The sequence below is a fragment of the Leekyejoonella antrihumi genome (assembly GCF_007845645.1).
Lineage (GTDB): Bacteria > Actinomycetota > Actinomycetes > Actinomycetales > Dermatophilaceae > Leekyejoonella > Leekyejoonella antrihumi.
The window spans coordinates 18869-72798 of sequence record NZ_VCQV01000026.1 but is presented as its reverse complement, the minus strand read 5'-3'; the positions used below and the strand labels follow the sequence as shown (position 1 = coordinate 72798).

General features: G+C 67.1%; 64 protein-coding genes (1 of these 64 cut by a window edge). 45 read left to right on the top strand and 19 right to left on the bottom strand.

The features are described 5' to 3' along the window. The 7 genes from FGL98_RS17070 to FGL98_RS17035 all read left to right on the top strand — a co-directional run. Positions 1–580, top strand: the 3' portion of a protein-coding gene (locus FGL98_RS17070) for a MerR family transcriptional regulator (RefSeq protein WP_246136606.1). 212 nt of this gene lie to the left of the window's left edge; only the last 580 of its 792 coding nucleotides appear in the window; its start codon lies off the left edge, out of view; the stop codon is at positions 578–580. Between the two features lie 15 nt (positions 581–595). Further along, the gene (locus tag FGL98_RS17065; protein WP_146318670.1) at positions 596–985 is read left to right on the top strand and encodes a VOC family protein; all 390 of its coding nucleotides are present in this window, start codon (positions 596–598) and stop codon (positions 983–985) included. A gap of 87 nt (positions 986–1072) precedes the next feature. Continuing rightward, the gene (locus tag FGL98_RS17060) at positions 1073–1546 is read left to right on the top strand and encodes a hypothetical protein (protein ID WP_146318668.1); all 474 of its coding nucleotides are present in this window, start codon (positions 1073–1075) and stop codon (positions 1544–1546) included. A gap of 350 nt (positions 1547–1896) precedes the next feature. Then, positions 1897–2445: an SRPBCC domain-containing protein gene (locus FGL98_RS17055; RefSeq protein WP_186526220.1), complete on the top strand. Its 549-nt coding sequence runs from the start codon at positions 1897–1899 to the stop codon at positions 2443–2445. 275 nt (positions 2446–2720) lie between these two features. Beyond that, entirely contained in the window at positions 2721–3236 is a 516-nt protein-coding gene (locus FGL98_RS17045; RefSeq protein WP_246136604.1) for a dienelactone hydrolase family protein, read from the top strand. Positions 3237–3280: 44 nt separating this feature from the next. Beyond that, positions 3281–4282: an MDR family NADP-dependent oxidoreductase gene (locus FGL98_RS17040; protein ID WP_146318664.1), complete on the top strand. Its 1002-nt coding sequence runs from the start codon at positions 3281–3283 to the stop codon at positions 4280–4282. 56 nt (positions 4283–4338) lie between these two features. After that, complete coding sequence (locus tag FGL98_RS17035; protein ID WP_146318662.1) at positions 4339–4797, top strand: SRPBCC family protein; 459 nt, start codon at positions 4339–4341, stop codon at positions 4795–4797. Between the two features lie 62 nt (positions 4798–4859). On the opposite strand, the gene FGL98_RS17030 is transcribed toward FGL98_RS17035, so the two are convergent. Continuing rightward, positions 4860–5759, bottom strand: a complete 900-nt coding sequence (locus FGL98_RS17030) for an SDR family oxidoreductase (RefSeq protein ID WP_146318660.1) — start codon at positions 5757–5759, stop codon at positions 4860–4862. 112 nt (positions 5760–5871) lie between these two features. On the opposite strand from FGL98_RS17030, the gene FGL98_RS17025 reads away from it, so the two are divergent. Further along, the gene (locus FGL98_RS17025; protein WP_146318658.1) at positions 5872–6435 is read left to right on the top strand and encodes a TetR family transcriptional regulator; all 564 of its coding nucleotides are present in this window, start codon (positions 5872–5874) and stop codon (positions 6433–6435) included. Positions 6436–6508: 73 nt separating this feature from the next. Here FGL98_RS17025 and FGL98_RS17020 read toward each other — a convergent pair whose 3' ends face one another. After that, positions 6509–7927, bottom strand: a complete 1419-nt coding sequence (locus FGL98_RS17020) for a lipase maturation factor family protein (RefSeq protein ID WP_146318657.1) — start codon at positions 7925–7927, stop codon at positions 6509–6511. Positions 7928–7995: 68 nt separating this feature from the next. After that, the gene (locus tag FGL98_RS17015) at positions 7996–8697 is read right to left on the bottom strand and encodes a DsbA family oxidoreductase (RefSeq protein WP_146318655.1); all 702 of its coding nucleotides are present in this window, start codon (positions 8695–8697) and stop codon (positions 7996–7998) included. 92 nt (positions 8698–8789) lie between these two features. Between FGL98_RS17015 and FGL98_RS17010 the strand changes: the two genes are divergently transcribed. The 7 genes from FGL98_RS17010 to FGL98_RS25510 all read left to right on the top strand — a co-directional run bounded on the left by FGL98_RS17010 (position 8790) and on the right by FGL98_RS25510 (position 13884). Beyond that, positions 8790–9311, top strand: a complete 522-nt coding sequence (locus tag FGL98_RS17010; RefSeq protein WP_246136605.1) for a cysteine hydrolase family protein — start codon at positions 8790–8792, stop codon at positions 9309–9311. 130 nt (positions 9312–9441) lie between these two features. Then, positions 9442–10056 carry a DUF47 domain-containing protein gene (locus FGL98_RS17005; RefSeq protein WP_146318651.1) on the top strand — a complete coding sequence of 205 codons (615 nt, stop codon included), beginning with the start codon at positions 9442–9444 and terminating at the stop codon, positions 10054–10056. Between the two features lie 2 nt (positions 10057–10058). Next, entirely contained in the window at positions 10059–11051 is a 993-nt protein-coding gene (locus tag FGL98_RS17000) for an inorganic phosphate transporter (protein ID WP_281289189.1), read from the top strand. Positions 11052–11129: 78 nt separating this feature from the next. Beyond that, complete coding sequence (locus tag FGL98_RS16995) at positions 11130–11597, top strand: CBS domain-containing protein (protein WP_146318649.1); 468 nt, start codon at positions 11130–11132, stop codon at positions 11595–11597. Then, on the top strand, positions 11594–12883 hold the full coding sequence (locus FGL98_RS16990) for an ArsB/NhaD family transporter (protein WP_146318648.1): 1290 nt from the start codon (positions 11594–11596) through the stop codon (positions 12881–12883). The genes FGL98_RS16995 and FGL98_RS16990 overlap by 4 nt, the downstream gene beginning before the upstream one ends. Positions 12884–12937: 54 nt before the next feature. After that, entirely contained in the window at positions 12938–13345 is a 408-nt protein-coding gene (gene panD / locus FGL98_RS16985; protein WP_146318646.1) for an aspartate 1-decarboxylase, read from the top strand. 365 nt (positions 13346–13710) lie between these two features. Then, complete coding sequence (locus tag FGL98_RS25510; protein WP_186526219.1) at positions 13711–13884, top strand: hypothetical protein; 174 nt, start codon at positions 13711–13713, stop codon at positions 13882–13884. A gap of 1048 nt (positions 13885–14932) precedes the next feature. Here FGL98_RS25510 and FGL98_RS16975 read toward each other — a convergent pair. After that, positions 14933–15223: an IclR family transcriptional regulator gene (locus FGL98_RS16975; RefSeq protein WP_146318643.1), complete on the bottom strand. Its 291-nt coding sequence runs from the start codon at positions 15221–15223 to the stop codon at positions 14933–14935. A gap of 151 nt (positions 15224–15374) precedes the next feature. On the opposite strand from FGL98_RS16975, the gene FGL98_RS16970 reads away from it, so the two are divergent. The 5 genes from FGL98_RS16970 (at position 15375) to FGL98_RS16950 (ending at position 18437) form a co-directional block, all read left to right on the top strand. Continuing rightward, positions 15375–15797, top strand: a complete 423-nt coding sequence (locus FGL98_RS16970) for a hypothetical protein (RefSeq protein ID WP_146318641.1) — start codon at positions 15375–15377, stop codon at positions 15795–15797. Between the two features lie 11 nt (positions 15798–15808). Then, positions 15809–16369 carry an acyl-CoA dehydrogenase family protein gene (locus tag FGL98_RS16965; RefSeq protein WP_186526218.1) on the top strand — a complete coding sequence of 187 codons (561 nt, stop codon included), beginning with the start codon at positions 15809–15811 and terminating at the stop codon, positions 16367–16369. A 4-nt stretch (positions 16370–16373) separates the two neighbouring features. Continuing rightward, complete coding sequence (locus tag FGL98_RS26765) at positions 16374–17147, top strand: CoA transferase (protein WP_281289188.1); 774 nt, start codon at positions 16374–16376, stop codon at positions 17145–17147. Continuing rightward, positions 17120–17500 (top strand): CoA transferase, encoded by a 381-nt coding sequence (locus tag FGL98_RS26760; RefSeq protein WP_146318635.1) that lies wholly within the window; start codon positions 17120–17122, stop codon positions 17498–17500. The genes FGL98_RS26765 and FGL98_RS26760 overlap by 28 nt, the downstream gene beginning before the upstream one ends. Before the next feature lie 91 nt (positions 17501–17591). After that, complete coding sequence (locus FGL98_RS16950) at positions 17592–18437, top strand: siderophore-interacting protein (RefSeq protein ID WP_146318633.1); 846 nt, start codon at positions 17592–17594, stop codon at positions 18435–18437. Positions 18438–18578: 141 nt separating this feature from the next. Here the strand turns inward: FGL98_RS16950 and FGL98_RS16945 are convergent, their stop codons facing one another. Together FGL98_RS16945 and FGL98_RS16940 are read right to left on the bottom strand one after the other, a co-directional pair. Next, positions 18579–19340, bottom strand: a complete 762-nt coding sequence (locus FGL98_RS16945; RefSeq protein ID WP_146318631.1) for a VIT1/CCC1 transporter family protein — start codon at positions 19338–19340, stop codon at positions 18579–18581. Continuing rightward, complete coding sequence (locus FGL98_RS16940) at positions 19333–19653, bottom strand: 4a-hydroxytetrahydrobiopterin dehydratase (protein WP_146318629.1); 321 nt, start codon at positions 19651–19653, stop codon at positions 19333–19335. The genes FGL98_RS16945 and FGL98_RS16940 overlap by 8 nt, the downstream gene beginning before the upstream one ends. A gap of 100 nt (positions 19654–19753) precedes the next feature. Here FGL98_RS16940 and FGL98_RS16935 point away from each other — a divergent pair, with 100 nt between their 5' ends. Next, a complete protein-coding gene (locus FGL98_RS16935) occupies positions 19754–20344 on the top strand; it encodes a PadR family transcriptional regulator (protein WP_186526217.1) in 591 nt (196 codons plus the stop codon). Beyond that, the gene (locus FGL98_RS16930) at positions 20329–21861 is read left to right on the top strand and encodes an MFS transporter (RefSeq protein ID WP_146318625.1); all 1533 of its coding nucleotides are present in this window, start codon (positions 20329–20331) and stop codon (positions 21859–21861) included. The genes FGL98_RS16935 and FGL98_RS16930 overlap by 16 nt, the downstream gene beginning before the upstream one ends. Here FGL98_RS16930 and FGL98_RS16925 read toward each other — a convergent pair. Further along, positions 21851–22495, bottom strand: a complete 645-nt coding sequence (locus FGL98_RS16925; RefSeq protein ID WP_146318623.1) for a response regulator — start codon at positions 22493–22495, stop codon at positions 21851–21853. The two genes, FGL98_RS16930 and FGL98_RS16925, sit on opposite strands and share 11 nt — an antisense overlap. Beyond that, complete coding sequence (locus FGL98_RS16920) at positions 22447–23760, bottom strand: sensor histidine kinase (RefSeq protein ID WP_146318621.1); 1314 nt, start codon at positions 23758–23760, stop codon at positions 22447–22449. Before FGL98_RS16920 ends, FGL98_RS16925 begins: the two co-directional genes overlap by 49 nt. A 180-nt stretch (positions 23761–23940) precedes the next feature. Between FGL98_RS16920 and FGL98_RS16915 the strand changes: the two genes are divergently transcribed. Together FGL98_RS16915 and FGL98_RS16910 are read left to right on the top strand one after the other, a co-directional pair. Beyond that, a complete protein-coding gene (locus FGL98_RS16915) occupies positions 23941–26121 on the top strand; it encodes an MMPL family transporter (RefSeq protein ID WP_146318619.1) in 2181 nt (726 codons plus the stop codon). A 29-nt stretch (positions 26122–26150) separates the two neighbouring features. After that, the gene (locus tag FGL98_RS16910; protein ID WP_146318617.1) at positions 26151–26582 is read left to right on the top strand and encodes a (deoxy)nucleoside triphosphate pyrophosphohydrolase; all 432 of its coding nucleotides are present in this window, start codon (positions 26151–26153) and stop codon (positions 26580–26582) included. A 12-nt stretch (positions 26583–26594) separates the two neighbouring features. Here FGL98_RS16910 and FGL98_RS16905 read toward each other — a convergent pair whose 3' ends face one another. From FGL98_RS16905 to FGL98_RS16895, 3 genes are all read right to left on the bottom strand, one after another. Beyond that, the gene (locus tag FGL98_RS16905; RefSeq protein WP_146318615.1) at positions 26595–27140 is read right to left on the bottom strand and encodes a copper resistance CopC family protein; all 546 of its coding nucleotides are present in this window, start codon (positions 27138–27140) and stop codon (positions 26595–26597) included. Continuing rightward, entirely contained in the window at positions 27137–27817 is a 681-nt protein-coding gene (locus FGL98_RS16900) for a YcnI family copper-binding membrane protein (RefSeq protein ID WP_146318613.1), read from the bottom strand. The genes FGL98_RS16905 and FGL98_RS16900 overlap by 4 nt, the downstream gene beginning before the upstream one ends. Before the next feature lie 73 nt (positions 27818–27890). Next, positions 27891–28490: a hypothetical protein gene (locus tag FGL98_RS16895; protein WP_146318612.1), complete on the bottom strand. Its 600-nt coding sequence runs from the start codon at positions 28488–28490 to the stop codon at positions 27891–27893. A 200-nt stretch (positions 28491–28690) separates the two neighbouring features. Between FGL98_RS16895 and FGL98_RS16890 the strand changes: the two genes are divergently transcribed. Both FGL98_RS16890 and FGL98_RS16885 read left to right on the top strand, forming a co-directional pair. After that, a complete protein-coding gene (locus FGL98_RS16890) occupies positions 28691–29821 on the top strand; it encodes a GH25 family lysozyme (protein ID WP_146318611.1) in 1131 nt (376 codons plus the stop codon). Positions 29822–29885: 64 nt separating this feature from the next. Next, a complete protein-coding gene (locus FGL98_RS16885; RefSeq protein ID WP_146318610.1) occupies positions 29886–30473 on the top strand; it encodes a methyltransferase family protein in 588 nt (195 codons plus the stop codon). A 24-nt stretch (positions 30474–30497) separates the two neighbouring features. On the opposite strand, the gene FGL98_RS25845 is transcribed toward FGL98_RS16885, so the two are convergent. Together FGL98_RS25845 and soxR are read right to left on the bottom strand one after the other, a co-directional pair. Beyond that, the gene (locus FGL98_RS25845; protein ID WP_222432227.1) at positions 30498–30827 is read right to left on the bottom strand and encodes a GNAT family N-acetyltransferase; all 330 of its coding nucleotides are present in this window, start codon (positions 30825–30827) and stop codon (positions 30498–30500) included. Positions 30828–30990: 163 nt separating this feature from the next. Then, positions 30991–31461 (bottom strand): redox-sensitive transcriptional activator SoxR, encoded by a 471-nt coding sequence (gene soxR, locus FGL98_RS16875; RefSeq protein WP_146318608.1) that lies wholly within the window; start codon positions 31459–31461, stop codon positions 30991–30993. A 75-nt stretch (positions 31462–31536) separates the two neighbouring features. On the opposite strand from soxR, the gene FGL98_RS16870 reads away from it, so the two are divergent. The 7 genes from FGL98_RS16870 (at position 31537) to FGL98_RS16840 (ending at position 41444) form a co-directional block, all read left to right on the top strand. Further along, a complete protein-coding gene (locus tag FGL98_RS16870) occupies positions 31537–32265 on the top strand; it encodes an SDR family oxidoreductase (RefSeq protein ID WP_146318606.1) in 729 nt (242 codons plus the stop codon). Beyond that, positions 32262–33380 carry an S-adenosylmethionine:tRNA ribosyltransferase-isomerase gene (locus tag FGL98_RS16865; RefSeq protein WP_146318604.1) on the top strand — a complete coding sequence of 373 codons (1119 nt, stop codon included), beginning with the start codon at positions 32262–32264 and terminating at the stop codon, positions 33378–33380. Before FGL98_RS16870 ends, FGL98_RS16865 begins: the two co-directional genes overlap by 4 nt. A gap of 53 nt (positions 33381–33433) precedes the next feature. Next, positions 33434–35335: a translational GTPase TypA gene (typA, locus tag FGL98_RS16860; protein ID WP_146318601.1), complete on the top strand. Its 1902-nt coding sequence runs from the start codon at positions 33434–33436 to the stop codon at positions 35333–35335. A gap of 139 nt (positions 35336–35474) precedes the next feature. Beyond that, positions 35475–36368, top strand: a complete 894-nt coding sequence (locus FGL98_RS16855) for a PIG-L family deacetylase (RefSeq protein ID WP_146318599.1) — start codon at positions 35475–35477, stop codon at positions 36366–36368. After that, the gene (locus FGL98_RS16850; protein ID WP_146318597.1) at positions 36361–36870 is read left to right on the top strand and encodes a flavin reductase family protein; all 510 of its coding nucleotides are present in this window, start codon (positions 36361–36363) and stop codon (positions 36868–36870) included. Before FGL98_RS16855 ends, FGL98_RS16850 begins: the two co-directional genes overlap by 8 nt. Further along, on the top strand, positions 36867–38573 hold the full coding sequence (locus FGL98_RS16845; RefSeq protein ID WP_146318595.1) for a VanW family protein: 1707 nt from the start codon (positions 36867–36869) through the stop codon (positions 38571–38573). Before FGL98_RS16850 ends, FGL98_RS16845 begins: the two co-directional genes overlap by 4 nt. A gap of 30 nt (positions 38574–38603) precedes the next feature. Next, positions 38604–41444: an FAD-binding and (Fe-S)-binding domain-containing protein gene (locus tag FGL98_RS16840; RefSeq protein ID WP_342779985.1), complete on the top strand. Its 2841-nt coding sequence runs from the start codon at positions 38604–38606 to the stop codon at positions 41442–41444. Positions 41445–41595: 151 nt separating this feature from the next. Here the strand turns inward: FGL98_RS16840 and FGL98_RS16835 are convergent, their stop codons facing one another. Next, positions 41596–42633 (bottom strand): GNAT family N-acetyltransferase, encoded by a 1038-nt coding sequence (locus FGL98_RS16835; RefSeq protein WP_146318591.1) that lies wholly within the window; start codon positions 42631–42633, stop codon positions 41596–41598. 90 nt (positions 42634–42723) lie between these two features. Between FGL98_RS16835 and fdxA the strand changes: the two genes are divergently transcribed. The 3 genes from fdxA (at position 42724) to FGL98_RS16820 (ending at position 45581) form a co-directional block, all read left to right on the top strand. Then, complete coding sequence (gene fdxA / locus FGL98_RS16830) at positions 42724–43050, top strand: ferredoxin (protein WP_146318589.1); 327 nt, start codon at positions 42724–42726, stop codon at positions 43048–43050. Further along, positions 43040–44161: a succinyldiaminopimelate transaminase gene (dapC, locus tag FGL98_RS16825; protein WP_146318587.1), complete on the top strand. Its 1122-nt coding sequence runs from the start codon at positions 43040–43042 to the stop codon at positions 44159–44161. The genes fdxA and dapC overlap by 11 nt, the downstream gene beginning before the upstream one ends. Before the next feature lie 127 nt (positions 44162–44288). Continuing rightward, a complete protein-coding gene (locus FGL98_RS16820) occupies positions 44289–45581 on the top strand; it encodes a citrate synthase (RefSeq protein WP_146318585.1) in 1293 nt (430 codons plus the stop codon). Between the two features lie 111 nt (positions 45582–45692). Here the strand turns inward: FGL98_RS16820 and FGL98_RS16815 are convergent, their stop codons facing one another. Continuing rightward, complete coding sequence (locus tag FGL98_RS16815; protein ID WP_146318583.1) at positions 45693–45890, bottom strand: hypothetical protein; 198 nt, start codon at positions 45888–45890, stop codon at positions 45693–45695. A gap of 97 nt (positions 45891–45987) precedes the next feature. On the opposite strand from FGL98_RS16815, the gene FGL98_RS16810 reads away from it, so the two are divergent. Beyond that, positions 45988–46572 (top strand): GNAT family N-acetyltransferase, encoded by a 585-nt coding sequence (locus FGL98_RS16810; RefSeq protein WP_146318581.1) that lies wholly within the window; start codon positions 45988–45990, stop codon positions 46570–46572. Positions 46573–46627: 55 nt separating this feature from the next. On the opposite strand, the gene FGL98_RS16805 is transcribed toward FGL98_RS16810, so the two are convergent. Next, a complete protein-coding gene (locus FGL98_RS16805; RefSeq protein ID WP_246136603.1) occupies positions 46628–47164 on the bottom strand; it encodes a P-loop nucleotide/nucleoside kinase family protein in 537 nt (178 codons plus the stop codon). Positions 47165–47265: 101 nt separating this feature from the next. On the opposite strand from FGL98_RS16805, the gene FGL98_RS27160 reads away from it, so the two are divergent. The 3 genes from FGL98_RS27160 (at position 47266) to FGL98_RS16795 (ending at position 48493) form a co-directional block, all read left to right on the top strand. Further along, positions 47266–47601, top strand: a complete 336-nt coding sequence (locus FGL98_RS27160) for a methyltransferase domain-containing protein (protein ID WP_425461005.1) — start codon at positions 47266–47268, stop codon at positions 47599–47601. After that, positions 47598–47855, top strand: coding sequence for a hypothetical protein (locus FGL98_RS25835; RefSeq protein ID WP_222432225.1), 258 nt, complete (start codon positions 47598–47600; stop codon positions 47853–47855). Before FGL98_RS27160 ends, FGL98_RS25835 begins: the two co-directional genes overlap by 4 nt. A gap of 143 nt (positions 47856–47998) precedes the next feature. Then, the gene (locus FGL98_RS16795; protein WP_146318577.1) at positions 47999–48493 is read left to right on the top strand and encodes a GNAT family N-acetyltransferase; all 495 of its coding nucleotides are present in this window, start codon (positions 47999–48001) and stop codon (positions 48491–48493) included. 71 nt (positions 48494–48564) lie between these two features. Here FGL98_RS16795 and FGL98_RS16790 read toward each other — a convergent pair whose 3' ends face one another. Beyond that, positions 48565–49392 (bottom strand): dienelactone hydrolase family protein, encoded by an 828-nt coding sequence (locus FGL98_RS16790; RefSeq protein ID WP_146318575.1) that lies wholly within the window; start codon positions 49390–49392, stop codon positions 48565–48567. A gap of 41 nt (positions 49393–49433) precedes the next feature. Here FGL98_RS16790 and FGL98_RS16785 point away from each other — a divergent pair, with 41 nt between their 5' ends. The 3 genes from FGL98_RS16785 (at position 49434) to FGL98_RS16780 (ending at position 50661) form a co-directional block, all read left to right on the top strand. Further along, positions 49434–49829, top strand: coding sequence for a VOC family protein (locus FGL98_RS16785; RefSeq protein WP_146318573.1), 396 nt, complete (start codon positions 49434–49436; stop codon positions 49827–49829). 305 nt (positions 49830–50134) lie between these two features. Next, positions 50135–50260: a hypothetical protein gene (locus FGL98_RS26755; protein WP_281289186.1), complete on the top strand. Its 126-nt coding sequence runs from the start codon at positions 50135–50137 to the stop codon at positions 50258–50260. Between the two features lie 29 nt (positions 50261–50289). Then, on the top strand, positions 50290–50661 hold the full coding sequence (locus tag FGL98_RS16780; protein ID WP_146318571.1) for a hypothetical protein: 372 nt from the start codon (positions 50290–50292) through the stop codon (positions 50659–50661). Between the two features lie 154 nt (positions 50662–50815). On the opposite strand, the gene FGL98_RS16775 is transcribed toward FGL98_RS16780, so the two are convergent. Next, positions 50816–51361 carry a GNAT family N-acetyltransferase gene (locus tag FGL98_RS16775; protein ID WP_146318569.1) on the bottom strand — a complete coding sequence of 182 codons (546 nt, stop codon included), beginning with the start codon at positions 51359–51361 and terminating at the stop codon, positions 50816–50818. 57 nt (positions 51362–51418) lie between these two features. Beyond that, positions 51419–52012, bottom strand: a complete 594-nt coding sequence (locus FGL98_RS16770) for a DUF998 domain-containing protein (RefSeq protein ID WP_146318567.1) — start codon at positions 52010–52012, stop codon at positions 51419–51421. Between the two features lie 130 nt (positions 52013–52142). Between FGL98_RS16770 and FGL98_RS16765 the strand changes: the two genes are divergently transcribed. Beyond that, positions 52143–52643, top strand: a complete 501-nt coding sequence (locus FGL98_RS16765) for a MarR family winged helix-turn-helix transcriptional regulator (RefSeq protein WP_146318565.1) — start codon at positions 52143–52145, stop codon at positions 52641–52643. 224 nt (positions 52644–52867) lie between these two features. Continuing rightward, on the top strand, positions 52868–53743 hold the full coding sequence (locus FGL98_RS16760; protein ID WP_146318563.1) for an FAD binding domain-containing protein: 876 nt from the start codon (positions 52868–52870) through the stop codon (positions 53741–53743). The last annotated feature ends 187 nt before the right edge of the window (positions 53744–53930 follow it).

The following is a 53930-nucleotide window of genomic DNA, read 5'->3' as shown; positions in this document are numbered from 1 at the left end:
CCCCGACGCGGACGACCTGCGAGCACTGACCCGCCGCCACCTGGCCGATCTCGATGCTCGACTGGTCGACCTGGCCCGGCAGCGAGAACGGGTCCGCGCGGTGGAGGATCGACTCTTGGACGGCGACCGTCCCAGCGATGAGGCCCTGCTCGACCTGCTCTTGGGCCTGCATACCGAGGAGCCTGCGCTGACACGACGGGTGACGTTGCTCGTTTATCGCGACATCGCCGCCGGGCATACCTACTTGGTCGACGTGTTGGGCCTGGCTCCCGGACCGATCAGCCACGACGGCGACCGGGCAGTCCACGCCGAGGTGCACGCCGGTGACGGGGTGGTCTGGCTGCACAGGGAGGCCCCCGAGCACCGGATGGTCTCGCCGCTGACCACCGGCACGGTCACCGCCTCGCTCGCTGTGCTGGTCGACGACGTCGATGCTCACCACGCCCGCGTGGCCGCGTCCGGCGCCGCGATCGACTACGGGCCGACCGACATGCCCTACGGAATGCGTGAGTACAGCGTCCGCGACCCGGAAGGCCATCTCTGGTCCTTTCAGACCCCGTTGACCGAGTCGACATTTTGAAGAACAGGAGCCCCCATGAACCAGCTGACCCCCTACCTGTGCGTCCCTGACGCACGATCAGCCATCGAGTGGTACGCCACCGCGCTGGGCGCCGAGGTGACGTACCCGCCCGTCGTCATGGACGACGGGCGGGTCGGGCACTGCGAGCTGGCCATCGGTCAGGCTCACTGGATGATGTCCGACCCGTTCGACTCGGCCGGGGTCGCCGCTCCTGACCCAAACCGCGGTTCGGCGGTGTCACTGCATCTGACGGTGACCGACGTCGACGCGGTCGCTGCCCGCGTCAGTGCAGCGGGGATCTCGATGACACGCGGGCCCGAGGACAGCCCGCCTGCCGGAAGAGTCGCGGTCTTCACCGACCCATTCGGACACCGTTGGTTCCTGAACCAACCCGCCGAAGACTGACCCGCACGCCGATCCTCTGCGGAGCAATTAGCGATCGGTCATTTACGCCGCAGGCGAGACGTGACCATCTCGTGGAACCATGTTCCTATGGGTGAGTCTCTGATCTCGAAGGTCCGCGAAGAGTACAAGAGGGCTGGAGAAGGCGCCACCAGGAACGTCAGGTGGAAGCTCGATGACTGTCTGATCCCGATGGAGACGGGCACGATGGGGATGGGCCGCTGCCTCGCCACGACGCTTGATGGCGGATCCAGATTTCGTCAGGGGGTAGAAACCTTCGGTTGTCCTCCCGACGGCAGCACCCTCATGACGTCAATGTTTTCCGTGCCGGACGGTCTTGGAGTGGGCCTCTTGCTGGTGACTGTCGATGAGGTGGTTCGTGCCGTCGAAGTGGATTTGATGAATGGTGCCGTTGCCCCAGCATCATCCCCAGCGATGGAGCGAAGCACAGTGACGGGCTACCAGTTCGCGCTCTTCGATATCCCAGTGGATGTACGTAGGGTCACCGTTCGTCTTTTCGGCGAGCAATCGCGAGAGCTCGCGGCCGAGACTCTGGCCCTGTAGAGGTCCGACGCGAGGGACGCGCTACAGGTAATGCATGCTGCTTCTCTTCCAGACTCTTCGCTCCGATTCTTCGCCACCGTAGGCCGATCGTCACGCGGTGCGTGACCGTACACCGATCGTCTTGTGGCATGCTCCGGGCGGTTCGCCATGCGTTGACCGTGCGACCTCATCGGCCGATTTGCACCACGACGAGCCTGCTGCGTCCGGCCCGGGCGTCCGGTGCGGCTGAATGCGGGCCAGGACAGGGCTTGCAGTGGCCGCCGGGTTCCCACCGGGCGCTGAGGGAGCAGAGACTGGACGCGTCGCATACCGCGACGTCTCCAGGAAAGCCACACGCGAAGGAGTTCCAGATGACCGGTAACGAGCATTCCGCCACCCGCATCCTTGGCAGCCTGCGATCGGCTGACGGTGCCGGCGCCGTGCGCATCGAGAACCGCTACGACACAACTGTCGACGACCTTTGGGACGCGCTCACCGATCCGATCCGCCTTGGCCGCTGGTACGGCCAGGTAGCAGGCGACCTCCACCAGGGGGGAGAGTTCCGCACCTACATCCCGGCCGACGAGGTCGAGGCGGCCGGGCGGGTGGAGGCCTGCGAGGCCCCGGTGCGGCTGCTGGTGTCGACCCGAGAGACCGAGAGGTCCTACCGGCGCGGGCAGGGCGCGCCGCCCTTCGACGCGGTCATCGAGGTCACGCTGACCGCGGACGGCGGTGGGGCCATCCTGGTGATCGACGTGAAGGGCATGCCACTGGACGTGATCGCCTTCTACGGGGTCGGATGGCAGATTCATGCCGAGAATCTGTCCGACTACCTTGCCGGCCGTGACCGCGGCCACACCGAGCCGCGGTGGGACGAGCTCATTCCGCCGTACCAGGAGCTGGCCGCCGCCATCACGTAGCAGAGCCAACGGAAGACCACTCACGTCGCATCCCGCGTGACTCACGATGGCCTCCTGGACGCCGATCGGTCTGTGGGACGCCACGAGCACTCTGACGTGGTGGGCGATCGTGCTCTTCGGACGGCCGACCGCTGTGCTGAGTTCCGTGACGATGGCGGCCGATGACAGGACGTACTAGCGTTCTGGAACGTTCGAGATTGTTGGACCAGGAGATGGAGCGCCCGTGTCCGAGGTCATCCTGTTCCACCACGCCCAGGGGCTCACGAAGGGCGTGCGTGCATTCGCCGACGAGTTGGGCCCTGCGGGACACACCGTGCGCGTTCCGACCTGTTCGACGCCGCACGTTCGACGAAGTCGAATCCGGCGTCGCGCACGCTCGGGGGATCGGGTTCGACAACGTTCTTGCCCGGGGTGTCGCTGCCGCGGAGGCGTTGTCCACCGAGACTGTCTACGCCGGTTTCTCGATGGGGGTGATGCCGGCCCAGAAACTCGTTCAGACCCGTGCGGGTGCCAAGGGCGCTCTCTTCTTCGAGTCCTGCCTCCCGGTCTCGGAGTTCGGCCAGTGGCCCGAAGGCGTGCCGGTCCAGATCCATGGCGGCGTGGACGACGAGTGGTTTGCCGAATACCTGGAGTTCGCTCGCGACCTGGCCGACTCGTCGCCGACGGCCGAGCTCTTCCTCTACTCCGGCACGGCGCACCTGTTCGCGGACTCGTCCCTCGACGCGTACAACCGGGAAGCGGCCGGCGTCCTGCTCGAGCGCACCCTGTCATTTCTTGCTGCGCTCTCCTGAGTTGGCGGCGCGCGGCATGCGGACTGCGGACATAGGGTCGGGTCATGCGATGCCACGAGGTGCGACTGACCGCGATTCCTGATGGGGCGGTCACGCCGGCCAGCTTCGGCGTATTCGACGCCGACCTCACGTCGCCGGGTCCTGGGCAGGTGCTGGTCGGCGTGCGCCGGCTCGGCCTGAACGCCGGACTGGCGCATCGGATCGGCGGCAAGGGCACGGCATACGGCCCGGGTATCGGTATCGGCGACGTGCCCGCGAGCGACGCGGTGGTCCAGGTGCTCGAGTCCACCGACGCTCGCTTTCAGCCCGGTGACCTCGCCGTGGGCAAGGTGCCCTGGAGCACGGCTGCCGTCGTCGACGCGAGCGAGCTGCGCCGCATCGACCGGCCGACGTCGGGCGACGACCTCGACGCGCACCTCACGGTCCTGGGGCATGTCGGCTTCACCGCCTACACGGGCATGATCGGCATCGGCCAGGTTCAACCGGGCGAGGTCGTGTACGTCTCGGGCGCCGCAGGCGGGGTAGGGAGCTGTGCGGTGCAGTTTGCGAAGGCTCGTGGTGCGAGCGTCATCGGCGTCGCCGGATCCGCAGAGAAGGTCGCGCTGCTGACCGAGGTGCTGGGCGCAGACCGTGCCATCAACAGGCACGACGGCGCCGCGGTCGATCTGCTGCGTGCGGCGGCGCCGGACGGGATCGATCTCTACTACGACAACGTCGGCGGCGAGCAGCTCGAGGCCGCGCTGGAGGTGCTCAACTTTGGCGGGCGGGTGGTCATCTGTGGAGCCGTGAGAGGATCCGGAGCGCCGGCCAACTACCGCAACGCCATCTACCAGGAGCTCACGTTGCGCGGCTTCGCGGTGACGGCCCACGAAGACCTTCGACCGAAGTTCGAGTCACAGGTCCGGATGTGGCTGAGAGACAAGAAAGTTCGCAGTGTGCACACCGTATTTGAGGGTATCGAGAGTGTCTCAGAGGCATTCGAGTCGTTGCTCACCGGCGGGAGCCGCGGTCGAGTCATCGTGTCGATGTCGGCGCGGCGAAGCTGACGGGTGCGACCTGCGGCGGCGGCCACAAGCGGCCGCGCTGATGGAATGATGGGCGCATGACCAGCATCGCGGGAGAATCGCACATCGTGCGTGCCAGTGACACGATCAACGCCTCGGCGCAGGCCGTCTTCGAGCTGATCGCGGACCCGGCGATACAGCCGCGGTGGGACGGTAATGACAACCTGCGAGAGGCCGAATCCGGCCAGCGCGTGCGCGCGGTCGGTGACGTCTTCCGGACGACCCTCCACAGCGGCGCCGTGCGGGAGAACCACGTCGTGGAGTTCACAGAAGGTCGCGCCATCGCCTGGCGTCCCGCCGAGCCGGGTGCGCAGCCGCCGGGACACCTGTGGCGGTGGGAGGTCGAACCTCTCGACGAGGACCATGCCCGGGTGACGCACACCTACGACTGGTCGCAGCTGACCGACCCGGGGCGCCTGGAGCGCGCTCGAGACACCACGTCCGGCAAGCTCCAGGCCTCGATCGACCGCCTGGGACGACTCGCAGAGAGTGACTGAGGTGGTCGACCCCCCCGGTGCTGCGCTAACGCCTTCTCCCGCGACCGTAGAGCGGGCGGGTGTCAGCTGGTCGGGACCTCGAAGTAGGAACCGCCCTTGAGGTCGGTGATCAGTCCGGGTTGCGTCGGGTCCCAGTCGAGCAGCTCACGGGTCTGCGTGCTCGATGCCGGGTAGTCACCGCCGAAGAACTGACCCAGCCAGCCGAAGTGCTCCTCCGCCTGGTCCGGGCGAACCGAGGCCACCGGCAGGCCAAGCCCCTGACCGATCGCCTCGGCGATGGCCCGGGTAGGCACGCCCTCCTCGGCGACGGCGTGCCACACCGAGCCCGAAGGGGCATCGTCCACTGCTCGCCGGACGAGGTTGCCGGCGTCGAGCCGGTGCACCGCCGGCCAGCGGCCGTCGCCGTCGCCGAGGTAGGCGGAGACGCCCTTTTCGCGGGCGATGGCGACCAGCACGGCGACGAAGCCGTGATCGCCGGGGCCGTGCACGGTCGACGCGAATCGCACGGCCGAGGACCGCACGCCCCGGTCCGCCAGCGCCAGCGCTGCCGCAGCATTGGCAACCCTGGGGTGGGAGCTCGGGTCGGGTCGGTCTTGCTCGGTCGACGGTCGTCCGGTCGCCAGGCCGGCGACGCCCGAGGCGATGACCAGCGGTCGGTCGGTGCCCGCGAGGACGTCGCCGAAGGCCTCGATCGCCCGGAGGTCGGTCTGGGCCGCGTCCTGCATCCGCGAGAAGTCGTGGTTGTAGCCCAGGTGGACGACTCCGTCGGATGCTGCGGCTCCGGCACGCAGACTGTCGAGGTCGTCGAGGCTGCCGCGGTGGACCTGTGCGCCGAGGGCGGTGACTCGTGCCGCGGAGGTGTCCGAGCGGGCGAGGCCGAGGACCTGATGGTCGGTGTAGAGCAGTTCGGTCACGGTGGCCGAACCGATCCAGCCCGATGCTCCGGTGACGAAGATGCGCATGAGTTCCTCCAAGGGTTCGTCGCTCCTGTGAGCGGCGAGATGAGTGATGACACTTGATGACATCACGATAGCACGGGCATGTCACTGTGTGACATCACGTATGCTGCACGGTATGGGTCGATGGGAACCGAACGCCGCCGGGCGTCTTCGCGAGGCGGCGATGGACCTATACGTCGAGCGGGGATTCGAGCAGACGACCGTCGCCGAGATCGCCGAACGGGCGGGACTGACGGCCAGGACGTTCTTCCGCTACTTCAGCGACAAGCGGGAAGTGCTGTTCGGCGGATCGGTCGAGCTGCAGGAGCACCTGGTCCAGGCCCTTGCCGCCGCTCCGGACGGAGCGCCACCGATGGAGGCCGTCGCGGCCGCACTCGACGCCGCCGCAGTACTGCTCGGCGACAATCGGAAATTCTCACAGCGACGGCAGTCGGTCATCGCCGCCAATGTCGAGCTGCAAGAGCGCGAGTTGATGAAGATGGCGTCGCTGTCCGTCGCCTTCGCCGACGGACTGCGTCGTCGCGGCGCGTCCGATGTCGATGCGAGACTGACGGCAGAGGCCGGGGTGGCGATCTTCCGGGTGGCGTTCGAGCGCTGGGTGAGTGAGCCGGGGGTGAAGGCCCTCTTGCAGGTCGTGCGGGATTCAGTCGACCAGCTGAAGGCCCTCACCGCTGAATGATGAGCATCTGCGACAGAGTCATCCTCTGTGCACAGGGGGTCTGATCGGAGTGGGCCGGCGGGCGGCATACGACTCAGTCGTGCATGGGAGGCACCATCTGGCCGATCAGCTCTCGGTGCCACCACTGACCGGTCTCGCGGCGCTCGGCCCAGGTCGTGAACCGGTATCGGTAGATCAAGGCACGGACCTGGCGAGGTGGGCTGTCGGGGAACGGGTTCAGACGAATGAGCTTGAGAGTGGCGCGGTCACTGCACAGCAGCCGCCGCATGAAGGGGATGAACCAGACCTGCCCGCGGTAGGGGTCGAGCGCCAGGAACCACATCATCCAGTCCAGGCGCAGATGGTACGGAGCGAACTGTCTCGGCAGCCGGCGCGGATCGCCTGGCTTCCCCCTGAACTCATACTCCAGCCAGGTGGCAGAAAGACCGGCACCCGCATCCCTGGTGCCCTCGATGACCACCTCCTGTCGGGTGCGCGTGATGCTGCCGAACGCGCCGTACGCATTCACCAGGTGCAGGCGGTTGAAGCTGAAGTTCATCAGCTGACGTCTGGCGATCAGGTTGCGGGCCGGCCAGTAGCTGAGCGCGAGAACAACTGCGGCAAAGGCGATTACGATGCCCTGGAACCAGGACGTCGAACCTGACTGGGCCGGGACCGGCAGGCCTAGGTCGCCGTGCCAGACAGAGTCAGGGAGTGCGGACACTGCGATGGTGATCGTCAGCCAGTTCAACCAGGAGAAGTTGCCACTGCACACGAGCCAGAGCTGAGTCACGATCATGACTGCCGCCGAGATGGTCGAGACCGGAGCTGGGGCAAAGAGCAGGAAGGGGACGACCAGCTGCGTCACGTGATTGGCGGCGACCTCCAGTCGGTGCACCGGCCGTGGCAGCCGGTGAAAGAACCAGCTGAGCGGACCCGGCATCGGCTGCGTCTCGTGGTGGTAGTAGAGGGCGGTCAGGTCTCGCCAGCACGAGTCGCCGCGGATCTTGATGAGGCCGGCGCCGAACTCGAGACGGAAGAGCAGCCACCGCAAGGCGATCAGCATCAACCACGGAGGCGCCGTGTGAGTTGATCCCAGAAAGATGGCGTAGCAGCCGGTTTCGCACAGGAGTGACTCCCAACCGAAGCCATACCAGACCTGGCCCACGTTGAGGATCGACACGTAGAGCGCCCATGGGACCAGCCAGAGCAGCATCGATGCCCAGAGCGGGATCGCGTCGCCGGCGCCCACGAGCAGTGCGGCCGAGATGGCCGCGCCGAGCCAGGTCAGCAGGGCAAAGACGCGGTCGGAGTAGTGCAGGTGGAACACGCTCGGTGAGCGCCGAAACGGCACGCGCCGCAGCCATGCAGGTATTGGTGTGAGTCCGTCGCTGCCGATGAGTGCACGGAACTGGAAGGCAGTCCCGACGAACGCCAGCAGGTAGATCAGCGCGAGCATCCGCTGGAAGACCAATCGGCCAATCCAGTAGTCGTCCGTCGCGAACCAGTTCATCGGCGACCGCTCCTCCGGGCAAGTGGCACGACGACGACCCCGTCTCGGACGACCTGGTCTCGGAGCGGCTAGATCGCGCAGCCGTCCGGGCCGCAGGCCGCTTCGCCGCTGGAGGAATCGACCATGACCACGGGATTCGTCTCGGTCCAAGCCTTTTCGAGGGCCTGCCGGATAAGCTCGGGCGGTTGTGCGCCGGAAACGCCATACCGTTCGCCGACGACGAAGAACGGGACGCCCTGGATGCCGATCGCTCGAGCCTGCTCGATGTCCGCCTCGATCGCGCCCTGGAACCGCTCGGTGCGCAGCACGTCGCCGATCTCGTCTGCATCGAGCCCGGCCGCGGTGCCGATGCCGGTCAAGACCTGCTGGTCGCCGATGTCCTGACCGTGCTCGAAGTGGGCGGACAGCAGCGCCTCCTTCACCAGGTCGGCCACGCCGTGCTCCTTGGACAGGTGCAGCAGCTGATGACCGCGCAGGCTGTTGGCGACGACGAGATGGTCGAAGTCGTAGGACAGACCCTCGCCCTTGGCTTGCGCGGCCACGTGAGTGAACATCTCCCGGACCTGGCCGGTTGGCATACCCTTGCGCTCGCTCAGGTATTCGATCGCGGTGCCGTCGTAGTGCTCCGGCAGGCTCGGGTCGAGCTGGAAGCTGTGCCAGGTGACGGTGACCTCGTCGCGGTGCGGGAAGTCGGCGAGCGCCTTCTCGAAGCGGCGCTTGCCGATGTAGCACCACGGGCAGGCAATATCCGACCAGATGTCGACATTCATGCCACTTTCAACCATCGCGGGGGCCGGTTCGTTCCCTGCCGCGGGAGCCATCCTGGGCGGCGACTCCTTAGACGTGGCCGCGTCGACCCTTGGTGACCCGGAGGTGCCCATGCCCGACCACACGTCGCCGCCCTGGGACCGCGCCGGCCGGCGAGGACATCGACCTGCTGCGCCGTGCGGCGGTCGCGTCCGGCGCGCGCATCGTGACTCCCGGGTCGCCGGGTTCACAGATCATCGGCGGCCTGCTGTCCGGCCCCGTCGAGCTGGATGCGCAGCGGCTGCTTGCCGGTGAGCTGCAGGAGGTGGGGGAGCGCGAGATGGTGCTCTTCAAACCTCGGTGGAGCGCGTTCTATCGCACCGGTCTGGACGAGTGGTTGCGTGATCAGGGCTGCGACACGGTTGTGGTCGGCGGCTGCAACCTGCCCAACTGCCCACGGGCGACGCTCTTCGACGCCAGCGAGCGAGACTTCCGGGCGGTGGTGCTCCGCGACGCGGTGTCCAGGGCGTCGATCGAGCGGATCACCGATCTCGAGGAGATCGGCGTGCAGCCTCTGTCCGCGAGTGACGTGGTGGCGGCGCTGGGGCAACGGGGGACGCCGGCGCCCGTGGCGTGAAGGTGGATCCTGGGTGAACAGGAGGTAAACGGGCAACTCCGGGAGGTCACCCTCTCGAAACCTCCCATATCCTGGTCCGCGGCCACCTCGACCGTCGGCGGCCGACATCTAGAGAATCGAAAGTCGAACGATGCGCCTCAAGCCACGCGACAACCGCTTCTACGACCTTTTCACCACAGCTGCCGGCAACACCCTCGACGGCGCCGTACTTATGGAGGAGTTCCTCAGCGTCCCACAGGCGGACCGGGAACGTGTCGCGGATCGAATCAAGGAGGTGGAGCACGCCGGCGATGACACGACACACGAGATCATGCAGGCGCTCAACACCTCATTCATCACGCCATTCGACCGCGAGGACATCGCGCACCTCGCCGGGCAGCTCGACGATGTGCTGGACGCCCTGGACGACGCTGCCGAGCTCACGGTGCTCTACCGCGTGGACGAGCTGCCGGAGGCAGTGAAGAAGCAGGCCAGCATCCTCAAGGAGGCCGCGGCCCTGACCGTCGAGGTGATGCCGCGGCTGCGCACGCTGAAGGATCTCGAGGAGTACTGGATCAGCATCAACGATCTGGAGAACCAGGCCGACACGGTCTACCGATCGTTGCTCGCGGAGCTCTTCAACGACGGGGGTGACGCGGTGCGGATCATCAAACTGAAAGAAGTGATCGACCAGCTCGAGGCCGCCGCGGACGCCTTCGAGCACGTTGCCGACGTGGTCCAGACCATCGCGCTGAAGGAGTCCTAGGGGTGACCGCTGCTCTGGTGGTCGTGATTGCCATGGCCCTGGTCTTCAACTACACCAACGGCTTCCACGACTCGTCCAACGCAATTGCGATCGCGATCTCGACGCGGGCACTAACACCCCGTGTCGCGCTGGCGGTGGCCGCAGTCATGAACGTGGTCGGTGCACTGCTGTCGACCGGGGTGGCAGTGACCGTCGCCAAGGGAATCATCGACACGCCGCTGGGCGGCGCCGGCCTCCGGGTTCTCTTCGCATCGCTCGTGGGAGCAGTGCTCTGGAATGTCACGACCTGGTACTTCGGTCTGCCGTCCTCGTCCTCGCAGGCGCTGATCGGCGGAATGGTCGGCGCCGGGCTGGCCGCCGGCATCCCGGTCTACTGGGTCAGCGGAGTGGTCGGCAAGGTCGTCCTGCCGATGGTGTTGTCGCCGGTGGTCGGTTTCATCGGTGCGTATGTCGTGATGATCGCCGTCTACTGGGTGTTGCGAAGGGCCAACCCGCACAAGGTCGAGCGCGGGTTCCGTGCCGCGCAGATCGTGTCGTCGGCCAGCCTGGCGCTCGGTCACGGACTGCAGGACGCGCAGAAGAGCATGGGCGTCATCCTGATCGCCCTGATCGTTGCGGGACGACACCACGGTGACGCGGTGCCGCTGTGGGTGATCCTGGTGTGCGCCGCTGCCATGGCTGCCGGTACCTACGCGGGTGGATGGCGCATCATGCGCACGCTGGGCCGCCGGATCTTCCCGGTGCGGCCACCGCACGGTTTCGTGGCGGAGGCCACCAGCTCGATCGTGCTCTACCTGACCACGTTCCTGATCGCCGCACCGATCTCGACGACCCACGTCATCACGTCCTCCGTGATGGGGGTGGGCAGCACCGAGCGGGTGTCGGCGGTCCGCTGGGGCGTGGCCCGGGAGATCGTGGTGGCCTGGGTCATGACGCTGCCGGCCGCGGCGGTCGTCGCCGCGTTGGCCTACGGCGCGACCAACTTGGTGGCCTGAGGCGGCGTGCACGGCGGCCGGCGTGGTCGTCGGCCGGTCGACCCACCTGAACGCGCCGGGGCCGCTACCGTGCTGGGGGTGAGAGCCCGTGACCTTGCCCAACCGTTTCCGATCGTCGATCTCGACACAGACGCGCTCCAGGCCGCTGCCACGATGGGCCGGCACGACCTGCCCGGGCTGGTGGTGCGCGGCGCAGACGGGCTGCCACTGACCGTCATACCGGCGTCCCAGGTGCTGCGCTTCGTGATCCCGGCATATGTGCAGGAGGACCCGCACCTGGCGCGGGTGTATGACGAGCGGGCTGCTGACGAGGTGATGCACAAGCTGGCGGCGGCGACGGTCGCGGACGTGCTGCCCAAGAAGCACCCCGACACGGACGAGCTGCCCGTCGTGGACGGTGACGCGACCGGCATCGAGGTGGCGGCGCTGATGGCACGGACCCGCAGCCCGATCGTCGTGGTCGTGGAGGACAAGCAGATCATCGGCGCCATCCGCATCGGGGCTCTGCTCGGACAGATGCTTCCGTCCGACCCGCCCACCGCATGACCGCGACCCTGGTCGTCATCGCCTTCGTCGCGGCCTACGTGCTGATCGCGACCGAGCGGATCCACCGTGTGGCCGCGGCGCTCTGGGGAGCGGCTGCCATGGTCGTGCTCGGCGTCGCAGACGTGCAGACGGCATTCTTCAGCGAGCGGACCGGCATCGACTGGAACGTCATCTTTCTGCTGTTGGGGATGATGATCCTGGTCGGCGTGATCCGGCAGACGGGCGCCTTCGAGTTCGTCGCCATCTGGGCGGCGAAACGTGCCGGGGGCAGGCCCTTCGCGATCATGGTCAGCCTGATCGTCTTCACCGCGGTCGCCTCGGCGCTGCTCGACAATGTCACGACGGTGCTTCTCGTGGCGCCGGTGACCCTGCTGGTGTGCGATCGGATCGGTGCCCCGCCCATCCCGTTCCTCATCAGCGAGGCGTTGGCGTCGAACATCGGCGGTACTGCCACCCTCATCGGTGACCCGCCAAACATCATCATCGGCAGCCGAGCGGGCTTGACCTTCAACGACTTCTTGGTCAACCTGGCACCCTTGATCGTCGTGCTGCTCGTGGTCTTCATCGGGCTGGCACGGCTTGTGTTCCAGAAGGAGCTCACCTATGACCCCAACCGGGTCGAAGAGCTGATGCGCTTGGACGAGCGCGAGGCGATCCATGACAGGACCCTGCTCTGGCGTTCGGGCATCGTGCTGGCGCTGGTCATCGTCGGATTCCTGACCCACTCGATCACTCACCTCGAGCCGTCGCTGGTGGCCCTGCTCGGCGCGGGTGCCGCGGTGGCCGTGTCTCGTCTGGACCCGCACGACTACCTGCGGGATGTCGAGTGGTCGACGCTGGTCTTCTTCGCCGGCCTGTTCGTCATGGTCGGCGGGATGGTGCAGGCCGGTGTGATCGGCGACCTCGGCAAGGAGCTCACGACGCTCATCGATGGCAGGTGGCTGCTCGGGTCGTCCGTCCTGCTGTGGGTCTCCGGCCTGCTGTCCGGCATCATCGACAACATCCCGTATGTCGCCACCATGGCTCCGCTCGTGAGCGACCTGACCGGGGGATCCCACGATCCGCACAGCGGCCCCCTGTGGTGGGCGTTGGCGCTGGGCGCGGACCTGGGCGGCAACGCGACCGCGGTCGGCGCGAGCGCCAACGTGGTGGTGCTCGGGATCGCGGCTCGCAACGGGCACAAGATCAGCTTCTGGCGGTTCACCCGCTACGGCGCGATTGTGGCGTTCGTCACGATTGCGATCTCCTGGGCCTACATCTGGCTGCGCTACTTCGCCTTCGCGTGATGGCGGCGCGAGTCCGAATGTGACATTTGCAGGTCAGGGGTCGAAACTGTGCGCATGCAGAGGACGATGATGAAGTCCAAGATCCACCGCGCGACCGTGACGCGGGCCGACCTGCACTACGTCGGGTCCATCACGATCAGCAGCGACCTGATGGCGGCCGCCGACCTGATCGAGGGCGAGAAGGTCGACGTCGTCGACATCAACAACGGCAACCGGTTGTCGACCTACGTGATCGAAGGGCCGGCAGGTGAGGGCACCATCGGGATCAACGGCGCCGCCGCGCGACTGATCGGCACCGGTGACCTGGTCATCGTCATCGCGTATGCGCAGGTCGAGGACGCCGAGGCGCGTTCCCTGAGGCCCAGCGTGGTCTTCGTCGACGAGGCGAACGCGATCATCGAGAAGGGCACCGACCCCGCACGGGTGCCGGCGATGAGCGGGCTGCGCGACCCACGGGTGTAAGCCGGGCGCCCGGTGCGGGCGAAGTTGACTATCCCCTCGGTGGACGTATGGCGCCCACGACCGTTCCGATTGCGCAGCGGCCGGGGTGTCCTCGCTGGTTTTGTCGGTGCAGAACACGCTCCATCGGGCAGTTCCGCACCTCGCAGGTGGCTGGGTAGACGGTGCCTGCTGGGCAGGGCAGGATCTTTGAGCCGTGTCGCGGCGAGGGGATCGGGAGTGGGTCGTCGAGCGGCAGCTCGGTGGCAGAGTCGGGTGCGGGACGCGAGCCAGCATCGGGTGACGGACCTGCTGTCGGGTAGTGCGCTTCTCGCATCCTCGGTCAGGACCGCGAGGAGATCCTGCTGAGACGGCCTTACATTCGGTCGATGAGCGAAGACATCGAGAACTGTGACGTCTACGCAGCGAGTTCGTACCCGGTGTCCATCTCTCACGGGCATCGCATCCGGCAAAAGGTGGACCTCAAGGCGAGGGTGGATGCCGACACCGGCGAAGTCACCTCCTACGTTCCGATGGAGCAGATCGTCAAGCTCCGCGATTGACGATCCGCTGCGGGACGATGTCATCTGCCGGTCGCCGCCGATCGTCCGTCTTGTCGGCGGTGACCGTTCCACCATCGGGAGCCGCGACAGTTTACCCTCGCGCATGCAGAGGACACTGGCCATGTGGCAGGTGGTCGCGCCGACCATGGCTCGACAGTGAATCCTGAATGGTCCGTGGGGCTCGGCTGGTATATCTACTTCCACCACATCACCCCAAACGATCAGCGATGGTTCATGGAGGTCGGCGTGACGGCCGTCGCGACGCAATCTGTGCGGCATCCGGCTTCGACCCCGCGGTCTGTGGCTACGGCGCGGGAATTGCTGCCATCCTCGTAATCACGATCGATCACTACTACGCACCGCACCGGTGCCTTGAGATTCAGATAAACTACTGGATCACACTTCACAAGGAGTACAGCACCAAGTGCTGAGGTGATTTGAATGCGTGCCTTCCTTCATCCGCGACTTCTGCTCATGCAGGCATTTCTCGGCGTCGTGATCGTCGGTACCAACCGGCCGTGGTCAACGGGGTGGGTGGTTTTCTACGTGGTGTTCTCGCTAGCGCTGAACGTCATCTTGACTGTGTTATTCGACCGGAACCGACGGCGGCATCGCGGCTCGTCCGCCAGTTGACCTCGTCGGGGCCCCGAAGCGTTGACTTCAGGAGAGAATGGGGGCTGCCGCTTTGAAGCAGCACTTTGGAGGCCGCAGTCTCAACCGAGGGGTGGCAAAGGACTGGCTGGCGACCTCGCTGGATACTGGCGGTGTCGGGTGGGCGACTGACGAGTGCTTGTCGAGATCCGTGACGAAGAAGTGGTAATCATCGCCATCGGCCTCGGACATCGTTCCGAAATCTACCGAGAGCGGTAGTGCCGAGCTCCGCACGAGGATGGTTCATCGACAGGCTTCGAAGTCCCTTGCTGCATCCCGATACCGACGGCTGCTTGCATCGCCGACCGAAATCCGACCCTCTTTGCCGATTGAACAGGTCGTGATTCGTTCAATCTTCGCTGCATCTCGACAGCTCGAGCCGTTCCCGAGCGCCGCCTCAGGTGAAGCGGTCGTCGAAAGTGCGTCGGGACCAGTCCAGGACGCGTGTGCGCAACGTCTGGCCGAGCGAGTCCAGGCGGTCCTCCATCTCGTCCCGAAAACCGATGAGACCGATTGCGGCGACCGCGGTTCCGCGTTCGATCACCGGTGTCGCGACGCCGGACAGCTCCGAGCGGATGTAGCCGTGGCTCGTGGCCAGTCCGGTCGTGCGAATTGCGTCCACCTCGTTGAGGAAACCCTCGACAAACGGCTCCTCGTCGGGCGACGCGGACTTGAGGTAGGCATACATGTCCCGCTTGTCGATGCCGGCAAGCAGGCCTGGCGACCGGCGAGGCCGAGTCCACCTTCAGCCAAGCGCAACTGGCAGCGCCAGTGTTCACCATCCGCGGCGGTGCCCTGGAAGTTCTGCTGGGTCTCATCGCCAAGAGTGAGGAGAGAGCATGAGTGACATAGCCGACGACCTTCGGGCTGTGGTCCGCACGATCGTGCAGAGTGCCGAGCGAGGGTCGTCCTCAGGGCCGCAGTGGAAGCGAGTCTGGAGCGAGCTGCAGACCGCTGGAATCACCCAGATCGCAGGGCGGGACGCCGGTTCCGAGGGAGGAGACCTCGACGATTTGGTCGCGTGTGTGCAGGAGCTGGCGGCCGCGGCCGTGAGCACTCCGCTGATCGAGCACGCGACCGCCGGCTGGGCCGCGCCGAATTCACTTGAGACCGATGCGGTTCTGGACACCGTGGCCGTAGGCACGACGCACCTGTCAGTGTCCGACCAGCTGATGAGCGGCAGCGTCAGAGCGCGATGGGCGGCTGAGGCGAAACACCTCGTGCTGGTCCTGCCGGACGGTCTGGTGTTCGGGTCGGGCTGACTTCCCCGGACGTGGAGGTGCACTCTGCGGCGGACGTCGCGGGGGAGCCCGCTGCGACCGTGCGCCCGACGAACGCGTCGTGCGAGTCCATCGAGGACGTCTCGGGCAGCCAGGTACTGGGCCGGATCCGGTTGCTACGTGCCGCTGCCCTGCTCGGAGCCGCGCACGCGGCATACGACCTGACCAAGGCCTACGTCTCGACGCGAGAGCAGTTCGGCGCACCACTGCTGAAGATCCCGGCGGTCGGGGCCAATCTCGCCGTGATGCAGACCGAGCTCATCCAGGCCGATGCCGGCCTTCGGCGAGCCCTTGTCACCGGTGACAACCTCGACGCGGCATCCGCGCAGGTGGCGCGGCTCATGGCGGGGCGGTGCGCAGACCGGGTCGCCACCCTGGCGCATCAGCTGCACGGCGCCATGGGGGTGACCGAAGAATACCCACTCCACCGGCTCACCCGCCGGATCTGGGCCTGGCTCGATGCCGACCTCCCGGATCGATATGAGGCCATTTCACCTGGCACGCAAGCTGTTTCGGGCGGGGAAGCGAACTTCTGGGAGGTGCTGACCGGATGAGCAGGTGGAAGGCCACTGCGGCCGGCCCCCTCGCACGGCTCAAGGTGGTCGACCTGTCCACGACGTTGATGGGCCCTACTGCTCGCTTCTGCTCGCTCAGATGGGAGCCGATGTCGTGAAGATCGAGGCCCCGGGCGGGGACATCGTCCGGTCGATAGGCGATCGGGACGGCCGCGGACTGGGCCACGTGTTCATGAATGCCAACAGGGGCAAGAGAAGCGTCGTGCTCGACCTCAAAACCGATGATGGTCACGCCGCTCTGCTTGATCTGCTGGCCGACGCGGACGTCTTCTGTCACAACCTGAGGCCCGCAGCGGCGCGTCGGCTGGGCGTCGCGGGCGACCAGTTGGCCACGGCCTACCCGCAACTGGTGTTCTGCAGCATGTATGGATTTGGCCAGAGCGGCCGATATGCGGACAAGGCCGCCTACGACGATGTGGTCCAGGGTGCTTGTGGTGTCGCTGCGCTGCAGGCGGACCCGGCTCCGCACTGCATCCGCAGCGCGCACGTGGACAAGACCGTCGGCTCGATGGCTGCTACCGCGATTCTCGCTGCCCTGTATGAGCGTTCGCACAGTGGGCTGGGTCAAAGTGTGGACATCCCGATGTACGAGTCGATGGTGGCGATGAACGCGATCGAGCAGATGGGGGGTTTGGTCTACGACCCGCAGGACGGGCCGGCCGGTTACAGCAGGACCGCTTCCCCCCCCATCGCAAGCCGTGTGCGACCAAGGACGGCTACCTCTCGGTCGTGGTCTACACCGATCGCCAATGGCTGACGTTCTTCGATCTCATCGGTCGGTCGGACCTTGCGGGCGATCCACACTTCCAGACGATCCGCGACCGAACCGAGCACATCGACGAGCTCTACCAGCTCCTTGAAAGTGTCCTCACCACCCGAAGCACCGAGCAGTGGCTGGACCAGTTCGACAAGGCGGACATCCCGGCCGTGGCGGTCAAGAGTCTGGCCGAGCTCGTGGACGATCCGCAGATCGTGGCCAGTGAGCTCTTCGAGACGGTGGACCATCCCACCGAAGGGTGTTTGCGTCAGCCCGGTCTCGCCTGGAAGTTCTCCCGCACGCCATCGGCCCCCGGCCGGTCCAGCGGCCCGGCTGGGAGAGCACACGGATGAGGTGCTGGGCGGTGCGCACCGCGCAGCCGGACTTTCGACCGACCGGATAATAGGTTAGGTTACCCTCACTGATCTCAAGTGAAGGACGGTTATGAGCACAAAGACGTCGCGCGGTAGATCTCAGGCGATGCTGACTGTGCAGCGAGTCGAGTGGTTGACCGACCACATGGTCCGCGTCGTCGCCGGCGGGCCGGGGTTCGATGACTTCCACAACAACGAGTTCACCGACCGCTACGTCAAGATCTACTTCGCCCGGCCGGGACTGGACCTGAGGCCACCGTTTGACGTGAAGGCCCTTCGCAAGACGATGGATCCAGGTGGCCTACCGGTCACCCGCACCTACACGGTGCGTTGGGTCGATGAAGCATCGAAGACCCTGGCGATCGACTTCGTGGTCCACGGTGACGAGGGGCTCGCCGGTCCCTGGGCGGCTTCCGCGCAGCCGGGCGACACCTTCGTGGTGGGCGGGCCGGGCGGGAAGTACGCCCCGACCGAGGACGTCGACTGGCACTTGTTTGCCGGCGACGAGTCCGCGATCCCGGCGATCGGCGCGGCCCTGGAGGCTCTCCCGGCCGACGCCGTCGGCATGGCATACCTCGAGGTTGACAGCCTCGAGCTCGCGCCCGAGGTGAAGGCCCCACGCGGTGTGGAGATTCGGCTCGTATGCCGCGCGGGCGAGGGCCAGAACCCGGAGCGCCTGCGTGACGCCGTGGCGGCCGGTCCGTGGCCGGACGCTGAGATGGAGGTCTTCGCGCACGGTGAGCGTGCGGCGATGAAGGCTCTGCGCAAGCTCCTTAAGGGGCGTGGCGTCGACCGGCATCGGATCTCGCTGTCGGGCTACTGGGCGGAGGGGCGCACCGAGGACCGCTTCTCCCCTGCAAGCGGGAGGTACCCCCAGGTGGAGAAGCGCGAGCCGATCGGACAGATCGCGGACTGAGCCACCGTTCCTGACGCACACGCGCGAGTTGCCGCTCACTTCCGACGATCGAGTAGCTCGCGCTGCGCGCTCGGCTACTCGAGGGCGAACCTATTGGTGCGAGCTCCTGGACTAGTTCAATCACGTTGTTGGTCAAGGAGACTAGATGCTGAGGCCGACGAGGTGGCCGATGCCGAAGGTCACGGCCATGGCGATGACGCCACCGAGCACGTTGCGGGCGATGGCCCTGCCCTCGGGTGCACCACCGACGCGGGCGCTGATCGAGCCGGTGATGATCAGAGCTATGACGACCGCTCCGACGGTGACGGGCACTCGCCATGGGCTGCTCGGGAGCAGCACGGCAAGCAGGGGAAGCAGCGCGCCGATCGTGAAGGCCAGCAATGAGGCCCACGCTGCGTGCCAGGGGTTGGTCAGCTCGTTCGGGTCGATGCCGAGCTCCGCTTCGGCGTGGGCGCCGAGCGCGTCGTGCTCCGTCAGCTGTTCGGCGACCTTCTCTGCCAGCGGGCGGGACAGGCCCTTCGCCTGATAGATCTGGGTGAGCTCCTCCAACTCCTCGTGCGGCATGGACCGCAGCTCATGGCGTTCCTTGCGCAGTAGGGCCCGTTCGGTGTCCCGCTGAGTGCTGACCGAGACGTACTCGCCGGTCGCCATCGACAGTGCGCCGGCCACGAGGCCCGCCACGCCCGCAATGCCGATGGTCGAGCGAGCCGCGCCGGACCCGGCGACACCCATCACGATGCCTGCGACGCTGACGATGCCGTCGTTGGCGCCGAGCACCCCGGCACGCAGCCAGTTGAGCCGCCCGGAGACACCGGCGCTCTGCAGCTCGCCCTCGTGCGGCTGCTGGCGCGACGGACCCGACTCCAGCGCGTCGATGGACCGTGCTTCTGGATTGCTATCCATGTGCGCCCTCGTGGACGGTTGCGGCCATTCGGCTTGCCGCCTGCGCGATGCGGTGAGCTAGCTCGAAGTCCAGCTGCGTCAAGCCACCCTCGCTGTGCGTCGACAGCGTCCAGGTGGTCGTCACCCACGACAGGTGGAGGTCCGGGTGGTGGTCCATCTGTTCCGCCTCGTCGGCGACCTCCACGACCAGTCGCACGGCGTCGGCGAAGGATTGTGCGTCATATGCCGCCCGGATGGCGTCGTCATCCTGCTCCCAGCCCGGTAGATCCCGCAGCTGGCGGTCGATCTCCTCCTGTGCGAGTAAGCGGCTCATTGCTTCAATCTGCCCCTTCTCGGCCGTGATTTCCAGCAAGGACAGGCTGTCCAGACACCATAGTCCTTGCGAAATATTCCACGTGGAGTATATTGTTCTGGTGCCCGCACAGACCACCGCTTCACCGACCACCGACGTCACCCCGCTGTCCGTCGCGCTTCTCGCGCTCCTCCATGAGCGCGACATGCACCCCTACGAGATGCTGCACACTCTGCGCGACCGGCGCGAGGACCACCTGGTGAAGGTTCGTCCCGGGTCCCTCTACCACTGCATCGAGCGGCTGGAACGAGACGGACTTGCCCAGGTCTGCGGCACCGAGTGCGTGGGCAACCGGCCCGAGCGCACGACCTATCGACTGACCGACCGGGGGCGCCTCGCGCTGCGGGAGTGGGTCCACGAGCACCTCGCGACGGTGGAGAACACCTATCCGCCGCTGCCGCTCGCGCTTGCCGAGGCGCATTCGCTGAGCCCGCAGGAGGTCCGCGAGCGCCTCACGATCCGGCTCAACGGACTCGAGGTCCAGATCGACGAGCTGGAGGCGGGCCTTACCCAGATGCGGGAGCGGGACGTCCTGGACGCCTACGGTCTCGCCTGGACCCACTCGCTCGCAATGAGTCGTGCCGAGCACGACTACATCACCGACCTCATCACCAGGATCGACTCGAAGGACCTGACATGGCCGATGCACTGACGAGCGGCACCGAATACGCCAAGCCGTGGCCCGCGCTCTGGGCGTTGTGCGTGGGCTTCTTCATGATTCTGGTCGACTCGACAATCGTGTCGGTGGCGACGCCGGCAATGATGAACGGGTTGCACGCCGACATCAATGCAGTGGTCTGGGTGACCAGTGCCTACCTGCTGGCGTATGCCGTGCCGCTGCTGATCACCGGACGGCTGGGTGACCGGTTCGGACCGAAGAACGTCTACCTCGTCGGCCTGACGATCTTTACCCTCGCCTCCTTCTGGTGCGGCTTCACCAACTCCGTGGGCGCCCTGGTGGTCGCCCGGGTGGTCCAGGGTCTCGGCGCGTCTCTGCTTGCGCCGCAGACGATGTCGGTGATCACCCGAATCTTCCCGGCGGAGCGGCGCGGCCAGGCGATGGGCTTCTGGGGCGCGGTCGCCGGTGTGGCGACCCTCGTCGGCCCGATCCTCGGTGGCTTCCTGGTCGACCGGTGGGGCTGGGAGTGGATCTTCTACATCAACGTGCCGGTCGGTGTGATCGGGTTCGTGCTCGCCTGGATCCTGGTGCCCAAGCTGCCGGTCCACTCGCACCAGTTCGACGGTCTCGGCGTGCTCCTGTCGGCAATCGGCATGTTCCTGCTGGTCTTCGGGATCCAGGAGGGGCAGTCCTACAAGTGGGGGCAGATCTCTGGACTCGTCTCCGTCCCCCTCCTCATCGCCGTCGGCGTCGTCGTGCTCGGCCTCTTCGTCATCTGGCAGCGCAAGAACAGGCGAGAGCCGCTGGTGCCGCTCATCCTCTTCAAGGACCGCAACTTCAGCCTGGCCAACGTATCGATCACGACGGTCGGATTCGCCATCACCGCAATGGCTTTCCCACTGATGCTCTACGCCCAGGCGGTGCGTGGGATGAGCCCGCTGCATGCCGCGATGCTGCTGATCCCGATGGCCGTGCTGAGCGGAGTGCTCGCCCCTGGTGTCGGTCGCCTCGTCGACCGGATGCACCCCGCATTCCTGTCCGGCATCGGGCTGCTGTCCTTCGCCGTCTCGATGGTCTGGCTCGGCTTGGTGCTGCGCCCAGGCACCGCGGTGTGGCAGCTGGAGCTGCCCATCGTCCTGCTCGGGGTGGCCAACGCGTTCATGTGGTCTCCGCTGTCAGTCGCGGCGACACGGACCCTGCCGCCACAGAATGCCGGTGCCGGAGCGGGTGTCTACAACACGACTCGGCAGGTCGGCGCGGTGCTCGGCAGCGCGGCCATCGCGGCGCTGATGGAGTCGCGGCTGACGGCGCATCTTGGCGCGGCCGGAGCCGGCATGTCTGGGGGCGTCGGCGGCCGGTTGCCCGCGCCGGTTCGCGATGGTTTCGCGCGAGCCATGGGGGAGTCGCTCTACCTGCCGGCCGCGGTGATCTTCCTTGGCTTCATTGCCGCACTGTTCTTCACGAACCCGCACGTGAAGGCACGGCTGGCAAAGCACAGCGCCTCGACGCACTCCGGCAAGGACCAGCCGCGCCACCTGGTCAGCGACTGAGGTAGGCCAGCACCGCCAGGACCCGCCGGTTGTCGTCCGATGACACCGGCAGGTCCAGTTTGGTGAAGATCGAGCTGGTGTGCTTGCTGATCGCCTTCTCGGTCACGAACAGGGCTCCGGCGATCGCCGCGTTGGACCGGCCTTCGGCCATGAGCCCGAGCACCTCGCGCTCCCGGTCGGTGAGCTGGTCCACGGCGGACCCGGCGGTCTGCCGGGCCAGCAGGTGGCGCACGACGTCGGGGTCGAGCACGGTGCCGCCGTTGGCGACCTGCCGCGCGGAGGTGACAAATCCGGATACGTCCGAGACCCGGTCCTTGAGGAGGTAGCCCACGCCGCCATCGCCGCTGTCGAGCAGCTCGCGGGCATAGAGCTGCTCGACATACTGCGACAGCACCATGACCGGCAGCCCGGGCTGTTCGTGCCGGGCGTCGATCGCGACTCGGAGACCCTCGTCGGTGAAGGTGGGCGGCATCCGCACATCGACGATGGCGAGGTCCGGCGTGTGCTCCCGCAGTGCCTTCATCAAGGACGGCGCGTTGGCGACCGCCTCGACGACCTCGATGTCGTAGGCCTGCAGGATCCGGGTCAGGCCGTCCCGGAGGAGGGCGTGGTCTTCGCCGATGACGACGCGCACGGGACCTCCATCGTGATCACGGTCGGACCACCTTGCGGGCTGGACAGTGACATCTTGCCGTCCAGGGCGGCCAGCCGTCGAGTCACCCCGTGCAGCCCCGAACCGGTGATGACCGCCCCACCACGTCCGTCGTCCCCGACCTCGACCAGAACCCGACCGCCATCTCGGGCGGTACAGATCCATCCGCGCCTCGCGCCCGAGTGCTTCGACATGTTGGCCAGGCACTCGGCCACCGCGAAGTAGAGCGCGGACTCCGTTGCCGCGGGAATGCGCTCACCGATGCCCAGCCGGACTGTGATCGGCACGGACATGTCGACGGACAGGGCACGGACCGCCTCCTCCAGCCCGCGATCCGCAAGGACCGGTGGATGGATGCCCCGCACGACGGAGCGGATGTCACCGAGGGCACCAGACGCATTCGCGCGGGCTTCGGCGATCAGCGCGCGCACCGCGGCCGGGTCCTTGTCGACCAGCTCCTCGGCGAGTCCGAGGCTCATGGCCAGGGCGGCCAGCCTGGCCTGCGCGCCGTCGTGCAGGTCGCGTTCGACGCGGCGCAGCTCGGATGCCGAGGCGTCGACGCTCTCGTCTCGTGCGGTCGTCACCTCGGCCACCCGACGTCGCAGCGCCTCCTCGCGGGTAGCCCCGAGCAGCAGCGCGTCCAGGCGAAGCCGGAGGTGGCACAACGGCCGGGTCAGCAGGAGGAAGAGGATGACCGCAACGGTGAAGTCGACCGCGGTGAAGGCCAGCGCCTGCCCGATCTCGGTGATGTGCAAGAACCCGTACGGCCTATCGAAGACGTCGGGAAGCCCGAGCCACAGGAAGAACCAGACGATGGTCCACAGCGGGTAGATCAGAAGGCCGACGACGCAAGCGGACAGGATGAATCCCACACTGGAGCTGTAGAGCGTCCAGCCGTAGTCACGCCACCGCGCCGCCTCGGAGCCCCACAACCGGACACGACCGATTATGGAGCGCCCGGAACCATCCGCGTAGGTTTGCCGGACCGGCTCGGGCAGGCCACTCCCGGCAAGTGCACGTTGCCGGTTGCAGGCCCACCTCGTCGCCGGCACCGTGCACAGCAGTATCGGCACTCCCACCCCACCGAGGGGCACGAGGGCGAGGGCAACCGTGCTCAGGACGAAGAGGATCAGAGCGGGCACGGCCAGGAGCATCGACGCAAGGCTGATCACGGTGAGCCTCAGTCGACCCGGACGTCTCGGCGGGCCGGCCGGGTCGGCCGTGAGGGTCGCCGCAGAGGAGGTCATGGGTCCATCCTGCCCTGTGCCCGACGAGGTGGCAGTAGGCGCAAGCCCCACCAGACCGGCGTGCGGGGTGGGCCTGGGCCTACCCCCGTCCGGGTCCTGGCACCCGTGACCGGAGAGGTCTGAGAGGGAAGTCTGAATGCGTCGGCCACTTGCCGATCGGACTCTCCAGGAGGAGCTCTCATGCGACGTAGGAACATCACCGGGCGGCTGGCGCGCTGGAGCGCACGGCACCCATGGCGGGCAGTCGGTGTCTGGTTGGTGCTCGTGGTGCTCGCCGTCGGCGCCGGATCCGCGATGGCTATGAAGACACCGACGGCTGTGGATCAGCGCGTCGGCCAGTCGGGTCGAGCGGCCGCCATGCTTGAGGCCGCGGGTCTGCAGACGCCGGACACCGAGTATGTCCTGATCGGCGGGTCGGCCGGGCGAGCCGACAGGCACTCCGCGGAAGGCGTCGCACACGTGATAGCGACCCAGGTGTCGGGTGATCACGTTGTCGCCGGCACCCAGCACCCGGTGTGGTCAACGGACGGGGGCACGCTGATGCTTCCGATTACGTTGAAGGAGCGGGCGAATGGCGCGGACCCGGATGTGTCCGGGATTCAGCACGTTGTGACCGAAGCTGCCCACGACCATCCGGGGATGAAGATCGCCGAGGCCGGCACCGCCTCCCTGAACGCCGCGGTCAACGACAGGGTCGGTTCGGACCTGGGATCGGCCGAGTCGATCAGCCTGCCGATCACGCTGCTGATCATGCTCGTGGTCTTCGCAGCACTGATCGCCGCAGGCATCCCGGTGCTGCTCGCCCTGACCAGTGTGCTCGCCACGATGGGACTGATGGGCCCGATCTCGCACCTCATCCCGATGGAGTCGACCGTCACCAGCATGATCCTGCTGATCGGGATGGCGGTCGGGGTGGACTACTCCCTCTTCTACCTCAAGCGGGAGCGTCAGGAGCGCGCCAAGGGCGCCACGAAGCTGGACGCGGTGGAGATTGCCACCCAGACGTCAGGGCACTCGATCGTGGTCTCCGGGTCGGCCGTGATCGCCTGCATGGCCGGCCTGTATGCCGTGGGCAGCGTGACGTTCAACAGCCTTGCCGCCGGCGCGATCCTCGTTGTGGCAATTGCCGTATTCGGTTCCCTTACCGTGCTGCCCGCGCTCCTGGTGATCTTCGGGCACTGGGTGGACCGCCCGCGCGTGCCGCTCTTGTGGCGCCTGGTTGCTCGAATACGACCCGGCGGCGCAAGCCGAGTGATCTTCGCTCCGGTGCTTCGGCACCCGAAGACCGCGTTCCTCGCAGCGCTCGTCGTGCTGGTGGCGCTGGCCGGGCCCGCGCTGGGGATGAAGACCCAGCAGGGCAGCCTCGACACCCTGCCACAGAACATCCCGCAGGTGCAGACGATGCAGCGGATCAGCACCCAGTTCCCCTCGGCCAGGGAGGGAGTGCAGGTCGTCCTGACAACGACCTCGGATCGGGCGCAGGCGGTCGCCGCTCTGGGCCGAGTCGCCGCTGCAGCCCGGGCCACGGGTCGCTGGGCTGAGGGTCGGGCTGGGATCAGGGTCGGGCCGGACACCGCTGTCCTGTCGCTGGGCAGCACCGCCGGCGCAGGAAGCAGCACAGCGGACTCGGCCCTGAACGACCTACGGGATCAGCTGGTGCCCAACGCAGTTCGCGGCGTACCGGATGCACGCTGGGCGGTCGGCGGCAGCATGGCCGAGGAATACGACGTCGCGCAGCAGCTGTCCGGCGGGCTACCCAAGGTGCTGGTCATCGTGCTGGGGCTGATGCTGGTCATGATGGCTCTGACCTTCCGCAGCGTCGTTGTCGCGGTGCTGTCCACCCTGCTCAATCTGCTCTCGGTGGGCGCGACCTTCGGGGTGGTGTCGCTGGTCTTCGAGCACACCTGGGCCCAGGGACTATTGGACTTCCACTCGACGGGCGCGCTCATCTCGTGGATCCCAATCTTCCTGTTTGTCGTGCTGATGGGCCTGTCGATGGACTATCACGTGTTTGTGCTCAGCCGGGTTCGTGAGCACGTGCGGCGCGGCCTGCCCCCGCGGGTTGCGGTCGCCTCGGCACTGGACGAGACGGCCGGAGTGGTCACGAGTGCCGCGGTCGTCATGGTCTCCGTGTTTGCGCTGTTTGCGACCCTGAGCATGGTCGAGATGAAGGAGATCGGCGTCGGTCTGTCGGTGGCTGTGCTGCTGGACGCGACCCTGGTGCGCCTCGTCCTGCTTCCGTCCGCGCTGGTGATTCTGGGCAAGGTCGCATGGTGGCCGATGCGAGTTCGCGGGGACCGACCCGAGCCGGTTGCCGACGAGGCGCGGCTCCAGCCGGTTGCAGCGCTACCTCAGCCGTGACCGCGGCTCCGGTGCGGCAGACTGGTGGTATGCCAGCCACCGCACCGGAGCGCCGCGTCGTCGTCGGGGCCGCCCTCGTCGACGACATGTCGCGCCCGCACGTTCTGCTCGGTGCTCGCCGGACCGCGCCGGCTGCGCACGCGGGCGGGTGGGAGCTGCCTGGTGGCAAGGTCGAGCCCGGCGAGGGCCTGCACGCCGCGCTGCACCGTGAGCTGCTGGAGGAGCTTGGCGTCGAGATCCGGGTGGGCGATCAGATCCTGGGACCGCTCGACGGCGCGTGGCCGCTCGGCGAGACCTACGTCATGCACGTGTGGATCACCCGAGTTGCGGGCAGCCACGCACCAGAGCCGCTCGAGGACCATGACCAGCTGCGCTGGCTGACCAGGGCGCAGCTCTTCGACGTGCCCTGGCTGCCCGACGATCTGCCCGTGGTCGAGGCGGTCAGCAGATGGATGACCTGACCGCACGTGGCCTCAGCGCCTGACCCGCCGTCGGCCGACGAGCAGCCCGCCGGCGAGGGCAAGCACAACCGCGACGACCCCGACATACACCCACGGGCTCGTGCTGCCGGATCCACCGGCCGTCGCACTGGCGGTTTTGCTCGCCGCGACCGAGGCTGTGGACGCGCGAGGGGACGGCGCCCCGATGCCTGCGGCCCTGCTGGTGAAGGTGAACTTTCCACTGACTGGATGGCCGTCGACCGACGTGATGCGCCAATCGACGGTGTACGTTCCCGCCGCCGATCCCGGTCGAATGGCCTGGCTGACGGAGTGATTCAAGAGGGTCGGTTTGCCTTCGGTCACGTCGCCCGAGGGGCCTGTCACCTTGAGCACGGTGCCCGTGGCGATGGCGGGATTGTCGAAGGTGAGCACGATCTTTGACGGTGTGTGTCCCACCCTCGACCCGTCCGCTGGCGACGTGGAGATCAGGACATCGTGCGCGAGTGCCTGTGGGGTGATGCTCAGCCACAAGCAGGTCGCGAAGAGCGCAGTCACCAGGGCAAGGAGCCGGCGGATCATGCCGCCACATCATTCACGTGGCGTCGCCGCAGGCCGGCCGCGCCCACTCCGACGCCGACGACGCCGACCGCGAGCCCGCCTCCGCCGAGCCAGCGAGCCGTGGTGTCGGTCGTGGACGGCGGGTCGTGCGCGTCAGCCGCAGCGGTCACGTGGAAGGCCGGTGCGGGGTGCTCCGGCTCTGTCTTGCCCACGCTCTTCTGGTCCCACTTGACGACGTCGCCGTTCGAGTACTTCTGAGCGGCGGGCACCGCCACCTGTTTGCCGGCCTCCGGCAACGGCCCCACGGACAGAGCGAAGGTCTCGAACTGGTCAGGGGCGATGCCCTGTCCGGACTCGGCTGTCCAGGTCACCGTGCGGACGGCCTCGGTGACGGTCGCTCCGTCGTGGGCGACGGGGTGCGGCAGTGTGGCGGTGTGCAAGGTGGCCTTCCAGCCCGGCACGGGCTGCACGCTGACGCTGAGGAAGGGGTCCTGCTGGGGGAGCGTGACCGTGAGCTGGGTCGTCGAGGCCGTGGCCTCCTCGTTGGGGACGCGGAAGGTGAGCACCGAGAACGAACCGGCCTCGGTGGTGCTGGGTGTGACGCGCACATGGGCGGATGCGGCGGCGGCGCCGCCGAGCAGCAGAGCCCCGCAGAGCCCGATGGTCGCTGCGGCGCGGATGGGCAGGATGGATCGCATGGTGATTCCTGTCGGTTGAGCAGCCGTCGGCGGGCCAGTTTGTCGTGGCGCCGCGCGGCACAGTGGACGAAGGTCAGGCGAAGATCGCCTGCGGTGGCCCACGGCGGCTCGGGACGGGATCGATCCCCTCATGAGTCGGCGAGAGCAGAGGTGCGACGGGCGCGGTCCGAGACGGGAGAACCGCCCCGACCGGGCGGTCCGGCAGTCGGCGGCCGAAGTAGGCGGCCAGTGACCAGAGCAGGGTCTCGCCATACGCCAGCAGCAGCGCGAGGGCCGTGGTCGCGCCGGCGTGCGCCAAGATCATCCCCGCGCTCATGTCCATCGGCGGCATCCCTGCTCCGGCGGGCAGGGTGTCGAGCGCGCGCGTGCGGTGACTGGACGGACCGTGGCCGTGGATCTGGGTGTCGATGGGTGCCCGGTCGGCCAGACAGGTGAATGTCGTGTGGAGGATGACCTGCATTCCGCCGAGCAGCGCAAGAGTCTTGAGGCGGCTCAATCTGCGGCCGGCGCACAACGTGGTCGTGACCGTTGCCAGCAGCACCGCCATCGCGACAACTCCGGGCCCGGGCGATGCCGCGCCGGCCCCGACGTGCGCCGCAAGCGCCAGAGCGACCGCCGCACCACCCAGTGCGGCGGATCGCGCAAGCCGTCTGGTTTCTCGTGTCAGTTCCACTGCGCGCAGTCTATGAGGTTGCCGGGTGACACAACCTTCCGCACAAAATCACCGGTCACTAAAACCCCATACGTCACACGAGTCATGGGAGGATGCCCGGGGTATGCGGACTGCCTGGCGCGGCCCGCCCGGGTGGGTGCAACTTCGCTGACCGGTCGGTCGCCACCTCGGACCCGTTGAGATGATTTTGAAGGAGACTCATGTATCGGTGTGTTCGCCCCATTGGAGCAGCCCTGGCCCTGGCCCTTGCCGGTTCGTTCGCGGTCACTGCCACCGCCTCGGCAGCTGCGTCGCCATCGGGGCGCTCGGACCTTCGCGCGGTCGCCCCGGCCAGGGCCGCCGGCATCACCCAGGCCGGCCAGGCATACATGGGCTGGTCCGCCAAGGCTCATGGGGGGCCGGCCGCAGCGGGCCGTGCCACCACCGGCGCCATGCTGACTCCCAACCTCACTCCGACCTCCGGGCCGCAGGGCATCGACGTCTCCGCCTGGAATGGAGAAGTCGACTGGGCATCGATGGCGCGCAGCGGATCAACCTTTGCCTACGTCAAGGCGACCGAGGGCAACTACTACACGAGCTCCACGTTCGCTCAGCAGTACAACGGCGCCTACAACGCGGGACTTATCCGCGGCGCATACCACTTTGCCAACCCCAGCGTGTCCTCGGGCGCCGTCCAGGCCGACTACTTCGTCAGCCACGGCGGTGGCTGGTCTCCTGACGGTCGGACGCTGCCCGGCGTGCTGGACATCGAGTACAACCCCTACGGGTCGACGTGCTACGGCCTGACAACGAGCCAGATGAGCAACTGGATCGCCTCGTTCACCAGTCGGTACAACTCGCTTACCGGTCGCGACGCGGTGATCTACACGACGTACGACTGGTGGAGTCAGTGCACCGGCAACACCACCCGGTTCAACAGGACCAACCCGCTGTGGGTGGCCCGATACGCCAGCACCCCGGGCGTCCTGCCTGGACAATGGCCCGCCTACACATTCTGGCAGCATGCCTCAACACCCATCGACGAGAACTGGTTCAACGGCACGACAAGCCGCCTGAAGGTGCTGGCCCGAGGCACCTGTCTCCTGCCGCTGGGCGCCCCGACGCACCTCCGGGTGCTTCACGAGGGCATGACCGGCAGCGACGTGGAATACCTGCAGAAGGCGCTGAATGAACTCGGTGCCCACCTTGCGGTCGACCACGACTTCGGGCCCGCCACGCTGAGCGCCGTCAAGACGTTCCAGCGGGAGGCCCACATCGCAGTGGACGGCTCCGTCGGGCCGATCACCTGGTCGCACCTGAAGGCCGAGCTCGCGAGCAAGGCGTGCAAGTAACGACTCGTAGAGCCGTCGTCCAAGCACTCTCGCAAGCCTTCGGGTTGGGCGCGACACTGGAAGCGTGAGAGTTGTCGGGCTCGTCGTCGTGGTCGGGTGGACGGCATTCTGGCGGTATTGGGCTCGTTGCCGCCTCCTCGATGAAGCGGGTGGCCGGGTGCGGTGGTCCCGCGCGGTTCGCGTAAGGATGGTGCTCGTAGTCGTGGTGATCGCGCTGGTCCGGCTGGGCGTCGTCCAGCCGGGTGCCTTCCGGCACGAGAGCCTCCGGACGGGCCCGTGGGAAGCAGTCGCTGGGCTGGTGCTCCTCGCCCATGGGCTGGGTTTCGCCGTCTGGGCGAGGGTGCACATCGGGCGCAACTGGGGCACGCCGATGACGCAGAAGACGGAGCCGGAGCTGGTCACCAGTGGCCCGTATCGCCTGGTCCGCAACCCGATCTACTCAGGGATCATCGTCGCCGGCGTCGGCACCGCCGTGGCACTGAACTGGCTGTGGCTCATCATCGTGGCGCTGCCCGCGAGCTACTTCATCTATAGCGCGATCGTCGAGGAGCGCTACCTGGCCGAGCAGTTCCCGGAGGCCTACCCGGGCCTACAAGCGCTCGACCCGGATGTTCCTCCCGTTTATCTTCCAAGTCGGCGCCGCCCGGACTGATGCGTGCGTCTGGGCAGCACTCGACTACACCTGGCGAACGAGGTCAATCCAGAATCGGTCCTCGCCGTGCCGTGGGGCATCGGGCTCGCCGCCGTTGCGGAGGATCACCCGGCGGGATGCTTCATTGTCCGGATCGCAACAGAGCAGGACGCGTTGCAGTCCGAGCGTTCGGCAGCGGTCCAACCCAGCGCTGAGCATCCGGGTGGCATGTCCCTGTCGACGCCAGGGGGCCACGACGTGGTAGCCGATGTGTCCGCCCTCTTCGTCGGCCAGGTCGCCGTTGAGCTCGTGCCGGATGACGAGCGTGCCCAGGTAGTACTCGCCCGCGACGTACCAGAACAGAGTGCTGGGCACCGCCCACCGCTGCTTACTCCGCGACGAACGTCGACGAACCGGCCAAAGTCATCGCTGGCCGCGGCCAGCCACTTCGTATTCGCCCCGCGCAGCACGTAGTCGGCCTGCACCTCGATGACCGAGCGGGACGACGGGCATCCAGCACGCCGGGCGGCGATCGTCGTCAGCGTTGGTGGGGCCGGCGGAGGGCGCGGGGCAGGTAGGTTGCCCCCGGCGCGGCGGCCGTCGTCGACATGATGTCGGACGGGTTGGACACCTGGCATCGCTGCAGCGAGAGGCAGCCACAGCCGATGCAGGAGTCCAGGCCCTCGCGCAGCTTGGTCAGCGCCGCGATCTGCTCATCGAGCCGGCCTCGCCAGTGCCTCGACAGTCGCTGCCAGTCGGCCTTGGTCGGCGTGCGCTGGTCGGGCAGGGCGTCCATCTCGCTGCGAATCTCGTCGAGTGTGAGCCCCACGTTGCTCGCGGCCCGGATGAAGGCCAGGCGACGCAGGACGGCCCGCTCGAACCTCCGTTGTCCGCCACTGTTGCGCGTCGCGTGGATCAGGCCCTCCGACTCGTAGTAGCGGATCGCCGAGGCGGCGAAGCCGCTGCGCTGCGCGACCTCTCCGACCGCAAGCAGATCATGTTTGTCCATGTTTACCCCTTGACATGAAGTTGACTTTAACTTCAAGGATGCAGGAAGAAGGCAATCCGATCAAGGAGTTACGACATGCAGGTCAAGACCGAACGACAGGTTGCACTGGTGACGGGAGGATCGGCCGGTCTGGGACTCGAGCTGGTGCGCACGTTGGCCACCGAAGGCTGGACCGTCGTCACCGACGGGAGAGACCGGACTCGCCTGACCGCGGCGGCGGAGCGGGACAATGTCGTACCGGTCCCGGGCGACGTCACAGATTCCGAGCATCGGCTGGCCCTCGCGGCCGTCGTGCACGACCTGGGCAGGCTGGACCTGCTGGTCCACAACGCCAGCACCCTTGGTCGATCCCCGCTTCCCCCGCTGCGCGACGTCGGCATTGACGACCTGAGGAAAGTGTGGCGCGCCAACCTCGGCGCCCCGCTGGTGCTGACCGGTGCGCTCTTGCCGCAGCTGATCGAGTCGCGCGGCATCCTGCTGTCGATCTCCTCCGACGCGGCGATCGAGCACTACGAGGGGTGGGGCCTGTATGGAGCGTCCAAGGCAGGACTCGACCACGTCACCTTGACGTTCGGTGCGGAGAACCCCGAGATCACGGCATACGCCGTCGACCCCGGCGATATGCGCACCCAGATGCACCAGGACGCGTTCCCGGGTGAGGACATCAGCGACCGTCCACTGCCGGCCACGGTGGTGCCGCACCTGATGGCGCTGCTGGAGCAGCGACCTGCCTCGGGCCGGTACCGCGCACACGACTTCGCCACCCCCGACGCCGCCGTCTCGGCAGGAGCCACCCCGAAATGAAGACCTTGAGCAGCACACCGACAACGCACTTTCCGCAACCGGATCTCAGCATCGCACCCGCTCCCGCCGAGCAGCGTGGCCTTGCCAGAGACGAGGTGCGCCTCCTGGTGGCGACACCAGCCGGCATCACGCACGCACGATTCCGTGATCTGCCCGACCAGTTGGTGCCCGGCGACCTGGTCGTCGTGAACAACTCGGCCACGGTGGCGGGCGAGATCGACGCACGAATGGATGCGGGGGGACGGGCTGGCACGAAGATCGTGCTGCATGTGGCCGGTCAGCTCGATGACGGCGGCTGGGTGGTCGAGCTGCGCACCTGGCCGGATGCGTCGGCGGCGATCCTCGGTGCCGAGCCGGACGTCCACCTGGAGATCGGCGATCTGACGCTGACCCTGCTCGCGCCGTACCCGGGAGAGGGCTCGACGCCGACCGGGCACGGCAACCGCCTCTGGCGAGCCACGGTCGACGGCAACCTGAGGCGCGCGCTGGACGAGGGAGGACGACCGATCGCCTACGGCTACCTGGACCGGCGCTACCCGCTGTCGGCCTACCAGAGCGTGTTCGCGACCGTGCCGGGCAGTGCGGAGATGCCCTCCGCCGGGCGTCCGTTCTCGCAGGCGGTGATCACCCGGCTGGTGGCCGCCGGGGTCTCGATCGCTCCCGTCACGTTGCACACCGGGGTCTCGTCCCAGGAGGCCGGTGAGGCGCCGCAGACCGAATGGTTCGAGGTGCCGTCCTGGAGCGCGGCACTCCTGAACGCGACGCGCGCTGCGGGTGGCCGAGTGATCGCGGTGGGTACGACGGTCACCCGGGCGCTCGAGTCCGCGGTCGGTGCTGACGGGAGCGTGCACGAGGCGCGGGGCTGGACCGACCGGGTGGTCTCACCGCAGGATCCGGCACGGGTCGTCGACGGACTGATCACCGGATGGCACGATCCGCAGGCGTCTCACCTGCTGCTCGTCGAGTCCGTCGCGGGCTCCGAGCTGACCCAGGCGGCCTACGACGCGGCGGTGGCGCAGGGCTATCTCTGGCACGAGTTCGGCGACTCCGCGCTGCTCCTGCGAGGAGCGAGCCAGAGCACTCTGTCCGGATGTGACCTTGGTCACCGGGCATGAGGGGGGCGGGCCCGTGGTCAGGGCGGCGCCGAAACCCTGAGACACTATGCCTTATGTCAGAAAAGACCCGCGGTGACGTGCGCAACGTCGCCATTGTTGCCCACGTCGACCACGGCAAGACCACGCTGGTGGACAAGATGCTGTGGCAGACCGGCGCCTTCAGCGACCGCCAGACTGTCGAGACCACCGGTGAGCGGGTGATGGACACGGGTGACCTGGAGCGTGAGAAGGGCATCACGATCCTGGCGAAGAACACCGCGATCCACTATCGCGGCAAGGGCGCTGCCGAGCGTGGCCACGGCGACGGCGTGACGATCAATATCATCGACACCCCTGGGCACGCCGACTTCGGCGGTGAGGTCGAGCGTGGCCTGTCCATGGTCGACGGCGTGGTGCTGCTGGTCGACGCATCCGAGGGTCCGCTGCCGCAGACGCGTTTCGTCCTGCGCAAGGCGCTGACCGCCAAGATGCCGGTGATCCTGTGCATCAACAAGGTCGACCGCCCGGACAGCCGCATCGCGGAGGTCGAGGAGGAGACCTACGAGCTCTTCATGGACCTGCTGGAGGATGCGTCCGCGGACGCCGACCAGCTGGACTTCCCGGTGGTCTACGCCTCCGCGAAGGCCGGCATCGCCTCGCTGACCCGGCCCGCCGACGGCGGGCTGCCCGACGGCGACGACCTCGAACCGCTCTTCCAGACGATCCTCGAGACGATCCCCGCGCCGGCGTATGACGACGAGGCGCCGTTGCAGGCGCACGTCACCAACCTCGACTCCAGCAACTTCCTCGGCCGCCTGGCGCTGTTGCGGGTGCGCAACGGTGAGATCCGCAAGGGCCAGCAGGTCATGTGGTGCCGTCACGGTGGCACCCAGCAGAAGGTGAAGATCACCGAGCTGCTGATGACCGAGGGCCTGGACCGCAAGCCGGCGGAGAAGGCCGGCCCCGGCGACATCATCGCCGTCGCAGGGATCCCGGAGATCACCATCGGTGAGACGCTCGCGGATGCCGACAACCCGATCCCGCTCCCGCTGATCACCGTCGACGAACCGGCGATCTCCATGACGATCGGCATCAACACCTCGCCCATGGCCGGGCGGGTGCGGGGCGCGAAGATCACCGCCCGACTCGTCAAGGACCGCCTGGACCGTGAGCTGGTCGGCAACGTGTCCCTGAAGGTGCTGCCGACCGAGCGCCCGGACGCCTGGGAGGTTCAGGGGCGAGGTGAGCTCGCCCTGGCCATCCTGGTGGAGCAGATGCGCCGCGAGGGCTACGAGCTGACCGTGGGCAAGCCGCAGGTCGTCACCAAGGAGATCGACGGCAAGCGGCACGAGCCGGTCGAGCGGATGACCATCGACACCCCGGAGGAGTACCTCGGCGCGATCACCCAGATCATGGCGGCCCGCAAGGGTCGGATGGAGCAGATGACCAACCATGGCACCGGCTGGGTCCGGATGGAGTTCCTGGTGCCGTCTCGTGGCCTGATCGGCTTCCGCACCGAGTTCCTGACCGAGACCCGGGGCACCGGCATCGCCCACCACGTGTTCGAGGACTACGAGCCGTGGTTCGGCCCGATCGTGACACGCCTGTCCGGCTCACTGGTGGCCGATCGCACCGGCGCCGTCACGGCATACGCCATGGTCAACCTGCAGGAGCGCGGTGTGCTGTTCGTCGACCCGACGACCGAGGTCTATGAGGGGATGATCATCGGCGAGAACTCCCGCTCCGATGACATGGACGTGAACATCACCAAGGAGAAGAAGCTCACCAACGTGCGCGCCTCCAGCGCGGACAACTTCGAGAAGATCTTCCCGCCGCGCAAGCTCTCGCTGGAGCAGTCCCTGGAGTTCTGTCGGGAGGACGAGTGCGTCGAGGTGACTCCCGACGAGGTGCGTATCCGCAAGGTGATCCTGGGTGCGAGTGAGCGTGGGCGGGCGGCCGCTCGCGCCCGTCGCTAGACCCAACCCCGCGAAGTCCTCGCTCGTGCCTCCCCCGCTGGCTGAAGCCAGTGTGCCAGCGGGCGGTACCCCCATCGGTACTTCGCGCGGACTCCGGCCAGTGGTGGACCGACAGTGTCAAGATGCGAATGTAGACGCCATGACTCGACTGCTATTCGTGCACGCGCACCCCGACGACGAGTCATTGTGGACCGGACTGGCGATCGCGCATCATGCCCGGCTCGGCGACGAGGTTCACGTGCTGACCTGCACTCTCGGGGAGGAGGGCGAGGTCATCCCCTCGGACCTGGCGCACCTCGAGCTGCCGGCCGGTCGGCCACGGGACCCCGAGGCGCCGGATCCGCTGGCAGACGTGCGGCGCGCCGAGCTGCGCGCTGCCGTGGCCGAGCTCGGCGTCACCTCCTCGGTGGTGCTGGGGGAGCAGGGCGGTCCGGAGCGGTCCTACCGCGACTCGGGGATGGCCGGCACGCCGTCGGCGGCACACCCGCGAGCGTTCGCTCGGGCTCCGCTGTCGGAGACCGGCGCGCTGATCGCCGCGCACCTCGACCGGCTGGCCATCGAGGTCGTCGTCACCTACGACGAGCACGGCGGTTATGGCCATCCCGACCACATCCAGACGCACCGGGCGACCCGTGAGGCCGTTCGCACCTGCTCCTCGGCGCCCCGGATGTATGCCGCCGTCACCCCCGACTCGTGGGCGCGCGAGGACCGTGCCTGGCTGGCCCAGCACGTCCGGGAGCCGGGCGTGCTGGTCCCGGCCCAGAGCGACGCGTACCCGCCGTCGGTCGTGGCGGACGAACTGGTCACCGATAGTGTTCAAGACGCGCAGGCAGGTGCGATGCAGGCCGCCGCGCTGCGCCGGCACCGGACCCAGGTGATGGTCCACGACGGCTGGTTCACCCTGTCGAACCGTGTTGCGGCACGCCTGTCCGGACGCGAGGGGTATGCCCGGGTGGACCCGGAAACCGGAGCATTGGTGGCGCCACAGCACAGTGGCGAAGGCCGATCGGAAAGGGGGCGCCGAGATGAGTGAAGCGGTGGACGTGCCGGACGTCGATCCGGACGAGTACCGGCAGGTCATCGGCAGATTCGCGAGCGGAGTCACGGTGGTCACGACTCGTGACGGTCGTCTCGATCACGCGATGACCGCCAACGCCCTGATGTCGGTGTCGCTCGATCCCGTTCTGCTGTGCCTGAGCGTCGAGTGCGAGGCACGCTTCCACGATGCGGTCGTGGAGGCGGGCGTATGGGGTGTCAGCATCCTGCCGTCGAGCGCCCGGGCCACCGCGGCCTGGCTGTCCACCCGGGGGCGTCCACTGCACGGACAGCTGGAACGGATACCGCACACCTACGGCCCGGCGACCGGTGTGCCGTTGCTGGACGACTCCCTCGCGTTGCTCGAGTGTCGCACTGTGGACACGCATCCGGCAGGTGACCACACGCTCCTGGTCGGCCACGTAGTGTGGATGGCGACCACAGAACACCCAGGGGACGCACTCGTGTACTACCGCGGCCAGTTTGGAGCCCTTCCGTGACCTGCGACCCCGCACCGTCCGCCCCTCGCCGGCGTCGAGGTCGCAATGTCGTCCTCGGGGCACTCGGGGGCGTCGTCGTGCTCGCCGGTGCCTACGTCGCCCTGGCCGCCTGGCAGACCGGCAAGGTGCCGAAGGGGACCACGGTTGCCGGTGCCGACATCGGTGGCCTGTCGAAGTCGGCGGCCCAGACCACAGTGGATGCGGCCGTTGCGGGGCAGCTTGATAAGCCCGTCACCATCGCCGTGAACAGCAAGTCGCTGACGCTCACCCCCTCGAAGGCGGGGCTGTCCTTCGACACTGCACACGTCCTGGACGACCTGACCGGGTTCACTCTCGATCCCGCGACGGTGCTCGGGCACTTCACCGGCGGCCCGGATCGCACCGTTCCCACCCAGGTCGACAGGCCCGCCCTGGCGGCGGCGGTCCAGCTCGCCGGTGAGAGCATTCACGGCTCGCCGGTCAACGGGTCGGTGACGTTCAATGACGGCAAGGTCGACGTGGTTCGGTCCAAGCCGGGGACCGGTATCGACAGCACGGCGGTGGCGAGCACGATCGCCAAGAGCTGGCCGCAGAAGCACCAGTTCACCGCAACGGTGGACGAGCAGCCGGCGCCATTGACCAACGCCGAGATCGACACGTTTGTGAGGACGTTCGCCAACAAGGCGATGGGCGGCCCCGTCACGGTCAAGGCCGGCGCCAAGACCACCAAGTTGACGCCCACCATGATCTCCGGTGTGTTGAGCGCGAAGGTCGCCGACGGCAAGATCGGTCCAGTGGTCGACAAGAAGGCGCTCGACGCGCTCCTCGACGAGGTCAGTGCGGACCTGGTCACTGCACCGGTCAACGCCAAGATCACGCAGGTGGGTGGCAAGACGACCGTTCTCCCGGCGAAGGACGGCAACACCCTCGACCCGGCCGGTGCGGATGCCGCACTGCTGAAGGCGCTGACCGCGCCGGACCGCACCATGAGCGTCCGGACCAAGCCTGAGAAGGCGCAGGTCAGTGCCGCCGAGCTCAAGCAGACGCAGAAGACCGACAGGCATGAGCTGGTCTCCACGTTCGTGTCCAACTTCCCCACGGGGCCGCAGAACGCCGCCCGCACTCAGAACATCAAGGTCGCGCTCGCCAGGATCAACGGCACCTATGTGGCGCCGGGTGAGCAGTTCAGCCTGCTCAAGGCACTGACCCCGATCGACGGGTCGAACGGATACATCAACGCGCCGGTGCTCGTCGATGGCGTGGACGTGCCCGGCATGGGTGGTGGCATCTCGCAGGTGTCGACCACGCTGTACAACGCCACGTTCTTCGCCGGTCTTCAGGAGGACGAGCACACCGCTCACGGCTACTGGATCGCTCGGTATCCCATGGGCCGTGAGGCCACACTGTGGGTGCCGACGATCGACAACAAGTGGACCAACGACTCGGGGCACGGCATCACGATCCAGGCAGGCATCGAGGGCCATGCAGCCGTGATCCGGCTTTACGGCACCAAGGTGTTCAGCGTGACCTCACACACGGGGAATCCGTTCAACATCGTTGCTCCGAAGACGCGCACGCTGCACACCAAGCACTGCATGACGCAGCCACCCGTCAAGGGGTTCGACGTCACAGTGACCCGGGTGGTCACGAAGGCGGGAAAGGTCGTCAAGAACGAAAGTCTGACGACGCACTACGACCCCGCCGATCGCGTGATTTGCGAGTAGCGGCAGATGCTTTCGACCATTGGGGTGACTGTGACCACTGAACTGACCCAAGCGCTACGTCGTGCCGGCGTGGGTGATGTCCTGTCCGACGGACTCAGCCGTGCCGCATACTCCAGTGACGCGTCGCTCTATCGGCTGGTGCCTCAGGTGGTCGTGCGACCTCACGAGCGTGACGAGGTGTTGGCCACTTTGGCCGTATGCCGTGACGCCGGAGTGCCGTTGGTCGCCCGAGGCGGGGGCACGTCGATCGCCGGCAACTCCATCGGCGAGGGCGTGGTGATCGACTTCAGCCGATACATGAACCGCGTGCTGGAGTTCGACGCGTCCGCCGGCGCAGCGGTGGTCCAACCCGGCACGGTGCACGCCACTTTGCAGAAGCAGGCACTGGCTGAGGGCTGGCGATTCGGACCGGACCCGTCGTCGCACTCGCGGTGCACGGTCGGTGGGATGGTCGGCAACAACGCCTGCGGCTCACGGGCGCTGGGCTACGGGCGCACCAGTGACAACGTCCTGGCGCTGGAGTCGGTGACGGCCGCCGGTGAGGTCCTGCGCACGAGACATGGTGAAGATCGCGCCGATGTCGTTGCGGCGTCGCCGGTCTGGGCTGGGCTCGACGCGATCGCGCAAAGGCACCTGGGCGTCATACGGCCGGAGTTTGCCAGGTTCGGCCGCCAGGTCTCCGGCTATGCGGCCGAGCATCTGCTCCCGGAGAACGGCTTCGACGTCTCGCGGTTCCTCGTCGGCAGTGAGGGGACGCTGACGGTGCTGACCGAGGCGACGATGCGCCTGGTCAGGGAGCCTTCGCACCGGGTCCTGGTGGTGCTCGGATATGCCGACATCTACGACGCCGGTGACGCCGCTCCGTCCGTGCTGGAGTTCTCACCCATTGCGGCGGAGGGGTTGGACAAGCGCATCGTGGACATCCTGACCGCTCGTCGCGGGCCGTCCGCGGTGCCGGACCTGCCACGCGGGGAGGGCTGGCTCTTCGTCGAGATCGCGGGGGATGACCGTGCCGAGGTGATTGCGCGGGCGCATCGGGTGGCCGACGGGTGCGGCGCGTTGGACAGTGCGGTGATCGAGGACCTGGCGGTTGCGGCCACGCTGTGGCGAGTGCGCGAGGACGGGGCGGGCCTGTCCAGTCGCAGCGCCCGCGACCGGCCGGCGCATGCCGGGTGGGAGGACGCGGCGGTGCCACCCGGCCGGCTGGGCGCGTACCTGCGCGAGTTCGACGAGCTGATGTCCGCGCACGACCTGACCGGGCTGCCCTACGGCCACTTCGGTGACGGGTGCCTGCACATCCGGATCGACTTTCCGCTGGACCGGCCGGACGGGATGCAGGGATACAGCGAGTTCATCGATGCGTCGGCGGATCTGGTTGCCAAGTATGAGGGTTCGTTCTCCGGTGAGCATGGCGACGGGCGGGCGCGCAGTGGGCTGCTGCCGAAGATGTACTCGCCGGAGGTGATTGCACTGTTCGGCGAGGTGAAGCGCCACTTCGACCCTGCCGGGCTGCTCAACCCCGGGGTACTGGTCGACCCCGCTGCGCCGACTGACTATCTGCGCATACCGGCAGCCGGCAGGGTGTCGGAGCCACTGGCGCTGAAGTACCTTCACGATGGCGGTGACTTCGCGCAGGCCGTGCACCGGTGCACGGGTGTGGGCAAGTGCCGGGCCGACAACAGTGCTGCGGGAGGGGTGATGTGCCCGTCCTACCTCGCGACCGGCGAGGAGAAGGACTCGACCCGTGGCCGTGCGCGGGTGCTGCAGGAGATGGTCAACGGCAGTCTGGTGCACGGGTGGTCCTCACCGGAGGTGCACGACGCGCTCGACCTGTGTCTGTCCTGCAAGGGCTGCGCGTCGGACTGCCCGACCGGCATCGACATGGCCTCCTACAAGGCCGAGGTCCTGCATCAGACCTACCGCCACAAGCCGCGCCCGCGATCGCACTATGCGCTCGGCCAGCTGCCGCGCTGGGTGCGCCTCGGGGGCCGGATGCCGAAGATTGCCAACGTGATGCTCGGCCTTGGAGATAGGGTCGGGGCGTTCAAGCGACTTGCCGGGGTGGACCCGCGACGGTCTCTGCCGGAGCTCGCGCCGGTGACCTTCCGACAGTGGTGCAGCACGCACGGTGTGAAGACGGTCGAGGAGAGCGACGGGCAACCCGACCGGGTGCTGCTGCTCACCGACACCTTCACGAACCACTTCTCGCCGGAGATCGGCCAGGCGGCGGTGCGGGTGCTGCGCGATGCCGGTCTCGAGCCGGTGATCACGAGCCGCGACGGGTGCTGCGGGCTGACCTGGATCACCACCGGGCAGCTCGACGCGGCGCGCCGCATTCTCGGCAAGACACTGGACGACCTGGAGCCCGCTGTGCGGCAGGGGATCCCGATCGTCGGCCTGGAGCCGTCGTGCACGGCGGTCTACCGCAGCGACGCGCTCGAGCTGCTCGGTGAGGAGCGTGCGGGCGGTGTGGCACGGCATACCAAGACCCTCGCCGAGCTGCTGACCGGCCTCGACTCGTGGAGCCCCCCCGACCTGTCGGACGAGCGCCTGACGGCGCAGCCGCACTGTCACCACCATGCCGTGCTCGGCTGGTCGGCCGACGCCCAGCTGCTCAAGGACGCAGGTGCCGATGTGACGAGGCTGGCCGGTTGCTGCGGCCTCGCCGGCAACTTCGGGGTCGAAGAGGGGCACTACGACGTCTCGGTCAAGGTCGCCGAGCACCAGCTGCTGCCGGCGCTGCGGGCCGACCCGGATGCGACGCTCTTGGCAGACGGCTTCTCCTGTCGCACGCAGGCCGAGGACCTCGCCGACCGCAAGGGCGTCCACCTGGCCCAGATCCTTGACCCCCTCCACCGAGAGGTCACTTAAAACACCCGAGAGGTCACGAATAACACTCGAGAAGTCAGTTACAACACACGAAAGATCACTGCTGTCCCTCCGCGCGGGATCACCCTCTCCGGTTCTTCGCTGCGAGAAGAAGGTAGTGACTTCTCGACGGAGATTTGTGACCTCTCGGGTGTTACTTCTGACTTCTCGCGTAGTAGTACTCGTGGTGGATCGCGAAGCCCATCGAGCGATACAGCTCCACCGCGGCCTCGTTGTCCTCGCTGACCTGCAGATACACCAGCCGTATGCCGTGTGCCTGGGCCCGTGCGGCCGCCGTCGCCACGACCAGTCGCCCCAGGCCCTGGCGCCGGGCCTCCGACCGCACATTGATCTCGAACAGCCCCGCCCATCCCGCACTGATCGCGGCCCGGCCGACGGCTTGTGTCCGGTCGTGACGAGACGCGGTGACATACACGGGCTGCTCGACCCGGGTCAGCACCTTCTCGAAGGTGCCACGATGTGCCTGGCCGCGCTCCGAGGTGCCCGACCACCACGCGTCGGTGGGGGAGTCGGTCACGGCGATCTCGACGGGCGACGGCGACCCGACCGACCCCGGTGCCCAGGAGCCCCCGATCGAACCCGGCGTCGAGGAGGCCGCGACGACGGCCGCATCCGCAGTCATGATCAGCGTGCGCTGGAAGATCCGCCAGCCGCGCTGGACCAGTTCGGTGCCGAGAGCGTCTGCGGCCGGGTCGAAGCCCGTGGGCCCGAACAGCTCCATCAGCGCGGGCTGCCCGAGCGCGGCATACCACTGCTCGGCGTGGGTGACGGCAGCCGAGAGCGGCAGGCCGGGGTCGCCCAGTGGCAGGACAGAGTTGGCCCGACCGGTGTAGCCCTCCGCCGATCGCAACAGCCACCGCCCGAGCCACTGCGACTGCAACGGCGGCATCGCGGCCACCATCAGCTCCTGCAGGTCGTCCATGCCGATCGCCAGGTGTGGGCGGCCGCGTCGGGCGGGGGCCGGCGGCACCGGTTTGGCGAGGAGGATGGCATCCCTGGTGATCCGGACGGCGCCCCGGCGGCGGGTATGCACCGTCACCGTGTCCGCGGTGACGTCGATCACATCGCCGAGGGCATCGGTCGCCGAATCACCGGTGCGATAGCGGACCACCACCCGCATCCCGGGACGAAATCGTGTCGTGAGTTCGACCTCATTAAAGTCAGAGACCATCGTGTCGGCATACTAGAGAAGTACTGGCGGCTACCGCGCTCCGACCCAGAAGTGCACCGTTGGCCCATGAATGCAGGAGGATCGCTTCACATGACCTACGTCATTGCTCAACCGTGCGTCGACCTGAAGGACAAGGCGTGCATCGAGGAGTGTCCGGTCGACTGCATCTACGAGGGCAAGCGGACCCTCTACATCCACCCGGACGAATGCGTCGACTGCGGTGCGTGCGAGCCGGTCTGCCCGGTGGAAGCGATCTACTACGAGGACGACACTCCGGAGGAGTGGGCCGACTACTACAAGGCGAACGTGGAGTTCTTCGACGACCTCGGCAGTCCCGGCGGTGCCGCCAAGCTCGGCATGATCGACAAGGACCACCCGCTGATCGTCGCCCTGCCGCCGCAGTCACATGACGAGTAGGTCCCTTCCGGGCTTTCCCTGGGACTCGATAGCCGACGCGAAGCGGCTGGCCAGTGAGCATCCGGACGGCCTGATCGACCTCAGCGTCGGGACCCCGGTCGATCCGACCCCGCAGGTCCTGCAGGACGCGTTGAGTGCGGCCGCCAATGCTCACGGCTATCCGCAGGTGCATGGCACGCCGGATCTGCGCCAGGGTGTCGCGGACTGGTTCGCGAGGCGCCGAGGCGCCTCCGGCGTCGACCCGGACGGTGTCATGCCGACGGTCGGCAGCAAGGAGTTGATCGCCTGGCTCCCCACGCTGCTGGACCTCGGAGTCGGCGACGTCGTCGGCTGCCCGCACCTGGCCTACCCGACGTATGACGTGGGCGCACGGCTCGCGGGCGCCCGCCCCTGGGCGGCGCACAGTCTGCTGCAGTACGGCCCGACGCGTCCCAAGCTGCTGTGGATCAACTCACCGGGCAACCCGCACGGGCAGGTCCTCGGTCTCGAGCACCTGGCGAAGGTCGTCTCCTGGGCGCGGACCCGCGGCGTGATCGTCGCCAGCGACGAGTGCTACGCCGAGTTCGACTGGCGGGACGAACCCGAGGGACTGAGCACACCGAGCATTCTGGACGACCGGGTATGCGGTGGCAGTCACGAGGGTCTGCTGGCGGTCTACTCGCTGTCCAAGCAGAGCAGCGTCGCGGGATACCGGGCCGCGTTCGTGGCCGGCGACGTCAGCCTGGTCAATCGGCTGGTCCAGGTGCGCAAGCACGCCGGGATGATCGTCCCCTGGCCGGTGCAGCGGGCACTGCTGGCCGGTGTCACCGATGATGAGCACGTGGCGCAGCAGAAGGCGATCTACGCGCGACGCCGCGAGGTTCTGCGGGCCGCGATGGTGCAAGCAGGGTGGCAAATCGACTACTCGGATGCCGGCCTGTACCTTTGGGCTAGTCAGGGTATGTCGTGTCGCGCAAGCGTCGACGAGCTGGCACGGATTGGCATTCTGGTCACCCCCGGGGATTTCTATGGCTCCGCCGGAGACCAGCATGTGCGCGTAGCGTTGACTGCGACGGATGATCAGATCAGGACCGCGGCGGCCCGGATCACAGCTCGGTGGGCGTCGGCTTGACAGCCGGTCAAGACAGGCCTTCTTTTGACGGCAAGCCTGGCTGCTGGGACTTTGTGATCCTGGAGTAACGTCGCACCGGAGGACTTCCCGGTCTTTGTGGCCGGGCCCACAGAAGGACGGATTGCACATGACAGAACAGGCGTCTGCAACCTTCACCGCGGGAGACAAGAAGCTGGAATTCCCAGTCGTCCCCGCCACGGAGGGAAACGCAGGATATGAGATCTCTGCACTGCTCAAGGAGACCGGCAATGTGACACTCGACGTGGGGTATGTGAACACCGCGTCGTGCCAGTCGGCCATCACCTATATCGACGGCGGAGCCGGTATCCTGCGCTATCGCGGGTACCCCATCGAGCAGCTGGCGAAGGGCTCCACCTTCCTCGAGGTCTCCTACTTGCTGATCTACGGTGAGCTGCCGACTACGCAGCAGCTCGAGGAGTTCACCGGCAAGGTCCAGCGGCACACCATGCTGCAGGAGGACCTGAAGAACCTGCTCTCCGCATTCCCGCGCGACGCGCACCCCATGTCGGTGCTGTCCGCTGCGGTGTCCGCGCTGGGCACGTTCTACCAGGACAGCCTCTCGATCACCGACAAGGACCAGATCGAGCTGTCCACCATCCGGTTGCTCGCCAAGCTGCCGACGATCGCGGCCTATGCCTACAAGAAGAGCGAGGGACAGCCCCTGCTCTACCCGGACAACAGCCTCGGCCTGGTCGAGAACTTCCTGCGCCTGACCTTCGGCTTCCCGGCCGAGAAGTACGACGTCGACCCGGTGATGGCGAAGGCGCTGGACCAGCTGTTCATCCTGCACGCCGACCACGAGCAGAACTGCTCCGCGTCGACCGTGCGGCTGGTCGGCTCGGCCCACGCGAACCTCTTCGCGTCGGTCTCGGCCGGCATTCACGCGCTGTCCGGCCCGCTGCACGGTGGGGCGAACTCGGCCGTGCTCGACATGCTCGGTGAGATCCAGCGCGGCGACGACTCCGTCGAGACCTTCATGAAGAAGGTCAAGAACAAGGAGGACGGCGTCAAGCTGATGGGCTTCGGGCACCGCGTCTACAAGAACTACGACCCGCGTGCGGCGATCGTCAAGCAGACCATGGACGAGCTCCTGAAGAAGCTGGGCGTCAACGACCCGCTGCTCGACATTGCGCTGCAGCTGGAAGAGATCGCCCTGAAGGACGACTACTTCGTGGAGCGCAAGCTCTACCCGAACGTCGACTTCTACACCGGCCTGATCTACAAGGCCATGGGCTTCCCGACCCGGATGTTCACCGTGCTCTTCGCGATCGGCCGGCTGCCCGGCTGGGTCGCTCAGTGGCGCGAGATGATGGAGGACCCGGCAACCAAGATCGGTCGCCCGCGGCAGATCTACATCGGCGAGACGGAGCGTCAGTTCGTCCCGCTCGACAAGCGCTGAGCGCTCGCTCCAACGCCGAAGGGCGGCATGCCACCTGGTGTGCCGCCCGTTGCGTATGCTGGGCGCGTATCGAGGGGGAGACGCACCCGGGGGCACAGTTCCGCCAGGCCGCTACCGGGCCGACAGCCTGGCCGCGACGCTCCGATCACCGCTGCAAATCAAGGCGGTCGGCGACGCCCACGGCTGGTCGGTAGACTTCGAGCCGGACAAGCGGCAGACGGGCACGTTGGCAAGGTCACCAAGGCCACTGTCGGGCAACAGCTGGCGATCGTCGACGACCGGGCCGGTCATCACGGATGCGGTGACCATGGCCGTCGAGGATGGCCGAAGTCCAGGTGTCGAGATTCAGCCTGGATGCGACGCGGCGCGCGGTGCCGATTGAGTCGTCGCGATCGATCATGGAGGCATGGCAGCAGATTTGAATGACGTCAGATGGCCCGTGCAGACCCGTCGATTGCTCATTCGGCCCGCGACGCCGGCCGACACGGCGGCCACATGGTCGTTTCGTCGGCTCCCTGCCGTGGATCGGTGGATGTCGAGCCGCTCCGCGAGTCTGGACGAATACCGCACAAAGTTTGAGGATCCCGATCGACTTGCCAAGACCCTCGTCATCGAGCTGGACGGGGTGGTGATCGGTGATCTGATGCTCGCCATCGAGGACGCGTGGGCGCAGTCCGACATCCAAGAACAGGCCCGCGGTGTGCAAGCCGAGCTTGGCTGGTGTCTGAGCCCGGACCACACGGGCCAGGGGTATGCGACCGAGGCTGTCGCCGAACTCATCCGGATCTGTTTCGAGGATCTGGGCCTTCGTCGGATCAAGGCCGACTGTTTCGCCGACAACGAGGCGTCATGGCGGCTGATGGAGCGCCTGCACATGCGCCGCGAGCTGCATACCGTCCGTGAGTCACTCCACCGGTCGGGACAGTGGCTTGACGACTTCGGCTATGCGCTGCTTGCCGAGGAATGGCGCGCACACCGGCGCCACGGGTAGCGATCGGGGCATCGCCGTGTCGTAACCCCGGTCTACGCGTCGGGGCACGATGTCGTCAGCAGCGGGTTGGCGGCCATCGATCCGCGCGCCAGTCGCTCCAGGTCGCGAAACCGGCCGGGGGCTCGTCAAGAGGTTCCCCGCCATCGAGTTCACCTGGAGCAGGGACATCGAAGTGGGTCGCCCATTCGGCGAGATCGTCGTCAGTGATTTGCCAGGTCGTGTGGGGCGCTTCGGCGAGGCGCTGATCCAGTCGGACCCGCTGCTCGACCGGGGTGAGTTCGAAGTAGCGCATCTCCACCAGCGCACCGACGTCAACCGCGGCCTGCCTCAGCGCAGAGCGCTCATTGCGACTCCACAGGCCGAAGTCGATGACGACGTTGCAGCCGAGCTCCAAGGCGCGCAGCGCGACCTCGATGAGTCGTCCTTCGATCACGTCGGAGGCCGATGGCGGATTGTCGCGCCCGAAGAGAGCCTTCACCCATTCGTCCTTGGTGAGCCGAAGCGCGTGCTGGTCGATCTCGATGGAACGCGCCGCGGTGGTCTTGCCGGTGCCTGGTAGTCCCACGGTCAGGAACAGGGTCGGTTGCCTCATCATCATCCCTTCCAAGCGGACGCTCCATCTTTGCTGACATCCGGTCGCGCCGCGATCATCGTCGGCGCCGGATATCGGCGTGCGGAAGGCGCCGAGCCGCCATGCTGTGGTCCGTGGACATTCGGCACCTGGTGAGGCAGGACCGCTGGTGGCTCGCGAAGAGAAGGAGCGAGTTGAATGCGCGCCATCCGTGGAGCCACAACGATGCCTTCCACGCATGGATCATCACCCGGCTCCCCGCCCGGCGACGCGACGCATTGGACGTCGGATGCGGTTGTGGCGAGTTGGTGGCCGCTCTCGCGGAACCCTTCGACCGCGTCCATGGCCTCGATGCTGACGCCGACATGCGGCAGGCGTCCGCCACCCGTTTTCCTCTGCGTGGGACTTGCACGACCGGGGTAGGTGACGGACCTCCTCTGATGTTGCCGCAACGGTGACAAACTCGCTCATCGGGTGTGTGCGGCACCCGTGGGCTTCGCAGCAACCGTCCGGGCCGTCCCAGTTCCCGATCGCGGACCCTCGCCTCACCTTCGATGAGATCGAACACGCCGTGCGGCAGCAGCTTCCCGGCGCAGGGATGCACCATCACCTGGGTTTCCGCTACACGATCGAGTGGACGAAACCGGGCGAGTCATCGACCGGAAGCGATGGCGGGTCGGTGGCGGCAGCGATGGGTCTGAATCTCGGGTGACAGCCCGTTGGGGTGTGCGGCACCATGGACTGCCATGCATGCCTTTGTGCTGACGCGCACCCGTTGAGAACTGGCCTTCGCGCCCGTGCTTATCCGAGCACGGGCGATCTTTTCATCCCCGTTCTCAACTTGAGAGGCATCCCATGCGTATTCGCGTGTACCGCGACAGTGATCAGGACACACTGATCGCCCTGACGATCAGCACGTTCAGACCGTTCTATGAGCAGTCCTTCCCGCAATTGATGAATCACGACGAGCACGTCATCACTCATCAGCACGGTCAGTGGGAGGAGGACCACCGATGGCAAGTCCCGAGTTTGCACAGTCCTGCCGAGGGCAAGCATGTCGCCGTCGCCGTTGATGACGAAGACCAGATCACTGGTTACGTGGCGTGGTGTCCCGACACCTCTCGACCGACGCACGGCGAGATTGACATCATCGCGGTCGACGCCGGTCACCGGGGCGCAGGTATTGGGACCGCGCTGATGGAGCACGCGATGAGTCAGATGCGGGCCGATGGCATGAGGTTCGTCGAACTCGGAACCGGCGGAGATACCTTCCATGCCCCGGCTCGGCGACTGTATGAGGCGCTCGGGTTCTACGTGATCCCGACGGCTACCTATCTACGGTCGCTGTAACAATCTGGCCGGGGTGAAGTGATGCTCTCACCTCGCCCCGGCCAGGAACGCGAGCCGGGCACTGGCCTATCTCACGGAGCGAGATGGGTCGCCACGTGCTCACGCCAGGCGAACTCGTCGTCGGGACGGGTGAGGGCGTGCCGGCCCGGCCGCCCACGAAGCAGCTTCCCGGGAGACTGAATGACATCGAAGAGCTTGCGCTGACCATCACGGGGGAAGAGCTCGTCATGCCACTGAATGTGCTGCAGGACCGGCGCGCGTATGGCGGCGGCGGCTTCGATGATCAGGTCGCTGACCGTGAGGCCTTGGGGTAGGAGGTCGGTCTGGGTGAGGCCGAACTTTCCGATGACTGCGCACCGCAATCGGGGGCCGAGAGCGGCGCAGACCGGCAGCCCGTACCTGGCTCCCATTGACATGCCAAGGAATGCAACACCTCGCCCATCGATCCAGCCGGACTGTTCGGCTGCATCGAGCGCGCCCAACCAGTCTTGACGCATGCGGTCATGAATGATCCGGGCGCCGACCTGGACGATACGGTCCTGATAGTCCAACGGTCCGTCACCACCGACAGCTCGGTCTCCGTGAAACGGGCCGTCGATGGACAGCGACGCGATCCCCGCACGAGCGAACCACGTCGCCAATCGGACGTTGCGTTCGCTTCGCTTGTGGCCGCTACCTCCGTGCCCCAGCAAAACGACGGGAGCGACCGAGTCGGTCTCCGGTCGCCACAGCACACCAGGCACCTCCCGCCCGTTGTGATGCAACCCGAAACTGACCTCACGGATGATGCCATCGTGCGCATCACCGGTGACCTGCAGCCCATCCACCCCGACATCACACCACGGCGTGGCCGAGCCCGGTCGATGCCGTCTGCGGATGGGGACTGTTGCTCGTGGCACGCGGCACCTCGTTGTCGGTGGCAGCGACTAACCTGAGAGGTATGAGTGATCGACCGGTCTTCCACACCCTGGCTCTCGACTGTCCGGACCCGCGGGCCCTGGCCGCGTTCTACGCGGATTTGCTCGGCTACGCCGTCACCGCCGACAGCGACGACGACTGGGTCACGATCACCGGGCCGGGGCCGCAGCTGAGCTTCCAGCTCGCGCCCGACCACGTGCCGCCGACCTGGCCGAAAAATGATGTCCCTCAGCAGGCGCACGTCGACTTCTTCGTCACCGACATCGCCGCCGCGCACCAGCGAGTGCTGGCGCTCGGAGGCCTAGCGATCGACCCGGTCGAGCCGCCCGCGCCGTCGCCGCCGCGAGGTTTCCGCGTGTACGCCGACCCGGCCGGACACCCGTTCTGCCTGTGTCGACCCACGCGCAACGCCTGGTGACAGCATTCGTCCGCGGTTTTCCATCCGGGTGAGAACCGGCGCCGCGATTCCGGTACGACCACCGGTTCGACGCGAGTCGCCACCCCGAGGTACTCGCCGCAACCCGATCGACCTGCGGAGCGCGCCACATGGGGGATCCGTTCGAAACAGGACGATCAGGTGTCAATGTATGACCGGTCCGCAGCGATATCGCGTTATCTTGCCCAAAATTGCGAAATACGACCAGATAAAGCGATCTCGAGCACGGGTAAGACGGGAAATTGCGATGCCGGCAAGGGACGCGCCCGGACACGTAGCCGTCAGGTATGACGAGCGGATCTTTTGTCGGCGACCTGGAGGCAGAGTGCTGGCATCTCGACACCTATGTGCGCGCCGGCGGCACTGGCTGGCGCTGCCGGTGGTCGCAAGCGACCGACACCATCAAGGATTGACCGCGCAGCTTCGGGGAGAGGAACACATCATGAGCGCCGAGCTGCAACGAATCTTCGACGCCGACACCCGGCCGACCATCGTGTGCCTGTGCGGTTCGAGCCGGTTCTACGACGAGTTCCAGCAGGCCAACTATGACTTGACCATGGCGGGCGAGATCGTGCTCTCCATCGGTTTCTGCCCACACGCCAGGGCCCAGCACCGGCACGGTGACGGCGTGAGTCACGACTCGGTCGAGGAGGTCGCCCTGGACGAGTTGCACAAGCGCAAGATCGACCTGGCCGACTACATCTACGTACTCGACGTCAACGGGTATGTCGGCGAGTCGACCAAGTCGGAGATCGCCTACGCCTCACGGCGCGGCATCCCGGTCGATTACCTGTCCCAGCAGCAGCGGTCATGAGCACCCCGCAGCCGGCGTGGCGCCCGCCGTGGGAGTTGGCCGACCGATGACTGTCCGCATCGATATCGCACCGTCTGGACCGACCCTCGCGCGAGATCGCACTATCTTGCCCAAAATTGCGAAACGGGACCGGATAATGCGATCTCGATGAGGGTCAGGCGACGGCGGCATAGAGCAGCATGTCGACCCGGTTGCCGTCGATCACCTGATGGCTTCGCAGGAGGCCTTCGCACTGGTAGTCGGCGGTTTGAGCGGTCCTTTCGGAGGCCGTGTTCCAGGGCTCGATGTAGAGCTCGATGCGCTGGACCTCGGGCAGGGTCCAGGCAAAGGTCGTGAGGGCCCGAAGCGCCTCACCCGCCAGGCCACGCCCGCGGTGCCTGGGCGCGATGGCGTAGCCCGCGGTGGCGCGGCCCTGCTCGATGGACGTGAGCCAGAGGCCGGCCCCTCCAACGGCCTGATCGGTCGTGGTGAGTGCGATGCAGAAGGAGTATCCGGTCCCGGTGGCCAGCCGGTCATGTTGGCGTTCGATGTAGCCCAGCGCTCCGGCACGGTCCGTGTTTGCAGGCAGCGTGCCGATCAGCGGAACGTAGGGGTCTGTGGACATATTGAGCAGCATCCCCACATCCCTGTCGTTGAACGCGCGAAGCCGCACCTCACCGTGGCGCGGGAGGTTGCGCGGCATCCGCAGCGGGAGTTCCATGCGCCCAGCATCCAGCACCCGTAGGGCCGACCGCGAGTGTCCGGCGTGTCGGGTTGGTCAGAGCGTGCTGACACCCGTTGCGATCAGCAGCACGTAGATACCTGCGTAGATCAGTCGTTCGGCGGCGCCGAAGTAGCGGTGCCGCGCGTCGAGGCGCCTGGTGATGAACAGACCGACGAGCCCGATCACGAGAAGCCAGAACGCGGCGTCGAAAGCGTCGTGGTATCCGGAATTGAACGGCAGTGGGGCTGTCTCTCGCATGCGGGTGGCGGCGACGGTGACGGCTCCGAACGCGCCGAATGCAAGCATCACGTGGGTCGTCCCGTGACTCGACCGGGGCTGCCCGGGCGCGTCCATCGGCCACCAGGAGATCGCCAGCCGGCACAGCCCGAACACGACGAGCATGGCCACGATCGTGAAGCGCTGCCGTGGCGGGTAGGCGATGGCGACGGCTGCCGCGGCGCTGAGCCCGGCCACGCCGAGCGCGACCGTCAGCACGCGGTAGCCCCGGCGGTAACGGGTGATCCCATACTGACTGACCGGGTCGTGGGTCGGCGACAGTCCGGTGGGCAGGGCATGCAGGACGATCATCGCGGCCAGAGCGACGGTCGTCGCGGCCAGATCGACGCCTGCTACCAGCGGGGAAGTCATCGGCGGCGAGCCTCGTCGCCGGCTGCGGGAGGCTCATCGCACGCCACAACCGCGCGAGCGCGGCAAGGGGACCGACTGTTTCGTGAACCAGATGAGCAACTAGGTTGCATACCTAGTAGAGTGCGCCGGTATGACTCATATGTCAACGCCCGCATACCGATTCGGCGACCTGCTGGCCCTGGCCCGGCAGAGTTGGCTGGCGCAGATGGCCGACGGACTGCACGCGGTGGGCTACCCCGACTACCGCCGCAGCGACGCGTTGGTGCTGCGGTTGCTGGGCCGTGGCCCGGTGTCGATCGGCCGGCTCGGGGATGCGCTCGGCGTGACCCGCCAAGCTGCCCGCAAGGTGGCCGACGGCCTGCAACGGCGAGGCTTCGCCACCACGGCGCGCGATAGGGCCGATGCGCGCCAGGTGAACCTCTCGCTCACTACCGAGGGCGAGGCCTACGCCCGAGCGGTGGCCACCGTGATCGAACGGCTCAACAGAGGCCTGTCCCGCCGCGTCCGCCCCGCCGACCTCGCCATCGCCGACGCAGTGCTGCGCGCTGTGCTCACCGACGACCACACCCGCAACATCGCCGCACACCTCGCGCCACCCGAAGACGAAAACCGCACCACAAGAGGGCCGTAAGGCGGTCTCCTACCGAACCCGATCTTGGCGCATGCGTGGGCTGCGTCGAGAACTGGTGCGTCGCCGTCTGGCCCCACTCGTCGCCACACCTCGGCATCCGGAAGCGCAGATTCGTTGACACGGGCGCAGCCGCATCACCATAGTTGGTCGTGGAGGCCCTGACCTCGCGCACGTAGGCGATCCCGTGGCCTTGCACAGTCCTGCTGCAGCAAGGAGCCGGCGCAATGAAGCTGCCGCCGTTCGACTACCGCGCACCGCGGTCGATGGACGAGGTCCTGTCACTGCTGGCCGAGCACGGCGGTGATGCGAAGGTGATCGCAGGCGGTCAGAGTCTCGTGCCACTGCTGGCCCTGCGCATGGCCCGCCCGGCCGTGGTGGTCGACATCGGCCGGGTGCCCGGCCTCGGGGAGCTCGAGGTCGACGATGGCACGGTCGTCGCCGGTGCGATGACGCGCGAGCACGCCGCGGAGACCTCCCCTCTCGTGCGGCAGCACGTTCCTCTGCTTGCCGACGCCATGCCGCTGATCGGCCACCCCGCGATCCGGTGCCGCGGCACCGTCGGCGGGACCATCGCGCATGCCGACCCGGCGGCGGAGGCACCCGCGGTGGCACTCGCACTGGATGCCGAGATCGTGGCTCGAAGTGCTGCGCGCGGCACCCGGACCATTGCCGCGGCCGAGTTCTTCCAGGGCTTCCTGACCACTGCCCTCGAGGAGGACGAGGCCGTGACCCAGGTTCGGTTTCCGATCGCTGCACCGCGCACAGGGGGGTGCTTCGACGAAGTGGCGCGCCGGCACGGCGACTTCGCCATTGCGGGAGTGGCGACGCAGGTGCGACTGGACGAGCACGGACGGATCGAGGATGCCCGAATCGTGCTGATCGGGGTCTCCGATGTGCCACTGCGACGCTCGAAGGCGGAGCAACTCCTGCGCGGACAGGTCCCGACCGCAGCGGTATTCGACGCGGCGGCGGACGCTGCGGCAGCGGACCTGGCGCCGGCGCCGGACCTGCACGGCAGCAGTGCCTATCGGGTGCACCTCGCTCGCGTGGTCGTCCGCCGGGCGCTGGACAAAGCGGCACAACGTGCGGAGACGGCATGAAAAGCACCCAACGAAGTCCTCGCTTCGCTCGGTACTTCGAGGGGACCCCGCATGAGCACCCCACGAAGTCCTCGCTTCGCTCGGTACTTCGAGGGGACCCCGCATGAGCACCCCACGAAGTCCTCGCTTCGCTCGGTACTTCGAGGGGACCCCGCATGAGCACCCCACGAAGTCCTCGCTTCGCTCG

Excerpts from the sequence above, each read along its gene's own strand:
- FGL98_RS25510 (WP_186526219.1), top strand. The coding sequence starts at position 13,711 with ATGAGCGAAGACATCGAGAACTGTGACGTCTACGCAGCGAGTTCGTAC.
- FGL98_RS16910 (WP_146318617.1), top strand. The coding sequence starts at position 26,151 with ATGCCAGCCACCGCACCGGAGCGCCGCGTCGTCGTCGGGGCCGCCCTC.
- FGL98_RS16820 (WP_146318585.1), top strand. The coding sequence starts at position 44,289 with ATGACAGAACAGGCGTCTGCAACCTTCACCGCGGGAGACAAGAAGCTG.
- FGL98_RS17065 (WP_146318670.1), top strand. The coding sequence starts at position 596 with ATGAACCAGCTGACCCCCTACCTGTGCGTCCCTGACGCACGATCAGCC.
- FGL98_RS16920 (WP_146318621.1), bottom strand. The coding sequence starts at position 23,760 with ATGACCTCCTCTGCGGCGACCCTCACGGCCGACCCGGCCGGCCCGCCG.
- FGL98_RS16765 (WP_146318565.1), top strand. The coding sequence starts at position 52,143 with ATGACTCATATGTCAACGCCCGCATACCGATTCGGCGACCTGCTGGCC.
- FGL98_RS16760 (WP_146318563.1), top strand. The coding sequence starts at position 52,868 with ATGAAGCTGCCGCCGTTCGACTACCGCGCACCGCGGTCGATGGACGAG.
- FGL98_RS17005 (WP_146318651.1), top strand. The coding sequence starts at position 9,442 with ATGCGCCTCAAGCCACGCGACAACCGCTTCTACGACCTTTTCACCACA.
- FGL98_RS16940 (WP_146318629.1), bottom strand. The coding sequence starts at position 19,653 with ATGAGCCGCTTACTCGCACAGGAGGAGATCGACCGCCAGCTGCGGGAT.
- FGL98_RS16975 (WP_146318643.1), bottom strand. The coding sequence starts at position 15,223 with ATGTATGCCTACCTCAAGTCCGCGTCGCCCGACGAGGAGCCGTTTGTC.
- FGL98_RS16770 (WP_146318567.1), bottom strand. The coding sequence starts at position 52,012 with ATGACTTCCCCGCTGGTAGCAGGCGTCGATCTGGCCGCGACGACCGTC.
- FGL98_RS16780 (WP_146318571.1), top strand. The coding sequence starts at position 50,290 with ATGAGCGCCGAGCTGCAACGAATCTTCGACGCCGACACCCGGCCGACC.
- FGL98_RS16785 (WP_146318573.1), top strand. The coding sequence starts at position 49,434 with ATGAGTGATCGACCGGTCTTCCACACCCTGGCTCTCGACTGTCCGGAC.
- FGL98_RS27160 (WP_425461005.1), top strand. The coding sequence starts at position 47,266 with ATGCTGTGGTCCGTGGACATTCGGCACCTGGTGAGGCAGGACCGCTGG.
- FGL98_RS16775 (WP_146318569.1), bottom strand. The coding sequence starts at position 51,361 with ATGGAACTCCCGCTGCGGATGCCGCGCAACCTCCCGCGCCACGGTGAG.
- FGL98_RS16890 (WP_146318611.1), top strand. The coding sequence starts at position 28,691 with ATGTATCGGTGTGTTCGCCCCATTGGAGCAGCCCTGGCCCTGGCCCTT.
- FGL98_RS16950 (WP_146318633.1), top strand. The coding sequence starts at position 17,592 with ATGAGCACAAAGACGTCGCGCGGTAGATCTCAGGCGATGCTGACTGTG.
- FGL98_RS17060 (WP_146318668.1), top strand. The coding sequence starts at position 1,073 with ATGGGTGAGTCTCTGATCTCGAAGGTCCGCGAAGAGTACAAGAGGGCT.
- FGL98_RS16835 (WP_146318591.1), bottom strand. The coding sequence starts at position 42,633 with ATGGTCTCTGACTTTAATGAGGTCGAACTCACGACACGATTTCGTCCC.
- FGL98_RS16970 (WP_146318641.1), top strand. The coding sequence starts at position 15,375 with ATGAGTGACATAGCCGACGACCTTCGGGCTGTGGTCCGCACGATCGTG.
- FGL98_RS16795 (WP_146318577.1), top strand. The coding sequence starts at position 47,999 with ATGCGTATTCGCGTGTACCGCGACAGTGATCAGGACACACTGATCGCC.
- FGL98_RS16915 (WP_146318619.1), top strand. The coding sequence starts at position 23,941 with ATGCGACGTAGGAACATCACCGGGCGGCTGGCGCGCTGGAGCGCACGG.
- FGL98_RS16870 (WP_146318606.1), top strand. The coding sequence starts at position 31,537 with ATGCAGGTCAAGACCGAACGACAGGTTGCACTGGTGACGGGAGGATCG.
- FGL98_RS16905 (WP_146318615.1), bottom strand. The coding sequence starts at position 27,140 with ATGATCCGCCGGCTCCTTGCCCTGGTGACTGCGCTCTTCGCGACCTGC.
- fdxA (WP_146318589.1), top strand. The coding sequence starts at position 42,724 with ATGACCTACGTCATTGCTCAACCGTGCGTCGACCTGAAGGACAAGGCG.
- FGL98_RS16900 (WP_146318613.1), bottom strand. The coding sequence starts at position 27,817 with ATGCGATCCATCCTGCCCATCCGCGCCGCAGCGACCATCGGGCTCTGC.
- FGL98_RS17035 (WP_146318662.1), top strand. The coding sequence starts at position 4,339 with ATGACCAGCATCGCGGGAGAATCGCACATCGTGCGTGCCAGTGACACG.
- FGL98_RS16815 (WP_146318583.1), bottom strand. The coding sequence starts at position 45,890 with ATGGTCACCGCATCCGTGATGACCGGCCCGGTCGTCGACGATCGCCAG.
- FGL98_RS16850 (WP_146318597.1), top strand. The coding sequence starts at position 36,361 with ATGAGTGAAGCGGTGGACGTGCCGGACGTCGATCCGGACGAGTACCGG.
- FGL98_RS26755 (WP_281289186.1), top strand. The coding sequence starts at position 50,135 with ATGACGAGCGGATCTTTTGTCGGCGACCTGGAGGCAGAGTGCTGGCAT.
- FGL98_RS16855 (WP_146318599.1), top strand. The coding sequence starts at position 35,475 with ATGACTCGACTGCTATTCGTGCACGCGCACCCCGACGACGAGTCATTG.
- dapC (WP_146318587.1), top strand. The coding sequence starts at position 43,040 with ATGACGAGTAGGTCCCTTCCGGGCTTTCCCTGGGACTCGATAGCCGAC.
- FGL98_RS16930 (WP_146318625.1), top strand. The coding sequence starts at position 20,329 with ATGGCCGATGCACTGACGAGCGGCACCGAATACGCCAAGCCGTGGCCC.
- FGL98_RS17030 (WP_146318660.1), bottom strand. The coding sequence starts at position 5,759 with ATGCGCATCTTCGTCACCGGAGCATCGGGCTGGATCGGTTCGGCCACC.
- FGL98_RS17015 (WP_146318655.1), bottom strand. The coding sequence starts at position 8,697 with ATGAATGTCGACATCTGGTCGGATATTGCCTGCCCGTGGTGCTACATC.
- FGL98_RS17055 (WP_186526220.1), top strand. The coding sequence starts at position 1,897 with ATGACCGGTAACGAGCATTCCGCCACCCGCATCCTTGGCAGCCTGCGA.
- FGL98_RS16990 (WP_146318648.1), top strand. The coding sequence starts at position 11,594 with ATGACCGCGACCCTGGTCGTCATCGCCTTCGTCGCGGCCTACGTGCTG.
- FGL98_RS16805 (WP_246136603.1), bottom strand. The coding sequence starts at position 47,164 with ATGAGGCAACCGACCCTGTTCCTGACCGTGGGACTACCAGGCACCGGC.
- FGL98_RS17040 (WP_146318664.1), top strand. The coding sequence starts at position 3,281 with ATGCGATGCCACGAGGTGCGACTGACCGCGATTCCTGATGGGGCGGTC.
- FGL98_RS16945 (WP_146318631.1), bottom strand. The coding sequence starts at position 19,340 with ATGGATAGCAATCCAGAAGCACGGTCCATCGACGCGCTGGAGTCGGGT.
- FGL98_RS16865 (WP_146318604.1), top strand. The coding sequence starts at position 32,262 with ATGAAGACCTTGAGCAGCACACCGACAACGCACTTTCCGCAACCGGAT.
- FGL98_RS17020 (WP_146318657.1), bottom strand. The coding sequence starts at position 7,927 with ATGAACTGGTTCGCGACGGACGACTACTGGATTGGCCGATTGGTCTTC.
- panD (WP_146318646.1), top strand. The coding sequence starts at position 12,938 with ATGCAGAGGACGATGATGAAGTCCAAGATCCACCGCGCGACCGTGACG.
- typA (WP_146318601.1), top strand. The coding sequence starts at position 33,434 with ATGTCAGAAAAGACCCGCGGTGACGTGCGCAACGTCGCCATTGTTGCC.
- soxR (WP_146318608.1), bottom strand. The coding sequence starts at position 31,461 with ATGGACAAACATGATCTGCTTGCGGTCGGAGAGGTCGCGCAGCGCAGC.
- FGL98_RS17025 (WP_146318658.1), top strand. The coding sequence starts at position 5,872 with ATGGGTCGATGGGAACCGAACGCCGCCGGGCGTCTTCGCGAGGCGGCG.
- FGL98_RS16810 (WP_146318581.1), top strand. The coding sequence starts at position 45,988 with ATGGCAGCAGATTTGAATGACGTCAGATGGCCCGTGCAGACCCGTCGA.